The organism is Paenibacillus campi, from assembly GCF_034659835.1.
Lineage (GTDB): Bacteria > Bacillota > Bacilli > Paenibacillales > Paenibacillaceae > Saccharibacillus > Saccharibacillus campi.
Map to the genome: position 1 here is coordinate 1,038,087 of NZ_JAXSQZ010000001.1, position 57,671 is coordinate 1,095,757.

Here is a 57,671-nt window from a genome sequence, read left to right on the forward strand (position 1 = left end):
ATCACTTCGTCATCGGTTGCATCCGATTTACCGAACCGGATATTGTTGCGGACGCTGCGCGAGAACAAAATTTGTTCCTGCGGCACGTAGCCAAGCCAGCTATGCAGTTGATCTTTGGCAATATGCTGGATCGGCACGCTGTTAATGCTCAGTGTGCCGCTACCTGCCGGGTATTCATGCAGCAATTGTTTGAGCAATGTTGATTTGCCGCTACCGGTACGACCGACTACACCAAGCGTTTCGCCTGCTTTAATGCGGAACGAAACATGTTGCAAATTATCGACGGTTGAAGTCGGATAACGGAATGTGACATCTTGAAATTCGATTCGATCCGGACGTTTCACCGGGAACGGTTCGTCGATATCTTCCACGTCCGGCTTTACCGCCAGCGTTTCGTTTACACGATCAAGCGAGGCGTTACCACGTTGCATAATATTGATCAATTCCCCAATCGCAAACATCGGCCAGATCATCATGCCTAAATAAATGTTAAATGAAACGAGATCGCCAAGCGTTAGCTGATTGTGGAAAACGAGATAAATGCCGTAGCCAAGCCCGATAATATAACTCAATCCGACAAACAGACGAATCGTTGGTTCAAATAAGGCATCGACTAGCGCGACCGCTAAATTTTTGCGGTACACATCGTTTGTAATATGTTCGAATCGTTTCTCATCCTGACGTTCTTGTACATAAGCACGGATGACACGCACGCCGGCGATCGATTCGAGCACTTGGTCATTCATATCGCCAAATGCATCTTGTGCTAGCGTATAACGCGCGTGGATGAACTTGCCGTAAATGACCATCGATAGCGCGATAAACGGCAGCGGCAAAATGGCAGCCAGCGTCAGTTTCCAGCTGATCAGAAAGCCCATCGCCAGCAGTACGGTGAGCAGATAGATGGTCGAGTCGGTCAATGTTAGCATCCCAAAGCCGACCGTTTGTGCGACCGAACGCAAATCGTTCGTTGCACGTGCCATCAAGTCACCAGTACGACTACGCTCGAAAAATGGCGGTGTCATACGCAATAAATGCGCCATAAAACGCGTGCGCAGCAAACGCTCAACCAGATTGGAGCCGCCAAACAGACTGTGCATCCACACATACGTAATTCCGTAGACGAGCACCATCGATAATACGATTGCGCCGGAGTAATAAAAGAGCGATTGATACGAGATAGCACCTGTAGAAATCTGGTCAATCGCATCGCCAATCAATTTTGGCGGCAATAGCTCAAATACACCAACAACCGCCAGCATAATAATGCCGAGCAAATATCTTTTTCGTTCCCGGCGAAAAAACCAGCCGAGATTTTTTAAAACAGCGAACATATAATCACTACCTTTCCAGTGCAATTCATCCATGCACCATGTTACCTCTGATTGCTTCAACTTGCTGTTCCAAACTTGTCATTTCGGCATCCTTCCACATGCCCATAGCAACAAAAAAAGACACGTCGTGTGCAAAAGCAGACGACGTGTCCTGTTACGTTGGACGTCATATGAGCGCACGGTTGTGAGCAACCGCACGAATAATGTTCAGTGGAATCTACGTAGGTGTATAGAGTCAAGCGCTCCAATCACCGTGAAGAAGGATATCCATCTGCCGGGTTGCTCCATTGTTAAATTGTCCGATCAAATCAAAAGTATCAGCGAGGTTATGTACAATCATTAGTGGACGCATGGAATTCACCCTTTCTTATTGGAATAGTGGCAGATGGCAATAATTTGTAAATTATCACTTGCCTGTGTCTGATTGTAGCCTGTGCATTTTAAGTTGTCAATCAAAAACTTGTCTATTTTGTAACAAATTTTAGAGGGAATGAACATTATTTTGCCGTATCAAGTTAAAAAAGTTTACATAATAGATGACGAAGCAGCCAATTATGTCCAATGAAAATGCAGCTAACGACGCAATATCCATTCCATGCTTCAAACTAGCTGACATGTGATGTTGCACAAATCAAGCGGATCAAAAGCTATGACGAATACGTGGCAAGCATGATATAATAAGCGCGTGACTGGGGTAAAGGATACAAAGCCCATTTTGTTTGTAAACAGGATGATCGATAATCAACCGAAATTTATTCGAAGAAAGGCGGGATCAATTATGTCCATTGCAGTATCCGATGAAGCAGCACGTTGGTACAAAAAGGAGCTTGATCTAAAGGAGGGCGATGCGATTCGCTTTTACGCCCGCTACAGCAGCAATAGTGATATCCATCCGGGCTTTTCGCTCGGTATTTCGGTAGAACCGCCGATCAGTCCAGCACTTCAACAGCAGACGGAAGGTATTCAGTTCTATATGGAATCTCAGGATATGTGGTATTTAAACGGTTATCGACTGAATGTGGAGTATATGGATCACGAGGATGATATCCGTTATGCCTATATTCCGGAATCGTAAATCGTTCCGCAATTATACGTTAAACAGGTAAACGAGCTTAAGCGGTGTGCACGGTAATGTGCGCACCGCTTTTGTGTTGGGAAGGAGAGCATGTTAAATTTGAATGTTAACTTGTGGATTGTTAGCAGAATTTAGATTATATTAAGCCTATCGTCATCTTCCATTCATGTACGGAACGTATAATTTACATCAAACGTGTTGTCCAAGTCAGAGGAAACGGCAAATGTATATTTCCATACAAGGAAAGGATTGTGAGGCAAATGACGACAGTTAAGGCGATGTTTGTATTTGTATGGGTGCTGGTGAGTGTGATGTTTGCGACAGCGGCTGTGTATTTTACCCAGCGGCGTGTGTTGAAAGGACGGTATGCGGTGCTTTGGTTATCGGCTAGCTTTTTTATGCTGGCAGCTTCGATGCTGAGCATGTATGGGATGAGCGGAGATATATGACAGCCTGAGCGCGGTTTATTTGAGCTAGCTGGAAGGGTAGGTGGATTGATTTCCAATCTGTACAAAGGGTTGTGCTTGTTTGGGCATTCGTGTTTATCGTTTGCTGACAAGCTTGTGCTTGTGCAGATCGGTATCGTTAGCGCTTGCTAAAGCGGCTGATCCGCTAACCGATCCATTGGCATATGATCTTCACTTAAATAAATAAAGCTTCCAAAAGGCGTTGTCCGCGTACAGACATCCTTTTGGAAGCTTCGTTGGCAGAGTTGGTTTATTACTAGACCGTAACATAAAGATACAGCATAATGTGGCGATACAGCATACAGTATGACCGTTTGCTCGCTATGTGTTGTGTCGTATTCACGTACATATAAAATACGAATTTACGTCCAACAGCATTAGTTGCGCACTATACATTCCGATCCGTTACGGTACGAACTACGCCTTATCCAGCGAGCAAGCAATGGTGCACTTATACGTGTGAAGTGCCTTCCAACGCATAGGTAAAGTCCTCGATATCAAACACTTGCACAGGCACTTTCGCCTCAATCATCCGCTGAATCAGCTCAAATTGATCAGTCAGCATCGGTGCTTCTTTTTTGAGTGAAGATAAAATCAGCTCCGTTTCAATCGGATCAAATGATTCGCCATAATAAGCGTTATCCAGTGCATTAACGACCGCTAGCTGTACATTGTCGCTGAATACGATGCCGGCGCTTTGCGACCAGGGCATTTGTAAACAGCGCTGAATTTTCTTTTTGTTCAGCGGTTGTTCCAGATAGCGAATCAGCTCCTGAATCCGATCGCGTACTTCACGATCTTCCACCGCACTGTTCATAAGCGGTTCTTCGCTCTCGGCAAATTCGTACAACTCCATAATCGTCGTGTACGGAACAATATAAGTGACCGGTTTGTCCGGATTAAGTAACTGGCCATAAATGGCAACCATCACCGCTTCAATCACAAAAGCCTGGGACATGGGAAATCCTCCTGAACATGCATACGTATATACATAGTTGAATGTCGTCCTCTGAAAGAGGGCGGTACTGGCAGTATACCATATGATGCCCTACACAATATATGTGATCTTGCAAAAAAGTATATGCTTGTCCGCTTATGACTTACCGACCAACAGCGACAACAAGCCGGCTGCAATCAATGGTCCAACCGGAACACCTTTGAAAAAGGCAACACCGATTAGCGTTCCGATGAGCAGCCCGGCTACCAATGTAGGCTGGTTCGTCATCAAAATCGTACCGCGTCCGCCCAAATAAGCGACAAACAGACCGATCCCGACAGCGACGAGCGATTTCCAGCTCAAAAAGGAAGACATGATCGTCTCAATGGAAATTTTGCCGCTGGCAAGCGGCGTCATTACACCGATCGTCAATACAATAATCCCAATCGTCAAACCGTACTTTTCCAGCCACGGAAAAGCTTGCTGCCAGCCGAGTACACGAATAAGCAGCAAAATGATCATGGCGATCGTCACCGTTGTATTTTTGCCGACAATGCCAAGCCCTGCCATGACAAGCAGGATAAGCGAAGGCATATCGATAGCACCCATATGTGGTTACTCCTTTTGCTTTATCATCGTAAAATAGGGTAGAGTGCAAGCAGAATGATATGATGATCATTCGCTGCTGTCGATTATCCTTCTGCCCATGTTTTGGGCGCTAAGTGCTCGCCAGGCGACAAATTAGCGACAATATGACGGGCGATGAGCGCGCCGTGACGCCGACCGGTTTCGATAAACACTTCATTGGCATTACGGCCGGAGGCAATTACACCAGCTACATACAAACCGGGAATATTCGTCTCCATCGTATCCGGGTCAAAACGCGGTTTATCCATATCATCGCTCATCGTCACACCCATCGATGTGATCAGCTTGCGATCAGGACGGAAGCCGGTCATTGCCAGCACAAAATCATTGTCTAGCTTATCGACCGTGCCATCTGTGGTGCGCGTAATATGCACTTCGGATTCGGTAATATTCGTTACCGCTGCGTTTAGATGAAGCGTGATTTTGCCTTTCATAACGAGACCTTCAAAGATCGGACGCACCCATGATTTAATATTGGCAGACAGATCATTGCCACGGTAAACCATATCGACTTTAGCGCCAACACGGACGATTTCCAGCGCCGCATCAACCGCAGAGTTGCTGCCGCCAATAATCGCTACACGCATACCGGTGTACGGATGCGCTTCCCGGAAATAGTGGGTCACTTTGTCCAAGTCTTCGCCCGGAATGCCCAAATAGTTCGGATGATCAAAATATCCGGTCGAAATAATGATCCGACGCGCCTGATACGTATGCTGCTCGCCCTGCCGATTGACCGTTTGCAGCGAAAAGCTGCCGTCCGCATGTTGTTCAATCCCGGTCGCTTCGGTGTACGGTTGTACATTTAAATGATAATGCTCGGCAGCACGGCGGTAATACGCCAATGCTTCATGGCGAAACGGTTTTTCGTTTGGGGTTGGAAATGGCAAATCACCAATTTCAAGCAGCTCAGCAGTGCTGAAAAATTGCATATTGGTCGGGTATAAATAAATCGAATGCACCACATTATATTTTTCGATCAAAAGGGTATGGAGGCCCAGACGCTCACATTCAATCGCGGCAGACAAGCCACACGGTCCGGCACCGACAATAATAACATCTTGCATACAGGGTAAATCTCCTTTCCATATCCGCATATATAGTCTATAAACTCACCGTTCTTCATCATACCATATTTGACGTAAAACCGCAGGGATCGGGTTACTTACGTACATTCCATTCACAATGTAAGCATATCGAACCAGGAGCAGAGAAGCGAGTAAAAACGTAAATGTATCCGAGCATATACCTAAGTAAGGGAATAAATCGTAGCTACATCGAATCAATTTGGTCTAAAAACGTATGAATTTGTAAAAACACGGTATACTGTTTGTTAAATGCGGTATAATACTAGTAAGTACAAATAAAAATGAGTCGCTTTATTTGCATAGGTTTGTAACCGTTTTCTGCACATGTCTATAAGACGATGTGCCAGGGAGGAGAGACAATTATGTCGATTCTAGAACGATTCAAAAACAAAGGCAAAAAAACGTTTAACCGTTTGCCGTCTGTGCATGTAACACTGGATGAATTACGCAGTGCAGTGCTACGTTTTGAACGCGATATGGGTAATGGCATCAATCGTACCGTGCTTATGCAGGAAGATGGGAGCATCGATCTTGGGCGTTTAACCCGCTATTTGGGCGGATTGTCTGATCAGAAGTTTTATTTATCGCGCGAGACATTTGAACTGTTTGAGGAAAGTGAACGTCATATTCCGTATCATCTTGACCGTGTGCAATGGGCGGTTGATGACTATGTTAATGAAACCGGAAAATTGCCAGTGCTGGCGGATTCGCCTTATTTGGAAGTAGATTGCCGCAAGCTGTATCAGCAGCGCTATCTGTATGAAATTCCTGATTTTGCAGTCTATGTGACCGAGCAGGAAATGATGGTCACGCACCGTGAGCCTGCTATTTTACCCAAAGAGAAAGAAGAACAAGATCGCAATTATGTGTTGTTGTAAAGTAAAAGGAACAGTGAAGCAAGCTATGACGAATAAGCCAAGTACAATTCATATTGCAGCGCTTAACACGAGTAGGAACAGATGATAGACAAGCGCTAAGCAGCACCAAAGAGATAGGCACTAGCACACGCATGCACAATGATGCCTGATTGCTCATAATAGGGCTGCTGTTACGATAAAATAACAGGACTGCATTCGGTGAGTGTGATCGATGTAGTCTTTTTTTGTGCCGTAACCCCAATGTTCAGATTACTGGTCGAATTAGCATATTCACTTTTGGCAATCGATCGTCATCGTACATCATGTGCTAATTTAAGTTGGGATCATATACATAGCGCATACATTTGCGAATTCGGTTTGCCATGTTGCTGTGCCTTTTGTAGAATAAACGGAATGCTGCAAGCGATTGATGCAGTCAGGTGAACAGCATATAGACAGGGGAGACGTATAACATGATGGAGCAAGTATCAGGTGAGCAGTCCAACCATCCATTACGACAGAAGCATGACGGTCAGCAACCCGCAGTAGGAGCGCTGGACGCGCCGATTAAAGCGGTCATTTTTGATCTGGACAATACGTTGATGGATCGGGATTATGCGTTTCGCGCTTTTTCAGAGCGGCTTGTACGCGATTATTTCGGACATGTAGATCAGCAGCTAGCACGGGATATTATCGGATATTTGCGGATTACAGATGCGGATGGATATCGGGAAAAACGCGGCTTTTTTGCTGAATTAACAGAGCGTCTACCGTGGTCGGAACAGCTGGATGTGGATCGATTGTTTGCTTATTACAATGAACATTATATGAAAGAAGCGCGCCTGATGAAACATGCACGTGAGGCGATCGCCGCCTGTAGGCAGCAAGGTTTTAAGCTGGGGTTGCTAACAAACGGCACCTATCAAATTCAATATGGCAAAGTGCTGCATCTTGGCTTAGAGCATGATTTTGATGTGATTTTGACATCGGGTGAAGCTGGAATCCAAAAGCCGGAGCGACGCATTTATACGATGATATTGGAGCGATTGGGCACTAGCGCAACGGAGACGGTATTTGTAGGCGATCATCCGGAAAACGATATTTGGGGCGCAGCTCAGGTGGGCATGCGTGGTATTTTCCTGCGGCGTAGTTTTGCATGGAATGATGCGCTCGGTATGAAGCCGTGGCACACGATTGCTGATTTAGATGAACTGCAAGTGATCTGGGAAAAGCAATAAAATGATATGTATCAAAAAGAGTCTCCATTTAAAGAAAAAAGTGGAGACTCTCCTTTTTATTGAGAGTATAATGTACCCAAGACTAATGGATTAATTTGAGGCGATGTTAGTCAAATAACTATAAATTATTTGGGGGTTTTATAGTTTCTAATACCCAATTTATAAGATAAATCTATTGCTTATGGAGCAGATGTATAATCGTATGGCTACAACAATACGCAAAAACTGGGATTGAAAAATATACAGTATCCAAACGATCAGGCATAGCAAGATACAATCATAAAGATATACTAATAAGATTTATATCGGATGAAACACAGCTATTTGCAACAATAATCACAAATAAACGCAATGTGACTACTTGATCGAATGTTCCTCCTCGATGATCCTGTCACCCCAACAAAGATATACTGCATTGTTAAATAGCACAGATAAAAACCCCGATCGTATAAGCTTTTGCTTGCAGCAGTACAGGAAGGAAAAAGAAGCCTTCCTACGCTTCTTTTTCCTTATCCTATAAATGGTACTGAGCTGCTTTAGTTCATTCCTTGATCTCATCTATCGACAGATTGATTTTATAATGACTGTTGTTGTGTGTATCCATTCTCGTTTGGAGTTAGTGTTAGACAAACACCTACCTATAACGGCTTTAGCGCACCTGAAACATACCAAAATAACGTTTCGCTATGATCGTCAGCTATAGAAAGGAAAAATATGTAAAGCCATAAAACATGTTGCTGTGTTTGTACGGTTTGATCAGATTTGCAAATCATGATCCTATGATTGAGTACCAATTACTGCTGAATAGACGATGCGTTAGTTCAGCATGTAACCATCTGTTCACAAGCCATCGCAATTATACACGCATAAATGTCGGAATTTTTAAATCCCAGCTGCTTAAATGTATAATCAAATGAACTGTGCTTTGTCGTTTGCGGCGAGCTGTCAATATCAAGCAAATAAATATCACCTTGATTATCAATTCTGAAATTAATTTTACCATAATGACGCAAGCCGATTAATTGTGCAATCGTGCGTGCGGTTACGCTTATGCAATCGATTTGTTCTTTTTTCAAAATAGAATGGATATCATAAAAATCGTAATGATACAGTCCTTCCGACATCAGTAGATTAGTTTTTACCGCAGTCACACGGTGGATAAACACGCCGACGATCGCAAGATCGATTGGTTTTTGATCGATAAATAACGGAACTTCGCAGTCATAGCCGGAAATGTATTCTTGCACAAGCCATTGTGTTGAACGCGGATACTGTTCTTTCAATTTAGTTTGATGTAGCCCATCTTTAAACGTTTTGGCATCATATTTAAAAATGGGCTTTTCACCCCAGTTTGTAAGGGCAAACTCATACAACGGTTTGACGATAATTTTTTGCCCGTGCATAGGAGAATCGTTGTTAAACCAAGTATCGTCGGAAGAATATACCCAGCTTTTAGGTGTTTTAATGCCGTGCGCGATCGCATATTTGCTATACATATATCTTGCCTTACAAAATGAGCTAACCCATGCGTTGGAACCGATGTATGGAATCGATAACAGATCGCAAAAAGAAGGAATGAGCGACTTTTTACCAACAAAATTACCATTATGTGCCAAATTATACACAATCTGACGATGTTGATAATAAGCTTCTTCTAATGTTTGATGAATAAATTCCAGCTCGTTAAAATACGTGTGGGTATGAAAACCAGCTTGCTCAATGCCTTTTAAAATTTCCACATACTCTTTGACAGATAAAAATTCATGATAATCGCTATCATGCAGCGTTTTTTGCTGGATCGCTTTTGTTTTGTTAGCTGTGTTCGTTAACAGGGAAATTTGGTATTGATCTTTGATGGACGTTACTTTTTTTAATAAATTTTCAATATGATGTGAATTGTTGTACACTATAAAACCCCCAAATAATTTATAGTTATTTGGACGTTTCAAACTTGTTTCTAGGATTGTATTTATTAAGCACGGTGCGCTTGCGTTTAATGGACACTTCGGTGTAAATCTCGGTTGTGCTGACGCTGGAATGTCCAAGGATTTCCTGCACCGCGCGCAGATCAGCGCCGTTTTCAAGCAATTGGGTAGCGAAAGAATGGCGCAAATAATGCGGCGTTGCACTGGTGTTGATTTGGGCTAATTGTTTGTACTTGGCGAAAATATCTTCGATCCCATAAATGGATAGTCGCTGCCCGTATTTATTTAAAAATAATGCATCACATTTCGGCGCAAACTGGGAGCGGATTTTGAGCCATTGTTGAATTTTAGCGATCAATTCGGCGCTGGACAAGTACAGCATCCTTTCTTTGCGGCCTTTGCCAAAAATGACGATTGAACGATTGCGCAGATCGATATCTTTCAGCCGAATTTGCACGAGTTCGCCAATTCGTATGCCTGTGGAAAAGAGCAAATCGATAATCGCATCATTACGTACGCTTAAACGCATCTGAAATGGGCTTTTGCCGGCGGAGCGTTCTTTTTCGGGTGCGGTAAGCAGCCGTTTGATTTCATGCTGTGGCAATGTTTTGGGGATGCGTTTTGCCGTTTTGAATCGTTTGCCTAGATGGATTAGCGGAGAGGCGGTAATCCAGTTTTTTTGCGCCATGAAGCCGAAAAAACTTTTAAATGTAATATATTTGCGTTTGATCGTTGAATCTTTTAGCGTATTACTCTGAATGAGTTCGGAAAAATACGCATGAATAATATCTTCGGTAATGCAGTCATAGTCGTGCTGCTGTAACCATATGCCGAGACGATTCAAGTCGGAATGATAAGCTTTGATCGATTTCATCGACAAATTTTTTTCGATATACATATAATTCGTATATTTTTGGATATAGACTGTGTAATCTTCAGTTGTCAGGTTCAAAAGTGAGCCTCCTTATTTCGGGTATGGGTATAACATATCCATTCATCCGGTGTGCTGGCAACCATAAAATGGATGGATTTTACTATATATGGACACGGATTGCTGGAGCGCCATCCAGACATGCAGCAACTCAAGCCTACACAATTTTATGGGTTGATACCTTAAATGTAAATCCCGCGTAAATGAGCACATCGTGATTTGTCGTGTTATTTATAATCTATAGCCCGCTTCTGCCAGTTAATCGAACTGTCGGAAGTGGGCTAATTGTATAGGCAAAATCCGCTACTAGACGCAATGATAGCGTTATTTTACAGCTATGATCGGACGGCTGTGTATTGCGTAAGCTGTGAGTAGAGACAGAAATTTCCTTTACACAAAAATAAATTGCGGTGCATGTACAGCTAATAAACGCTCTTTATACTCGGAGATGCGAGTCATTAGGACGTCTAGACAACTTTGCAGGACAGAGATGGAGCGAATCCGGGTAGGAAGGATGTAGTTATGAGCTGGTATTTACGCTCGCTAGGTGCGAGAAAAGTAGTGGAATTTATTGTGCTCGTTATATTTGTCATTTTTTTTCTAGGCCCATTGTTGAATTTGTTATTGCTTGCCTTATCGGGCAAATGGCAATATCCGGCGGCATTACCGCAAAGCTGGTCGCTGGAATGGTGGCAATTTGTATTGTCACAAGATGATGTGCTGGCATCGATTTCGCTTTCATTTGTCATTGCTACCGTTGTGACGATTTGCTCGATTATCGTGTGCATTCCAGCGGCGTACGCATTTGCACGGATCGCTTTTCCGCTCAGTCGCTGGTTTTTATTTTCATTTTTGCTGACCCATGCGTTTCCGAAAATGGGGTTGTACGTATCGATTGCGGTGCTGTTTTACAAATTCGGGTTGATGAATACATTTGTCGGAATCGTGCTCATTCATATGGTCAACACATTGATGTATATGACATGGATTCCGTCGTCGGCATTTCGCAGTGTCCATCGTGCACAGGAGGAATCGGCGCGTGATGCCGGTGCGACACCGTTACGGGTGTTTTGGAAAATAACGTTGCCGATGGCATTTCCAGGCATTATGGTCGCTTCGATCTTTACTTTTTTGGCATCGTTAGATGAGGCGCAAGGCACACTGCTGGTCGGTATTCCCGACTATAAAACGATGCCGATCATTATGTATTCGATTATTGCTGATTATCCAAGCACGACAGGCGCCGTATTCTCGGTCATTTTAACGCTGCCGACGATCATTTTGCTGCTGGCGGCACGTCGATTTGTAAGTGCAGATGTGCTGGCAGGCGGTTTTCAAGTGAAATAAAACGGAAACAGGAGGACATCCCGTGACACAACCTCAACTCTCGCTTCGACAATTAAGCAAGCGATTCAAAACCGGCGACGGTGTTAGCAATATTACGCTTGATGTGCAGCCTGGCGAAATGGTCACATTACTCGGCCCATCCGGCTGTGGCAAAACGACCGTGCTGCGCTCAATCGGTGGTTTTTTGGAGCCGGACAGCGGCGATATTCTCATTCGCGGTCAAAGCGTATTGAAGTTGCCGCCCGAAAAAAGACCAACTGCGATGGTGTTCCAAAGTTATAATTTGTGGCCGCATATGACCGTATATGACAATCTCGCCTTTGGACTACACATTCGTAAGCACAAAAAGGCATCTATTCAGCGTGCGGTGACCGAAGCGCTGGAACTGGTGCAGCTTGCGCCAGCAGCACGCAAATATCCAGCCGAACTATCCGGTGGACAGCAGCAGCGGGTAGCGCTTGCACGCGCATTGTTGCTGGAACCTGATGTGTTACTGCTGGATGAACCATTTTCCGCACTGGATGCCAAGCTGCGAATGGAGATGCGGGAGGAGCTGCGCGAAATTCAGATGCGTACCGGGATGACGATGGTATTTGTCACCCATGATCAAGAGGAAGCATTATCGATCTCCGATCGCATTGTCGTTATGCATGCCGGGCAGATTGAACAATTGTCTACACCGCAGGACATTTACGATCGTCCGCAGTCGCTATTTGTCGCCAGCTTTATCGGGCGCATTAATCTGCTTCCTGCGATTAGTGATGGCACGCATATTCATCTGCAAACATTACAGCTCGAAGTATCGCCTGGACAAACATTGTTGCCAGGTGCATGTACGATTGCCGTGCGACCGGAGGATGTGTATGTGACGGATACAGGAAGCGGTCTAGTCGGTAAGATTCGTCAGGTGATGGTGCTTGGACATTATGCCGAGATATCGATTGTTTGCATGGAACAGACGATCAAAATGTTCGTTCCACGCGAGCATGCCGTCCATTTGCACAGTGGAGATGCGATTGAAATCGGGTTGCGTAAATTCACTACATTTGCACATAGCACAGCAGGCATTACGGTTGGTCAACAGGCAGCGGCATCTGCAGTCGCTCCCGTATGAGTATGCCGATCATATAACGGTTGCAACAGAACAGGTATCGCCAAAGAAGGTTGAGGTGATTGGAAGGATCGTCTACAGATATAGACACGATAACGGTTGCATGTTACAGAAATAGCGCAAAACGGATAGTCATTTGCTCATATTCGAGGAGGAAACAATGTGTTCACAACAGCCAAATGGAGTTCACTTTTATTGATCGTACTTAGTATTGCACTGCTAGCAGGATGCAGTGGCAAATCAGGTTCGGAAGCAGCAAGTGCAAACGGTACAGGCACTACGGAAATCTCGCTCTACACAAGCGGCTCACTGAATGTAAAAGAGCTGTGGGAGACACTTATTCCTGAATTCGAAAAAGCGAATCCGACGATCAAAGTAAAGCTCGTTTATTTGCCATCCGGCACGGGCGGTCAATCTGCGGTCGATCGCCTGCTTGCTGCCAAACAAAGTGGACAGCAAAATGTCGATGTGGACTTGTATGAAGGTGGTCTGGACGATATTACACGCGGCAACAGCCAGGGCATTTGGGCAAAACTGGATAGCTCTGCCATACCGAATCTGTCCAATGTGGACAGCAATGCGCTGAAACAAGCGAACGATCTGGCGGTTCCATACCGCGCGTCTTCCGTCGTGCTAGCGTATGACAGTTCACGTGTGAGCTCGCCGCCCAAAACAGCGGATGAGCTGTACGCTTGGATTCGCCAGCATCCAGGCAGATTTGCTTACAATGATCCGGCGACAGGCGGTTCAGGCAATTCGTTTGTCGACACAGCGATCTACAATTTCCTACCTGCCGATGCGATGACCAGCAGTGATCCAGCGATGGCGCAAAAATGGGATAAAGGTTTTAACCTGCTCAAAGAACTAGGTCCTTATATGTATCAAAAAGGCGTCTATCCGAAAAAAAACCAAGGTACACTTGATCTGCTCGCAAGCGGTGAAGTGGATATGATTCCGGCATGGTCGGATATGGCATTGGAACAATTGAACAAACAATTGCTGCCATCGACGGTGAAGTTGACGCAAATTAATCCTCCATTTACAGGCGGTTCGTCCTATCTGATGATACCAGCGATGTCCGCTAAAAAAGAAGCTGCCGAGAAGCTGTTAAACTATGTGCTCACACCGGAAGCACAGACCATTATCGTCAATAAAATGTATGGTTATCCAGGGATTAAATGGAGTTTGATGCCAAAAGATTTGCAAAGCAAATTTGCGAGTGTGTCTGGCGGGTATCGTCAATTTAATAGCGGCGATTTGCAAAAAGAAATCAACCAACGCTGGCAGAGCGAAGTGGCAGGACAATAACCGATGAGTCCATCTGTAAAGAGAGGGATGCTAGGGCTTGCCCTGGTCATCCCCTCCTTTCTCATTTTGTTCGTTGTCGTCATTTTGCCTATTTTGTATGCGGTACAGGAAAGTCTAGTCGATCAAAATAGCGGTGAGTTTGGGTTAGGTAACTATATTCGGATGTTTACCGAACCGGCGATGCGTAACAATATCGTGTATACGCTCAATGTGACGATTGTATCGACCGTCATCGCACTGCTAATTAGTTATGCACTTGCTGTATATTTGCGCTTTAGTAAAGGCTGGGTGGCGCGTTGGATCAATCGATTGTATTTTATCCCGATGTTTGTGCCTGGTGTGATTGCGACCTATGGACTGATCACACTGTACAGCAATCATGGCTGGATGGCACGCTTGCTGCTGTTAGTCGGGATCGATACGTTTCCGAAGATCATTTACAGCTATAGTGGGCTCGTTATTGCTAATTTGTGGTTTAATATTCCGTTTGCGACGATGCTGCTCAGTTCGGCGCTTGCCGCTGTACCGAATTCGGTCGTAGATAGTGCACGTGATGCGGGAGCAAGCAGTTTGCAATTGTTTTTTCGTTTTATTTTGCCATTGTCATATAAGACGATGTGGGTGGCATTGACGTTTATTTTTATGGGCATTATCGGCAGTTTTACCGCTCCGTTTCTCATCGGTGCCAATTCGCCGCAAGTGCTTGGTGTAGCGATGCAGCAAGTGTTTTCCAATTATCAGGAAACCCATACGGCAAGTGCGATGGCGGTGTTTATGTTTTTGCTATGTTCAGTGATGGGGTATTTTTATATTCGCACGATGGGACAGGATATGGACAAACAGGCTTAGGTGATGACGGATTAGGATATCGTTCATATCATACAGGGGAGTGGGCGGAATATGGATCAGCAATATCCATCGGTGTCGAGGCAGGCGGATACATTGGAAGATGGATGGCAGCGTTATGAACTGGAAGTGCATGCGGTGACCGGTGAGCCGGACAGTATGAATCATGGTCGTATCGTCACCGATGCTGTGGTGGATAGTGAGCAGTCACTTCGCTTGCAACTTCACTTGGAGCAGCCCGGTTATGCTGTAATCGCGCTTGAAGCGGCAGGGGACAGCCATTGGCAGGAGCAGGGACGCGAGTCGGTTGTGTTGCGACTAGAGCTGAACGGACAATATCAGCAGGACGTAATTTTGTTTTACGGTGATCGTGCGCTCGATTATGTACGCTTGCTCGGCTGCTTGCCTGCTGGAACTCATACAATAACGATAATGCTCCAGCGCGAAATGACACCACAGCGGGCGACACGCGCTGTCGTACGGCGTGCAGGGTTGTATCATATCGGTTATGAGCAGCCGCTTGCGCTAGTGTATCGGCATACGCCGGTCATTTATGGGCGTCAGCTTACTCATCCGTATGAAAGTACATTTACCGATACACCACTGCTGCTGCTATATTCACTTGAGCAGCGGCAAGAGCGCACAGTGATCGAATATCATCTCGTATTCAGTCATGAGGACGAAGGAACACCGTCTGGTCTGTTAATGAGTAAATGGGGGCGTACGACCGATATCGAATGGATGCATCGTTTGGAACTCGATGGAGACGGAACGGTATTGCGTCATACGTATCAAGGCCCGCAGCATGTGGAAACAGCATTTGCCGGTCATACCGCTTGCGGTGGACATCCGGTATTACAGGCGGCTACTGCTAACGGTAATTTTACCGATGTACCAGTGTCTGATTATCGGTATATGCTGCCGCCGCTACTTTACTGGGATCGCAATGGTGAACCGCGCGAACGGGTGATGGTGCTGTATCCATTTATTCACCAGGTGAGCAATTGGGAGATGAATCGGCAGTATGAACTGGAACAGCCTGTTAATCGTCATTCATGGAAACTGGCGGATCAGCGGCATTATTTGTTTATTCATGGGCTAAAGCAGTGGCTGGATTCGGTAAATGATGAGTCGCAAACTGAGCTGCCGATCGATGAAGTGACCGGCGAAAATATATCGCTGCTGCGCCAGACGTGCATCGATTACCAGCTTCGTTTAAAAGGGGAGCAACAATGGCTGTCGTCGAGTTATTTTGATCTGCGGATCGGTACGTTTCGCGCCGCTTACGAAGGCCCATATCCAGGCTTTGCGACTACGATCAAAACGGACAAACAGCTAGTGCTCGATGACATTGCCGCGATTCGTGCCGTGCTGCTGCCCGGCGGACTGGACGAAGTGCAAATCGGCAATATGTATGCGTATACGCTTGATGAACAATATCAACCAGTGGCAGGCATTACAGTGGAGCTATCAGTCGTGTTAACGACAGCAGAGCCAACAGCATTACTTTGGAGTAATGATCGGTTGGATACGTAAATGAAGGGAGTAGGCAAGCGATGAACATCATCTATGAAGCCGCCGGTACGGTATATGCTGCTAGCGCGCAAAGCCATATTGCACATCGATTTATGCTGCATACGCCTGTGCCAAGTTTACAGCTGGAATTTAGCTATGAACCGAAGTTGCTAGATGATGAAACGATGGCACAGCAACTTATTACCCGGGCAATGAATCGGTATGGCTATACACAGCAACATGAAGGAGACTGGCGTAAATACGCTCCACTGCAAAATCTACTAACACTTTCGCTCGATGATCCAGAGCGTCACCGTGGACAAGCACACCGAATGGACCCGGTGCAGCGACATGTATTGACCGCATCAGAAGCATCGCCAGGCTTTTGGCCGGGTGATCATCCGGCTGGGTTATGGACGGTTACGCTTAGCTTGCATGCGGTTGTAACCGAGCAATGTCATTATAAGCTGCGAATTATGGGAGGAGATGTAAAATGACATTACGCTGGATACCTGCAGAACTGCATACCCATACATTTCACAGCGATGGTTCACAATCACTCCAAGAGCTGGCACAGTCAGCTAAACAAGCAGGCATTGAGGTGATTGCATTAACCGACCATAATACCCAATCCGGATTGGTTGATCGTGATGTGGTGGAACATGACATCGGGCTACGCATTATTGCCGGGATGGAGTGGACAACATTTTACGGGCATATGGTGACGCTAGGGCTACAGCAATATGTCGATTGGAGACAGGTCGGTCAAGGCGATATTGAACAAGGGATTCGCCATGTGCACGAAGCAGGCGGCATTGCCGGGATCGCTCATCCTTTTCGGATTGGGAGTCCGATTTGTACGGGATGTTATTGGGAATATCCGATTCATAATTGGAGTCAAGTAGACTATATCGAAGTATGGTCGACGCTGATGCCCTTTATGAAGCAGGATAGTCAGCGTGCGTTTGCGTTATGGACAGCGCTGCTTAATGAAGGTCATCGTCTGGCGGCAACGAGCGGGCGTGACTGGCATCGCACATTACCGGACGATGCGCCAGCTGCGATTACGTATATTGGATTGGGCAGTGTGACAGAGGAGCATAGTCAATACGGATCAGCGCCGGGCAAGAGTAAGGTAGGGTCAGAACAGCTGCACGCTCACGAGCGGTTAAACGAAACCGAGCAGCAACATACGACGAATGAGCAGCATGCTAATGACAGCGATCTCGATTCGGTTAGTGTGGCGGATGATCCGCATCGCACTGACAATGCCGCTGCAATCGACAATCCGCACAGCATAACATACAGTGCCTCCCTTCATCGTGTGCAAGATCGTCAATATATCGCAGCGATTCGTAGCGGCAGACTGACGGTGACGATGGGACCTGTACTCGATCTGTACGCTGTTGTGCACAATCAAGCTGTAGATCAGCAGGAGGATGGAGCGGGCTTGGAGAACATACATACTAGCTCCTCATTATCCCAGCTAGATGGAAGCGAACGTACGATTTACCGTATTGGCGATACGATCGTTGGCGCTAACGCACAGCTGCAACTTCATATTCGGCTCGATCGCCGTCTTCGTCATACGCAGTATAAGCTAGCTGCACAGAAACTGCGCCTTGTCATAATGAGCGATCAAGGTGTGCTGGCGGAGACGAAGCTCGATTCAGAGCAACAATGGCAAGAGTGGACAGTGCGCATTGCAGCGCCTGCACGTTGGCTACGTGCGGAGCTATATGGTTGTTTTGGCGATGTATATGGCATGATTGCATTTACGAATGCGATCTATATCCAAGCTGGAAGTGCCGATTAGTGCTAAGTTAAGTCCAGTACCTTGACCAAGTTAAATGTTAATTTTGATTATGTACTGAAATCCTGATCCATGCGATTTTAAAACAGATTGAACACTCAAATTAATCTCGGTCAAGGTACTAGTGAAGCGGGCGATAGCGTTACCTTTGTTTGTCAAAACAGATCACTACAAACACGATCAAGATTAGTATCATATGATCAATATCGAAGGAAAGGATGACGTCGATTCCATGTCGGTCAAACAGCAATATATAAAATCACAGATTGAACGCTGGATTCAGCAGGAGGAAATGGATGCAGGCGACCGCCTTCCGTCCGAAGCTCAACTGGCAGGGCAGTTTAACGTATGTCGCACGACTGTACGCGGAGCGATCCGGCTTCTTAAAGATGAAGGCAAGCTGTTCGTTAAACACGGCAGCGGTACATACATTACCCGTTCGTTGCAAACGATCCCAAGCTCACTTGATCGTCTGTACAGCATCGGTGATATGATCGTATCGGCAGGTCTAGTAGAAGAACAACGGCTGGAATATATTCGTCAACTAGACGCACCTGCTGAAGTCGCATTTCATTTGGAACTGAAAGAGCATGATCCGGTCATTGCGCTGGAACGCAGTCGAATGGCGAATCAGGAACCGGTCGCACATTCGGTCAACTATATTCCGGCAGCATTTGCAGGTGATACGTTAAATGAACAGCATTTCAAAGGCTCATTGTTTCAACATTTGGAGCGTGAAGCAGGCATTCGTATTATTAGTGCCGATTCACAAATTATCGTGCCTTCACAAGGTGATCTGCACTGCCGCAAGCTTGCTGTGCATCCCGACGCAACCGTACTGCTGATGAAGCAGACGCATTATGACGAAATGAATCGTCGGGTGCTATATTCGCTTGATTATGTGCGCAGCGATATTTTCACATTTTGGATTCGGCGTATGCGCTGACGAACAGCCTAACGATGACATGCTTCAGTGTCTGCGGATACTGAAGCTTATTTGTGCTGCGGTTGCTGAGCGGTTATGTGCTAAAATGTGTAAGCAAATGCATCTGGATACGCTATGGCAGCGCTATTGGATGCTGAATAATAAGCGTATGCCAGCACAACAATGAATACACTCGACCATAGCAGCCAAAACCGATTGGTCTGTTATTCAACACCAAAGGAGGCGATCATCATGCAAACTGAACATAGCGGTATCGAGCTGCGACCGTTACACGTAGAGCATGCAGAAGCATTACTGCAATTACGGCTGGACAATCGGGAATATATGCAGGTGTATGAACCGGTGCGCCCGCAATATTATTGGACGCTAGACACACAGCGTGAGCTGCTGGAGCAAGGAGAACAAAGCTTGCGAGCGGGCAGCGGGTATGTGTTTGGCATGTTTCGCTTTGATAACGGGCAATTGGTCGGTCGGATAGAGTTAAGCGGCGTTGCCAGAGGCCCTTTTCAAAATGCAGGGGTTGGCTATTTTGTCGATCGACAGCATCATGGTCATGGCTATGCGACGACAGCTTTGCGCTGGGTGACCGAGTATGCGTTTCGAAAAGCAGGGCTGCATCGTATTCAGGCAGGTGTGCTGCCGTGGAATGAGCCGTCCAAACGTGTATTGGAAAAAGTTGGCTTTCGTAATGAGGGGCTGGCAAAGCGATATTTGTGCATTAACGGGAGCTGGGAGGATCATCTGTTATATGCGATTACGGCAGAGGAATGGGATGGGAGCGAGTCGGTAGCGTCTGCAAAGCATCGTTAGCGATCACATGAGTGTGGCATGATCAACGATATGCCACACTCGCCTGGATCGTTAAGATGAAGATTTAAAATGGACACGTCCGTCGTAATGCTGTACTCCCTATTACAAACGATCAGAAAAAATCATCCTCTGGCGGTGCTGTTCTATAACGAGCAATGAGCGCTTGAGCGCGTGTTAGCATCGCTAGCGCTTCGGCATACGTAATCGGCTCGGCGGCACGAAAGTCGTCGTTTTGACGAAGCTCGGTAATGCCGCTCTGGATCATTTGTTGCCAAATATGATATGTAGCATGCTCGAATTGCGCCACATTGTCTGAATGTTCCACATTTTGCAAAAGTTCATCCCGGTTGGAGTCATCGATAGAGGTGGAGTGTTGTAAAGAGTCTGAGTTTGGCAAATGTTCAGCGTTGTCCGAATTGTTGAAATGCAGTCCAGGCGCAGCTGATTCCGCTGCATTTGACTTCGGAGAACGATGCGCTGTATGTACATCTTGCCGATGGATTGACTGTTTGGGCTCGGCTTCGGCAGCATGCAATGCAAACAGTTGAGCATGTATGCCGGTCAACGCATGCCAGAGCAAAATCGTAAAATCGCTACGCTGCATCCAGGCAGCCGGATTAAGCGCTGACGATAATGGCAATCCGTTCAAATGAGCAATTAGCATATCGCTACTATACGGCGCATCATTAGCGATCGTTGTAAAATAATCGCTTGCTTGCGGTGCTTTAATGAAGCGCAGTTTACTTAACGTAAGCTGTAATTCACGCACAAGCAGCGGAATAGCTTGCGCATAAGTTAATGATTCAGTTTGATCGTTTGTATCGTTATGATGATTCATTGATCTCTACTCCTTTAACATAAATAATCGCATAAAAGATAGTCTGTTTCTGACCGGCGAACCGGAAATGGGCTTCCATTGTTATCCAGTGTAATGTAGATTCCATTTTATGTATATAGAAGGGGAGAAGATGAATTTTTTGATTTTTCCGACGTAACGGTTTAAGGTTATATAGTAAAGTGTACGGCTATTCCAGCGATTGAAGTTTACATAATAGCCGCTGACATAGGTGAAAATGAGATCATACCATATTGGAGGAAAATTACTATGACTAAACGATCTGAACGTATGCTCGTATTTGTCGGCTCGTATGCCGAGTCCACCAATCCGGGAGTATATGTGTATGAATTTGATGAAACAACGGCTGAGCTAACAGCGACCGACTCGTTTGCCGGCTTGCAAAATCCGACGTTTCTAAATGTGGATGCAGCCGCCCGTCGTCTGTATGCGCTTGGTGAAACAGTATCGGAAACAGGTCCAAAAGGCAAAGGCGGTGAAGCGGCAGCATTTGTTATCGATGCGGAACATGGCAAGTTGGAACTGCTTAACCGTGTGCGCACAATTGATGGGCCACCTTGCCATATCGGACGTTCTGCCGATAGCCGTTATTTAACGATGGTAAGCTATCATGGCGGTATGGTCGGCTTGATCGGTATCAAAGAAGACGGTAGTGTAGGCGAACTGCTCGATGTACACCAGCATGAAGGTCATAGTGTTGATCCGCAAAATCAGGATCGTCCGCATCCACACTCTACCTTTTTTGACCCAGCTGGCAAATATGCGCTCGTACAAGACCTCGGTTTGGATCGTGTACGCACATACGAACTCGTGCAATCATCCAATGAACTGAAATTTGTTACCGATGCGGTTAGCGCTCCGGGTGCAGGTCCGCGCCATCTTGTGTTCCATCCAAACGGCAACTTTGCTTTTATTATTAATGAACTAAACGCCACCGTAACAGTGTATCAATATGAAGCGTCAACAGGTACATTAACCGAAGTGCAGACGATTACGACACTGCCTGCAAACTACGATGGTGCGAATGGCTGTGCCGAAATCGCGATTTCTGAAGATGGACGTTATGTGTACGGCTCGAACCGTGGACATGATAGCATCGTACAATATGCCGTCAATGCGGAAACAGGCGAGCTAACACTCGTCCAGCATGTCTCAACAGAAGGTGGACACCCACGTCACTTCTCGCTATTGCCAGGCGGTCGTTATGCATTAGTAGCGAATCGTGATGGCAACAATATCGTCGTCTTCAGCATCGATGCAGACAGCGGTAAACTTACGTATACCGGCAAAAGTACAGCAGTATCTAAACCGGTTTGCGTATGGGGCGCTCGTTTCTAAACGGTTCCAAATAGGAACCGTATACACATTAGCGCATGCTTTAGTGTAGATATATGCTCATCTTATGTGAGATGAATCGTTATACGCTAAATGATGATGGAATGATAGCATGTAAAAATATCGGCAGCGATTAGCTGTCGGTATTTTTTATAATGCCTTTCACATTAGAAGCAACTACATCGGATGCGGGACGAACAGAACGAATTGTTTCAATTCACGCCACAGAGGTAAAAATACATAACCCCATTCGTATAAAATAGCTGTACATCCGTACAGCAAAAGGAGATGTATACGATGACAGAACCGCGTGACAACAACAAGATCGACAACCAGGCTGGCAAACGCGATCATGCCGAACAGTATCCTACCGATAAGGAAAGTTTGTTTGACCGCTTTGAATCCGAGCAGACGGTGGATGCGATACCGGTAGAAGATTTGAAGCTGGAACAACGTGAGGAGAAAGATGGCGAGCATATTAAGCGTTCTTCATCCAGCCAAAATGCTTATCCGGAAGGCGAGTCGAAGGATGACTCGGATATTGTTCGTTGACCTTATATTTATGATTAGTAAGTTACAAAGGAACAGTTCCGCTTAGGCGGCAGAGGCTGTTCCTTTTCCAACTTGGCAGAGCCGGAAAGGTGATTGAAGACGATGGCATTTGGAATTAAGCGAGCAGAGCTACAACAATGGAAACGTAAAGTGGACGCGGGCGAAATCGCATTTTTGACCCATTACTGGATCGATGATCGATTTCCTGGCATTCGAACGGTAACAAAAGTAGGCTGTGCCGATATCGATAAATTGCGGCGCTGGTGCAAAGCGTATGGCTTGAATCCGCGTTATATGCATCTGCGCGAGCAGTATCCGCATTTTGATCTGCTCGGTGCGGAGCAAGTGCGTATTTTGCAGGCGGAAGGTGTGCAGGAGCAGATCGACCGTTTTCGCCTCGATTCGTCAGCATCTTCATCTTGATCGGCTCGATCATTTTGCGGTCGAGCTTGTTTTTGGTTTGGTCATGTCGACCGATTTCGTTATTTTGATACGGTTGTACTTGATTAGCGGAAAGATATATTTCAGATCGTAAAATGAAGTTGGATTGCACCTACATAGTGTTAGCCTATCTACACATTATTGTCGAAATTAAAAAATAACAAAAAAATTTTAAAACCAGTTGAAATCGGTTACAAGCCGAGCTATAATAGCGATGTAGAAACGTTTCGACAAAAACGTATCATTTTCTGCAAATTGATATTCGTTTAGAGGAATCGTTTTAGATGATCGACAAAGGTAAAATGGGGCTATGATTTAAAAATCACAAGCAAAAAGTGATTTTAAATCATAAAAAACTGTATTTTCCAATAAAATACAAAAATATCGTTTTGAATGAAATCGAAACGTTTCGATTATTGATTTTGGTGAAATGATTGCTGAACGTTCAGTCGAAACGGCGCTTCACTCCATGATCAGGAACATGATAAAGTAACGGAAGCAACATAACCTGATTAAAAACAGAGGTGGGCAGATGGGGGCAACGATTAAGGATGTGGCTGCCCTTGCCGGGGTGGCGGTCTCAACCGCCTCCTATGCGCTTAATGGCATTGGCAGGGTAAGCACCAAAACGAGGGATAAAGTACTCGACGCAGCACGACAGCTTAATTATCAAAAAAACGGAATCGCATCTGATCTAAAGCGTTCGCGCACGAATACGATCGCATTGCTGCTAAGCGATCTGTCGGGACCGTATTATTCCAGTCTGATCAAAGGCGTCCAGGAAGTGAGCCTCAACAATGGCTATGATCTGATCGCGTGCAGCTCGATCGGTGGTGATTCCTCCACCGCAGTCAAATTTATTAAGGAAAAGCGTGTAGATGGCGCGATCATTCTCGCTCATAACATTCCGGATCGCACGATTATGGATTCGGCACGTGAAGGCTTTCCGATCGTAATGCTTGATCGACGATTGGAGCATGAAAGCGTCTGTTATGTAGAAGCCGATCATGAAAAAGGCGGCTTGCTGGCGACCAACTATTTGATCGAAAATGGTCACCGCCGGATTGCTTTTGTGTCTGGTCCGGCAAGCAGCAAGCATAATAAAGATCGTTACAGCGGCTTTACACAGGCGATGCAGGAGCATGGGCTGACGATTGAACCACGCTGGAATTTGATCGGTAATTTTACCGAAGAAGGTGGTTATCGCGCAGTCAAGCTTATGATTGCACAAGGTGATTTGCCGGAAGCGGTATTTTTTGCTAACGATGAGATGGCGCTGGGCGGCATTACCGCCTTGCAGGAAGCAGGCATACGGGTGCCGGAAGACATTTCGGTGATCGGATTTGACGATATCGTGCAAGCGCGTTTTTTGAATCCGGGGCTGACGACGGTGCGACAGCCTGATTACGAAGTTGGCGCACTCGCTGTACATTTGATTTTTCAAATTTTAAAAGGAGAGTCGGTGGCGCAGCACTATACATTGGATACGGAACTTGTCATTCGCGGCACAGTTCGTTCCAATTCTAAATGAGGTGTAGTGAATGAAAATAGGTTGGAAACTGGCATTATCGGGTGTGCTTATCTTTTCACTGCTGCTGGCGGGTTGTGCCGGCGGCAGCACAAACAATACGACTTCTGATGGCAAACGGATTTTAAAAGTATGGGGAATGGGGGCGGAAGGCACGGCACTTAGCCAGCTCCTACCGGATTTTGAAGCGAAACATCCCGATATCAAAGTCGAAGTGCAAGCGATTCCGTGGGATAACGCCCATGACAAGCTGCTCACAGCGGTCGCTTCGCGCAGTGGCCCGGACGTTGTACAGCTTGGGATGAGCTGGATACCGGAATTTGCCGATGCGGGTGCCCTACAGGATTTGGCGCCTTATGTGGACAAATATCCAAATTTGAAAGCGGATAACTATTTTAAAGGTGCCCGTACCAAAATGACTTATGCAGGCAAAATGGTCGGTGTGCCGTGGTATATCGATACGCGGGTGCTCTTTTATCGCAAAGACTTGCTAAAACAGGTCGGCTACAACGAGCCACCGAAAAGCTGGGACGAGCTGAAAGATGCAGCGACCAAGCTAGCTGCACGTGGCAATGGCAATTATGGCATTTTGCTTGACAGCAAAGACCCGTTATTTACGATGCCATTTGCTTGGGAAAATGGCAGTGAAGTGATTAACAGCAACAAACAGGCACAGTTGAACCAGCCTCCTTATGTGGAGACGATTCAATATTTAAGTAGCTTTTTCAAAGCGGGCATCGCTCCGACCCAAAGTGATATGCAGCTTATTCCTTCGTTTGGTGAAGGCATTCTGCCGATGTTCATTAGCGGGCCGTGGTCGGTGAACCAAGTTAAGACAGAACTGCCGGAGCTTAAACCAGAGCAATGGGGAACCGCAGTCATCCCGCCTAAAACGGCTGGCGGTGAAAGCATTTCCGTGCTTGGCGGCTCCAATCTATCCGTGTTCAGCACCTCGCAAAATACCGAGGCAGCGGTGCAGTTCATTAGTTATTTGAACGATCCGCAAGTACAAGTCAAATGGTATGAGCTGACACAGGATTTGCCATCCACGACCAAAGCGTGGGAGGACAAAGCATTTGACAACAGCCCGAATATCGGCACATTCCGCACACAGATGGAGACAGCACGTTCCACGCCATCGGTCAAAGAATGGGAAACGATCGGCAAACAGATCAGCGACGCATTCGATCAGATTGTCGTCGGCGGAGCGGATATTCAGGAACAGCTCAACCAGTTGAACGAGCAGGCGAATTCGACATTACAGAGCGGCAATTAAGCTTGGATTGCCGTGGTAAATGAGATCGCTTGCCCATGCGGACGGCATCATAAGCGGGGGTCATACTGCTATTGTGCTGTCGGTATGAACAAAAGCACAGTGTATACGATGTTTTACAGTGTCAAGCGTCAAAGGGGAAATTAGGCATCTTCATCCAAATCCTAATAAAGAGGTGGCCCTAGTATGGCTAAATTATGGAAAACTGCAATCGCATGTATGCTTGTATTTTCGCTGATACTTGCTGGATGTGGTAGTAAAGGTGAAACAACGACAGCAGATGGAAAACGGATTTTAAAAGTATGGGGAATGGGCGGTGAAGGCGGTTCGTTGCCTAATATGGTGGAAGCGTTTGAAAAAGCGAATCCTGATATCGATGTACAAGTACAGCAAATTCCGTGGGACAGCGCGCATGATAAGCTGTTGACCGCTGTCGCTTCCAAAAGCGGCCCGGATGTGATCCAGATGGGCATGACTTGGATTCCAGAATTCGCCAATGCCGGCGCATTGCTTGATCTGTCTTCTTACACCGATAAATATCCGAATTTGAAGCCAGACAACTTTTTTGAAGGTGCACGCGAAACGATGAAATACGATGACAAACTGATCGCAATTCCGTGGTATATGGAAACCCGTGTACTGTACTACCGTACCGATCTGCTCAAACAAGTCGGCTACGATCATGCACCCAAAACATGGGCTGAACTGCAAGATGCTGCCAAAAAGCTGGCTGCACGCGGTAATGGCAACTATGGCATTTTGCTAGACAATCAAGATGCGGCATTCACATTGCCATTTGCTTGGGAAAACGGTAGCGATGTGATCAAAGACAACAAAGCCCAATTCAACCAGCCACCTTATGTGGAAGCCGTTCAGTATTTGACCAGCTTCTATAAAGATGGGTCGGCGCCAACGCAGAGCGATATGCAATTGCTGCCGGCATTCGGTCAAGGCATTATCCCGATGTTTTTTAGCGGGCCGTGGTCGATCAACCAAATTCATGAAACCGTACCGCAAATTGATGGCAAATGGGCAACTGCCACTATTCCTGTCAAAGAAGCAGGCGGCAAAAGCGCATCCGTACTGGGCGGCTCCAACTGGAGCGTATTCAGCAGCGCTGTCAACAAAGATGATGCGGTTAAATTTATCTCATTTATGAGCGATCCCGCTAACCAGATCGAATACTATAAACTGTCCAAAGACCTTCCGTCCACACTGAAAGCTTGGGATGATCAAGCATTGAACGGTGAACAAATTCAAACGTTCCGCGAGCAAATGCAAACGTCCCGTCCGTCTCCATTTGTACCGCAATGGGAAGCGATCGGTCAATTGATCAAAGCAGCCCTGCAACAAATTACCGTCGGCGGTGCGGATGTACAGACACAGATGGAAGACTTAAATAAACAGGCTGATGCATTGCTGGCAAAATAATTCATGCAGCGAGCTAACCGCCGGGCATCTTCCGGTGCCTGGCTGGTCAGCTTGTTCATACGTAGATGTGCAGCGTCTATTGCTTGCGCTTAGTCGAATTTGTGCGCATGCAAGCAGCAGAGCGCTTCACCGGAAGATCATACTTCCGTCAAGGAGGGAACAGACTATGCAAAAAGCCTGGCAGTCGTTGGTCAAACACAGATATCCGTATCTGTTTATCGCGCCAACGCTGATTATACTGTTCGTATTTTCATTTATACCGATTCTCGTAGCTGTGTTTATTAGCTTTACGAATATGAATCTGGCAGGGCTGGCAGACTGGTCCAATATTAAATTTAACGGTGTCGATAATTTTGTGCAGCTATTCGCTGATGCGGTATTCCGCAAATCGATGTTTAATACGCTCATTTATGTCGTAGTCGGTGTTCCGCTCGTAGTGGTCGTATCGATGGCGATTGCGATTTTGATCAATCAGGGTACGAGCTGGATTTTCAAAACGTTTCGCGTTATTTATTATATGCCGTCAATTACGAATATCGTCGCGATTGCGGTCATTTGGGGCTATCTGTACAACTCCCAGTACGGTTTGATTAACCATATGCTGGAAGCTGTTGGTATTTCGCCGGTACGCTGGTTGCAAGACCCAACGATCGCCAAGTTTTCATTGATCATTATGGCGGTCTGGAAAGCGATCGGTCTGAATATGATTATTTTCCTGGCGGCATTGCAAGGCATTCCGCGTACGTATTATGAAGCAGCACAAATTGACGGCGCCAGTCGTTGGCAACAACTGATGCGCATTACGGTGCCACTGCTCGGATTTGCTACGTTCTTCGTCTCGATTACGACATTGATCGGCTGGATTCAATTTTTCGAGGAACCGCTCGTTATGACGAAAGGCGATCCGCTTAATGGTACGACTTCAATGGCGCTGTTCATTTACCAGACCGGTTTCCAACGCAGTGATTTCGGCTATGCAGCAGCAGGCTCGATCGTTTTGTTCGCCATCATTATTGTCGTAACGATCATTCAATTTAAAGCACGCAAAAAAGACAGTGATGTCGAATATTGATATCCGAACAGCTCTGACAAGCTGAAGCCGGAGCAGACTGTGAAAGGAGGTTCCGTGATGGATGTTCGCGTGAAACCTGTTTACCGAGGCATCGTCATTGTCGTGCTATTGATCGGTGCGATCGCGATGTGTATACCGTTTGTTTGGATGATTCTGTCCTCCTTTAAGCCGGAAAGTGAGGTCACTTCCTTAACTCCTTCATTTTGGCCACAACAGCCGACGCTGCATAATTTTGAGCGTTTGTTTACGGAAATGAACTTTGGAGGATATTTGTTGAACACGCTCATTATCGTGTTTTTCTCATTTATCGGTTTGTTGTTGAATGCGGCAGCAGGGTATGCGTTTGCCAAATTTAACTTTCCAGGTCGTAATGTGCTTTACTATCTCGTGCTCGGTACGATGATGATTCCGTCCCAAGTGACGATGATTCCGGTCTATCTCATTTTGAATGAGATGGGTTTGACGAATACGATGGCAGGGATTGTACTGCCAGGTATGGTTAATGCGTTCGGGATTTTCTTGTTCCGTCAATTTATGACGACGATTCCGAACGATCTGATCGAAGCATCCAGATTGGATGGAGCGGGCGAAGTTCGCACATTTTTCCAATTGATCATTCCGATCGCCAAGCCGATTTTTGCCGTACAAGGTATTTTGACCTTTATCGGTGGCTGGAACAGTTTCTTATGGCCGTTGATCGTAGCGAATGATGAAAGTTTGTACACGCTCTCGGTCGGCTTGCAGCTGTTAAAAGGGCAGTATGGTGGCGATTTCGCTATTCAGATGGCAGGTGCATCATTTATGGTTATTCCGATTCTGATTATCTTTATTTTCGCCCAGCGTCATATTATTGAAGGGTATACGATTTCAGGGATGAAGTAATACGTAGTTGGATGGGGAGGGCACTTATGATAGTGATCTGTTCCGTCTGTTGACACATTTTAATTAATGATAAAAAACTATAGCTTGTACGCCAACTGAGTAGCTGCAATTAGGATTTCACTGCGGGAAGGAAATAAGGGATAGGATGACTTCTAGTGTTGGTGAACTTCAAACACAAGGTGCAATAAAAAAGGTTTTTGCGCAGCAAAATACTATACCTCTTTTGAGTCTAGTAATCTACAATTTATTGCTCATCCGTAGATTCCTGGGCGAGATGGAAGTCCATCCCTTTGTTTCTCCGCGCAGTGGATAGTGCGCTTGCGCCAAAAGTTGCGTACATACCACATCCAGAGACAAAGATACAATATGGAGGGATTCTGCATGTCTACTGTACAAAACAAACAGAACACACAGCAAGATCGTCTTTTCCAAAATGAATATGGGTATTTTACCGCAGATGGACGCGAATACGTCATTACGAATCCGCGTACCCCGCGTCCGTGGAGCAATATGATTAGCAATGGCGATTATTCGTTTATGGTTTCACAGGCAGGGGGCGGTGCTTCATGGCGCGGCAATGCCGGGCAAAACCGAATTACACGGCTGTTTCAGGACGTGATCAAAGATTCATGGGGCAAATTTGTCTACTTGCGCGATCGTAGCTCTGGTCAATACTGGTCGGCAGCTTGGAAGCCGGTAATGGCGGAGTTTGAACATTATGAAGTGCGCCACGGTATCGGCTATAGCGTGTTTAGCCAGCAAGTGAACGGCATTCGCAGCGAGATGACCGTATTCGTCGCTCCGGATGCACCTTTGGAACTCATTAAACTTAAAGTGACGAATAACAGCGGACAGACGCGCGAATTGGATGCAACGACTTATTTTGAATGGGCACCTGGTTTTGCGCCGGATGAGCATCGGGAGTTTCATAAAATTTTTATGAACTCTGAATATCAAGCGGATTTAAACGCGATTTTGCTCGACAAATACTTATGGAGCTTTCCAGATGAAAAAGGTCGCAGCAACAATGTAAGTTGGCCGTATACCGCATTCCATGCAGCAAGTGAGCAGCCATCTTCGTATGATGCGGACAAAGAATCATTTGTTGGCATGTATGGCGAGGAATCCCGTCCACAGTCGATGCAGCAGCAGGAGCTGGCAGGGCATACCGGTCGTTTTGGCGATGCTGCCGGATCGCTGCGGGTAGCGTTCAAATTGGAGCCAGGCGCTTCGCACACGGTCGTCTTTACGATCGGTGCGGCTGAGCATGAGCAGGAAGATGCGGCAGCATTGATCCGCGAATATACAAGTGTAGAAGCGGCGGATCGTACACTGGCACGTGTACATGAATTTTGGAGCGAGCTGATCGATACCGAACAGATTGAGACACCAGACCCGGCGATGAACATTATGACCAATGTATGGCTTAAATATCAATCGATTTCCTGTCGTCTCTGGGGCAAAACGGCTTATTATCAAGTGAGTGCAGGTTACGGTTACCGCGACCAACTGCAAGATTCGCAAATTTTCCTGACGAGCAAACCGGAGCTAATGCGCAAACAAATTTTAATGCACGCATCCCAGCAATTTCAGGAAGGCGATGTGCTGCACTGGTGGTTTACGATTCGTGGCGGCGGCCCACGTACACGCTGTTCAGACGATTTGCTCTGGCTGCCGTTCATTATGGACTCCTATCTGAAAGAAACGCAGGATGATGCCATTTTGGACGAAATCACGCCGTTTCTGGATGGCGGTGAAGCGACCGTATATGAGCACTGCAAGCGTGCGATTGAGAAGTCATTTCAACGCTTTAGCCCGCGCGGTGTGCCGTTGATGGGTGAACATGACTGGAACGATGGACTGAGTGCGATCGGATATGACTGGAAAGGCGAAAGCTTCTGGGTCGGTGAATTTCTGTATATGATTCTCGGCAGTTTTGCGCCGGTGGCAGAGCGCCGCGGCGATCACGCGTTTGCCAACAAAATGCTGGACGTACAGATCAGCCTCAAAAAAGCGCTTAACGAACATGGCTGGGATGGCGAATGGTATTTGCAAGCGACGACCGATGATGGTCTTAAAGTCGGCTCAAACGAAAATGAAGAAGGGCAAATTTTCCTCAATCCGCAAATTTGGGCGGTCATTTCCGGCGTAGCTGACGAGGAGCGCGGTCAACAGGCGATGGCAAGCGTAAGCAAGCATCTGCTGCGTGATTACGGCTCACTGCTGCTGTATCCAGCGTATACAAAAGTCCGCCGCGATATCGGCTATATTACCCGTTATGCACCAGGGTTACGTGAAAATGGCGGTGTATACACGCATGCTGCTACATGGGCAGTCTGGGCGTACACATTGGCAGGACAGCCAGACAAAGCGTACGAAGCGTACAGCAAAATTTGCCCGCCCAACCGTGCCGGCGATCCGAACGGTTATGTGGCAGAACCATACGTCACGCCAGGCAATTCGGATGGTCCCCTTTCGCCAAACTACGGTCGTGGTGGCTGGACATGGTATACCGGTTCTTCACAATGGCTGCAACGGATGGCAACAAACTGGATTCTCGGCGTACGCGCTGAACATGAAGGTTTGCTAATCGATCCAAGCATCCCTGCCGCATGGCAAGAATTCCGTTACCGTCGTCCGTTCCGGGGCGCGACGTATGTGATCGATGTGGACAATAGCGCTGGCGTATCACGCGGCGTGAAGTCGATTACCGTCGATGGTAAAGCGATTGAAGGCAATCTACTGCCTGATTTCCAAGACGGCAAAGAGCATGATGTGAAGGTTATAATGGGTTAAACGCTTCATTGTAGGAATGCTACTATACACTCGGTACGATTGCTAATATATACTCGCTGTACTCATAATAAAACAAGCAACCTTGCTTATATAAACGGTACCCTTTGTAAAAAGCGCTTTGAAAAAAGACATTTTGCAAGGGAAAGTTTATTATAGCAAGGTTGCTTTTTATGTTGGAAAACTTGGCAGAATGATTACCGCTAATAACCAATTGATTAAAATCATAACATGTCAGGTTAATACTGTGTACTAGCTTTATACATAATGACATCTACGAACAGCAGGCGGCTAGAATCGATTATAATTGGAGGCTATACATGATGAAAAAGAAACTGACTATCGCTGTAGCTATCGCCAGTCTAAGCATTGCCGGAGCAACCGGTGTCTATGCAGGTGCCAATATTCAGCAAATCAAAGCCGTGCTCAACTATGGACTCGGCATCGAAGTGAACGGGCAAGCTTACACACCGACAGATGCGAATGGCAAAACGCTGGCGCCGATTACTTACAATGGCACTACTTATTTACCGGTTCGCGCGATCGGTGAAGCATTACATACGCCGGTGTCTTACGATGCTGCCACAAGCAAAGTGAAAATTGGCGCAACTGGAACGAGTGCTGGTTCCTCATCGACAGGCAGCGGTGCTGCTGCGGGCACAAGCAGCACATCCAATGTGCAACGTCCACAACATCTGCCTGCCGATTTCCCGATCCCATCAGATGCTAAATTGTTCGATGTGATCGAGCGCGCAGATCAAGGCGTCAAATCAGTTACATTCAGCTATACAACCAAACAAGGTTTGGAACAGCTTGGCAACACATACAAACAATATTTTATTGCCAAAGGTGTAACCAAACAATTTGAAGACATCAAACCCAGCGGTTTTACCGTGATCGATTCCGGCTCTAGCTTTTCAGTCACAGCAACCGGTCAACCAGGTTCAGGCGAGAAGCAAGGATGGAATGAAGTGACGATTATTTGGCAGGGGAAATGATACGGTGATCAGACAAGTACAGATGGTGTATGTATGATCTATTTGCTGGCGACAAGCTCATAAATGAGTCATTCGTTTGTCTAGCAAAACTACTTTTGTGCAGCCAGTATAGCTCCTTTATATGCGCATCATACTGGCGCATATAAAGGAGCTATTGATTTGTATTGCATGAATCTATAGTTTGGCTACACATGTACGTTTGAGTGGTAGATATTCGTACATAAACGATTCCAATACGAACTCTATTGGTGCTGCAAACAAGTTGCTATACGTCGTGCCGACAGCTAGCTACTTACGATAGTAGAAAACAGACTTTCCTTTTGTTAGCACATAGGTGACTAACAGCGATATAATGCTACTAATTATAATATACGGAATTATATATACATATACGCCAACCGCATATTGAAACGAAATCGTTAATACGAGAAACGCGATAATGATATAAGCAACGAGATCGAATACAAAGCGATGCTTATATTTATGTTGTATCATACCCGCTATCACACCAATCCCTACAAATAAAAGCGGAAAATAAAGCAATAATAACGCAAATTCCATATTCATTCCTCCTCATACAGAACATTAACGTGATTGGAGAATAAAAAAATCAGATACACTCAGATCACGATCCCCAGCTAGTGGATAGGTAGCCAATAGTAAGAAATTTTTATCAATGTCATACATATACATATTTTTTTGATCTGTAGAGTAGAAATAATGATTTTGGACAGTGCTGCGAAATAATACATTTTTCAATGTATATTTTTTTTGCTGAAGTTGCTCGTTGATTACATTGACAATAAAACCTGTGTTTTGTGGAATATTATATTGTGTGAGTATTAGTTTATTTTTATAACTAAAAGCTTGGAAAGGAGCGAGAAAAGAAAGTGGTATCTGTTCTAGTTTTTTATTTTCCAAGTTTAAATAACTTAAGCTATTAGCAGGTTGTTGAAAATCACGTTTGGCATTATTGACAATAAAATATTTATTATTGTAATAATGAGTATCAACAGCAAATCCTGTTTCTAAGTTGGCTAGCTCAGCTTCTATATTTAAATACAAATCTAACTTCTCAATGCTTTGTTTCTTCTCTTTTACATGATCCGAGAATATATAAAGATTATTATCAAAAAAATCTATTTTTCTAAGCACACCTGAGACTTTTTTTTGTGCTACTATTTTATTATGAGCGATATCGATTTTAGTTACGATACCATAATCCATATTGCTATTATGAATGATATACAAAAAATCGGTGTCTTTTACAAGATCGACAGGGTAGTCCAATGTATCAATATATGAAATCTTACTCTTTTCCGTATCGAATTTTAAAATCTGATTTCCAATATGAGAAGGGATACCAGTTATTGGAATATAAATGCTATTTCCATATTGTTTACCTTCACCTAATCCACCAGAATGAATAGAAATACTGTGCTCATATTTCCAATTGGAGCTATACATATCGATTGAGCTTCTGTTTTGAGAATAAGATGTTTTAAACACAATAAAATCAGTATTCATTTTTTGTATGGGCTGAGAGCTGGGGGAACAGGAAGTCAAAAAAAAGCACAACAATAGAAATCCGAAGCTGATTTTAAGCATAATACCTCTCTAAACTATACGTATTTGGATAAAAAGCGAACCAAGGAGAGAAAATAGCAATTCTCTCCTTGGTTGAAATTTTTTATTGCGAATACACTAAATAAGCATTGGGACTTTGTGTAAGGTCTACAGGCCACACTGCGCCTCCATCATTCAAATTAATATTATATTTATTGTTGAACACATACCAAACAAGTTGAGAACAGTAAAATGAGTTTGTCTGGTTTATATTAAAGAAATTATAATTATAAGGCTTGTTTAAAAAGCTGTATGCTGCATATGCTGCATTTGTATCTTGTTGAGCTGTAGTGCCCGATACGCTTCTAAGTTGAAAATGAGAATAACGTGTATTCCAATCATTGCTCCATAAACGAACACCATTTTCGTTACCACGATTTCCGAACGATTCTATCGTATAATATCCGCTATATACAATAGCTGCATGCCCACCTGCCCAAGCACTTGAAGCGCTGCTTGCAGTATCTGTAGTCACTAAGAATTGTCCTGGTCTTGTTGAGAAAGCTTTGTTTGTTGTCGCCTGAGGTGCAATAGAAGTAGATTGAGCTTTGGGATCATAATAAGGAGTCGGGGTTGTTTGATGATCTAACGTATTTTTGAGTATTTCTGTTTTTGCTCTAGCATTATTCAAATCATTCTCCTGTATTTGTGTCAATGAGCCAGCTATATCTTGTTCAGTAGCAGCATAAGATGTAGGTATGTAAGATAATAACGAGCTTACAAAAACGGATGTTAGAAGAAGTTTTTTGGGAAAAATAATTGTACATCAGCCTCTTTTCTTAATATGATTTCAAAATATGGATTACAAATCCATATTATTCCTTTAATTTCAATTTGTAAATAAGAATTGTTATGTATAAACTATAAAATTATTTGATTACATCACAAAGGAGCACACCGATCCATGACCTGGCACATTAAACATTTTAACGAATTGACGACTACCGAACTTTACCGCATTTTGCAAGAACGCACTAACATTTTCGTCGTTGAGCAAAATTGCCCGTATCCAGAAGTGGACGGCAAAGACCTCCATTGCTACCATCTATATCGGTTGGACGGTGAGCAGATTACCGCCTATGCGCGCCTCGTGCCGCCCGGCATCGCCTATACACAAGCTTCGATCGGCAGAGTCATCGTACCGCCTGCATACCGTGGCAAAGGCTATGCAGGCGAGCTGTTTGCACGTGCGATCGACTTTATTCAGCACGAATTGGGCGAAATCGAGATCAAAATTCAAGCGCAGGCGTATTTATGTCCATTTTACGGCTCATACGGCTTTGAAGCGATCTCGGACTCGTATTTGGACGATGGCATTGCGCATGTCGATATGTTGTTGACGAAGCGGCTGCAGCCGCTCGGTGTGTCCTAAGCGCACGACTGCTAACAAACACGTTCGATTATTATTATAAAAAGGTGTCCGCCGATCATGCTGCCGGACACCTTTTTGCCATATTAAAAATAACGTTTTCGATACCGTCACCTCTGTAAATGTAAACATACAGATCAGACGGGTGAGATTTGGACAAAATAGCCAAAAATTAAAATTGGAAATTCACAACTGGCTGGTGTAGAATGGAAAATGTAAAGCGGATCACAGACAAAGTAAGGGGGCATGACCAGCTCGGTATTACTTCAACATGTGCTCAATGTTACGGACAAGTGAATGGCGAAAGTTGAATATGACGTCGCTTTTTGAGTGCAACGTTCAAATTTCGCGATAATCGGGCTAAAAAACTTAAATTATTGTGTATGCAAGCCAAAGAAAACGTTTTCTTAAAGCAACATCGTGTTTCCTCTTTTATAGTCTCATTTTAGGCTATTTTGTGATTAAACAGATAGAGGTATAATTGAAAGTGTTGCAATTCCGTCACAAAAATATTCACAAAAAATTCAAGACGGAGGGAATCCTCGATGACTATCGACGAATCGAACAGACTATCGTTATGGCAATCCTATTACGGGCCTAATTTGGGGTACGTGCAGGAGCAGTATGAAAAGTACAAACAAGACCCGAACTCGGTGGACGAGGGTTACCGTGAACTGTTTGCACGTTATGGGGAACCTGTAGCTCCGGCTGCTTCTGTTTCCGGCACAACAAGTGAGAGCGGGACTGGAACTCCGGGCAAAGTAGACACCAATCTGTTGAAGAAAGCGGTTGCAGCAGAACGACTGGTATGGAATATCCGTACATACGGACATCTTGCAGCAGATATCGACCCGCTTGGTTTGAGCGCGCCATCTGATGTGCGTTTGCTTGACCCTGAACAGTATGGACTCAGTCAACGCGATTTGTCGCAGCTTCCGGCATCTTTGATCTGGGAAAATGCGCCGGATGAAGCGCGTGATGGCTGGGAAGCGATCCAGATTTTACGCAAAAAGTATACCGGATCGCTCGCTTACGAATTTGCGCATGTTCATGACGAGCAGGAGCGCAACTGGCTAAACCGCCAGGTTGAAACGAATTCGGCTTCACAGACGCTGACAGACGAGGAACGTCTTGATCTGTTGCACCGTCTGGTGGAAGTAGAGCAATTTGAAGAATTTTTGCACAAAACATTTGTCGGACAAAAACGTTTCTCCATTGAAGGAAATGACGCGCTCGTTCCGATGTTGGACACGATCGTGCGTATTGCTGCGCGCGGCGGAGCTCGCCACGTGCTGATGGGCATGGCGCACCGCGGTCGTCTAAACGTGCTTGCACATGTGCTGAACAAGCCATACGCCAAAATTTTCTCCGAATTCCATCATGCGCCAAACAAAGATATGATGCCGTCTGAAGGCTCGATGGGCATTAATTTCGGCTGGACGGGTGACGTAAAATACCATCTTGGTGCACGTTATTCACTGACCGATGAAGGGCAAAGCTATGAAACGCGCCTGACGTTGGCGAACAACCCGAGTCACCTGGAGTACGTCAATCCGGTAGTCGAGGGCTTTACACGCGCCGCGCAAGACGACCGTAGCGACAAAGGATATCCACGTCAGGACAAAGACAAAGCAGCCGCGATCATTATGCACGGTGATGCTGCTTTTGCCGGCGAAGGTATCGTAGCGGAAACATTGAACTTCAATCAGCTGCCGGGCTTCCAAAACGGCGGTACGATTCATATTATCGTGAACAACCGTCTCGGCTTTACGACGGACAGCAAAGATTCCCGTTCTACCCATTATGCGAGTGACTTGGCAAAAGGCTACGAAATTCCAGTCATCCACGTGAATGCGGACGATCCGGAAGCATGTGTGCGTGCAGCCGAAATGGCGATGCAATACCGTAATCTGTTCAAAAAAGACTTTTTGATCGATCTGATCGGCTACCGTCGTTACGGTCATAACGAAGCGGATGATCCGGAAACGACCCAGCCGCTTATGTACGGCAAAGTGAAAAATCATCTGCGTGTTGCTTCCCTATACGGCAACCGTCTGGCAGAGCGCAATATTGCTCCAGCTGATCAATATGAGCAATACAAAAATGAAGTACAAGATCAAATGAAAACAACGTATGACGAGGTAAAGCGGGATGAAACGCAATCGGCGTTTGGCCCAGTAAATCCTGCTGGTGAAGGAGCCGCACGCGCGTCCAATGAAACGGCAGTATCGGCAAGCCTGCTGAACAAAATCAATGAAGGGCTGCTGGCATGGCCGGAAAACTTCAATGTGTATCCGAAGCTACAACGTATTTTGGAGCGTCGTCGCAATGCACTCGAGCCGGAAGGTCGCGTCGATTGGGGTCATGCTGAGACACTTGCGTTTGCCAGCATTTTGGCAGAAGGCAAGCCGATCCGTATTACCGGTCAAGATGCTGAACGTGCAACGTTCGCCCATCGTAACCTCGTGCTGCATGATGCCAAAACAGGCGAGGCATTTTGCCCGCTGCACCGTTTGCCGGAAGCTAAAGCATCGTTTGCGATCCATAACAGCCCTCTTTCCGAAGCGGCAGTTATCGGTTTTGAATATGGTTACAATGTGTATGCACCGGAAACGCTTGTAATTTGGGAAGCACAGTACGGCGACTTCGTTAATGCTGGACAAGTGCTGATCGACCAGTTTATCTCTGCTGGTCGCAGCAAATGGACACAGAAATCAAGTCTCGTGATGTTGCTGCCGCACGGCTATGAAGGAATGGGGCCGGAGCACTCCAGTGCACGTCCGGAGCGTTTCCTGCAACTGGCTGGTGAAGACAACTTCACGATTGCCAACTTGACTTCTGCTTCTCAATATTTCCACCTGCTGCGTCGTCAGGCGCTGAGCACGGAAACAGAAGAAGCGCGTCCACTTGTCGTCATGGCGCCGAAAAGTTTGATTCGTAACCCGCGTGTTACTGTACCGGCTTCCGAACTGAGTGAAGGTAGCTTCCGTCCGATTTTGGAGCAATCCGGTTTGGGCGGCAATAAAGATGCGGTAGAGCGTGTCATCCTTTGCACCGGTAAAGTGGCAATCGATCTGGAAGAAGCTATTGAGAAAGAAAAAGATACGGATTTCTCCTGGCTGCACATTATCCGTGTAGAACAGCTTTATCCGTTCCCAAAAGAAGAAATCAGCAAGGTGCTGTCCGGCTTCAAAAACTTGCAGCAGATAATTTGGCTGCAGGAAGAACCGCAAAATATGGGCTACTGGACATACACTGAGCCAAGACTGCGTGCGATTTCCAGCGGCATCGAAGTGAGTTATATCGGCCGTCCGGAACGTTCCAGCCCGGCAAGTGGTTATCAGCACGTTCACGCTATCGAACAACAGCGTATCCTGACATCAGCACTCAAACCAAATTCGTTGAAAAACATATCCCTGGGGAGGTAAGCAGCTGTGAGCGAAATCAAAGTACCGGAAATGGGCGAATCTATTACTGAAGGAACCGTATCAAAATGGGTAGTTAAAGAAGGAGATACCGTTAGCCAAGGCGATGTCCTGCTAGAGCTGGAAACCGACAAAGTTAACTTGGAAATTAGCGCTGAAGAAGATGGCGTAATCGAATCGATCACCCGTCAAGAAGGCGAAACCGTACAAGTTGGCGAATCCGTTGGTGTGATTGGCGCAGGTAATGGTGCGCCTAAAGCACCTCCGGCTCCACCTATCAAAGAGGAAGCACCAGCAGCTCCTGCGAATGAGCAAGCACGCGAACCGAAAACCGATCTGGCGACAGCAGTTGCGGTCAGCAAACCGGAAACCGGTGACACGATCGCTACACCAGCAGCACGCAAACTCGCTCGTGAGCGTGGGATCGATCTGACTGCGGTACAAGGCAATGATCCAATCGGTCGTGTGAAGCATGACGATGTGCGCAAGCATGACGACAAGCCAACCCCTCCGCTTGCACCACCAAGCAAACCGGCTCCACCAAAACCACCAGTCGCTGACAGCAACCCTGCCAAACCAGCAGATCGTGTACCGATGTCCCGTCGTCGTCGTACGATTGCGAATCGTCTTGTGGAAGCACAGCATAATGCAGCGATGTTGACTACGTTTAACGAAGTCGATATGACTGCGATTCTGGATGTACGTAAACGCCGTAAAGACAAATTCAAAGAGAAGCATGATGTAGGCCTCGGCTTTATGTCCTTCTTTACAAAAGCAGTTGTCGGCGCGCTGAAAGCATATCCGATGGTGAACGCTGAAATCGATGGTGATGATGTAATCATCAAAAAATACTATGATATCGGTATCGCTGTATCTGCGAAGGAAGGTCTCGTTGTACCGGTTGTGCGTGATGCGGATCGCCTCGGTTTTGCCGGTATTGAGAAAGAGATTTCCAGCCTGGCAGCGAAAGCGCGCAATAACAGCTTGTCCCTGTCTGAGTTGCAAGGCGGTACATTTACTATTACCAATGGTGGTGTATTTGGCTCCCTGCTGTCCACACCAATCTTGAACGCACCACAAGTTGGTATTCTCGGTATGCACAAAATCCAGGTTCGCCCGGTAGCGATCGACGATGTGCGTATGGAAAACCGTCCGATGATGTATATCGCACTGTCCTACGACCACCGTATTATCGATGGCAGCGAAGCGGTAAGCTTCCTGGTGAAAGTAAAAGAATTGCTGGAAGACCCAGAAACACTGTTGATCGAAGGTTAATCGTCTGTATCAATGCGATAAAATTGATCTATACAGCAGCATAACCAAAAGAGCTTCTCCGGATTAGGAGAGGCTCTTTTTGATGGATATTCAGTTAGGATGTGTACGCAAATCTGGCGTGCTGTGGCTAACATTACTGCGGTAAGGAATAAAGGGACAGACTCCCGTCGCACACAGGAAGCTACGGAGTAGGCGCAAATGTAGATTCACGTGCTCCAATCTGTATAGTATTTTGCTGCGCAAAAACCTCTTTTCATCGCACCTCGTGTTTGGAAACCGCAAACAGTAAAGTCCGTCCTTACCCCTTATTCCTTCCCTCTGTTCCCTACTGCTCGCAATCTATGAGTTTGCGTACAAACCCTAATAGGCTGACCGTTTAAGAAAATATAGAGCAATATAACAAACAAAGTACGTTTTTTGTATTAAAGGCGAGCTTTTGCTTCACACACTATCTCTCTTATTATATTTCATGTTTATCTGTCATAAATAAGAGTGAGTTCTCCTAATCCAAACGAATTGAATTCGTTTAAAAGTGCTCACCAGTAATTCGCAAATAAACTCGATTTGCCAAAAACAACGATAATTACCCCTTTTTCACAGGCGGCTGCTGGTTCGCTCGCCGCTGCTTTGCCAATTGATTCGCTTCCTGATTGAGCACTTTTAGCAGACTGACCGCCATCATAACGATGACAAACGAAAATGGTAGCGCAGCGATGATCATCGTATTTTGCAAAGCTTGCAGGCCGCCAGAGTATAACAGTACAAGTGCGATTGCAGTTAATAGCAGCCCCCAGATCATTTTTAGCAAATTACTCGGATTTTGCGAACCGTTTGTCGTCATCATCCCGAGTACAAACGTACCCGAATCGGCGGAAGTAATAAAGAAAATACCGATCAATCCGATCGCCAGCAATGAAATCGCAGAAGCAAACGGGAATGTAGACAATACGCCAAATAGCGATTGCTCGGTCGTAAGCGCAGAGATTAATTTGGTGCCACTGCGTTCCAATGCGATTGCCGAACCGCCAAATACCGAGAACCAGATAAAGCTAATGATCGAAGGCGCAAGCAGTACATAAGCGACAAATTCACGAATCGTACGTCCTTTGGACACACGGGCTATAAAAATGCCGACAAATGGCGACCAAGCGATCCACCATGCCCAGTAGAAGATCGTCCATTTATTGATCCATTCCCGATTTTCCGAATTGAGTGGCGCAAGGCGAAAGCTCATATTAATAAAATTTTGCAAATATTTGCCGATCGTATCGGTAAACAGATTGAGTGTAAATAATGTAGGGCCAAAAATAAATACGAGCAATAACAGCACACCTGCCAACACCATATTCACATTGCTAAGAATACGAATCCCTTTGTCAAGCCCGCTAAGCGCCGAAGCGAGAAACATAACGGTGACGATAATAATGATTACAAATTGACTAATAAAGCTGGACGGCATCCCATACAGAAACGATAATCCGCCATTAATTTGCACTGCTCCAAAGCCGAGCGATGTGGATACACCGATTACGGTAGCGAGTACAGCGACAATATCGATCGCTTTACCGAATTTGCCGCTGGCGTATTTGCCCAAAATCGGTTTGAGCGTCGCGCTAATTAAGCCCGCATTGCCGCGTCTAAACATAAAATAAGCGAGCGACAATCCGACCAGTCCATACACAGCCCACGCGTGAATACCCCAGTGGAAAAACGTATACTGCATCGCATCACGAACCGCCGCATTCGTGCCCGTTTCACCAGTAGGCGATTGCAAGGCAAAATGGCTGATCGGCTCAGCGGTTCCGTAAAATACAAGACCGATCCCAACACCGGCACTAAACAGCATCGCTACCCATGTCGGGCGCGAAAATTCCGGTTGATCATCCGGTTTGCCCAGCTTGATTTTGCCGGCTGGACTAATCATCAAATACAGACAGATCGCGACAAACGCGGTCACAATGATCAAATAATACCATCCAAATGAATTGGTAATAAACGCTTCTGTGCGAGCAGTCGCATCCTCAAATGCTTGCGGTGCAACTACACCGACTATAACCAGCAGCAATAATGCGGCGGCTGATACATAAAATACACTTGTTGTTTGTTTCATAAATGTTTAAACAGCTCCTTATTTTGATTGGCATGCAGCGCTTATTCTGAAGTAAAACGATGAACAAATGGCTGCGAGTATATCTAATAATGGGAATACATACACAGATAGGAGTAGGTTTCATACTTAGTAGCTTGTCTTAAATGCATTCAGGGTATGCCTTTGTCATCATCGCTTGATCATGCACGTATTCAGGTACGTTCGAACCTAATTTTTAATGGAGACAGCCTACTAGTAGTCTGTCTCAAATGGAAATTGTGTTTGAACGTACCTTAACCGATTCATCATCAAGCAATGGTTAGATCGATAAACCGTAAATGTATTTGATACAAGCTACTAGTTTTAAAAAAATTCCTCTAGCATACAGATCATGTACATATTGCCGGATTACTATCTTTTAGGTGCGGCTTCCAGTATAACGAAATCGAAATATCATTGCAAAAAGATTTAAATATAAGTACTCGTTTAAAATATATCTACAATGCAACTCATCCTATGGCGCAGCGTTTTGTAAACTTTTACCTGTTGTTTCCAGAAGCAATTAAAAGCGATACTATTAAATAAGCAAGTATCGGGTATAATAAACAGAGCATGAACGGTTTTACATGCAAACTTAGTATTGAATACGACTACGAACGAGCGAGGAGGCTACATAGATGCTAATTGAAGACAAAAGTTACAATATTAAAGGATTGGAATATACGATCCGTTGCGCCAAACCGGAAGATGCTCATAGCCTGGCAGAAGTACGCCTGCAAATTGATGGAGAAACGGAAAATCTGGATCGGCGCCGTGGTGAAGCCTATTTGGAGCCAGCAGGTTTTGAAGCTTTAATTAAGGCGGATACGGACAAAGATACGAATCTGTTTCTAGTGGCAGAGGCGAATGATCGTATTGTCGGCTATTCGCGTTGTGAAGGCAGCCCGCTCAGTCGGATGGCGCATAAAGTTGAATTTAGCGTCGGTATTATTAAAGATTATTGGGGGCATGGGATTGGTCGCCAGTTGCTAGATCATTCTGTCGCCTGGGCAGACGAAACCGGCATTCAGAAAATGACCCTACAAGTCATCGAAACGAATATTAAAGCGATTGATATGTATAAAAAAGTAGGTTTTGAAATTGAAGGCGTGCTGAAGCGTGATCGTTTGCTGGCTGATGGTAATTATTATAATACGATCGTAATGGGGCGCTTTCGACTGTAATGTTCGGTTGAGACTGCCTACTCGTAGCTTGACCGAGATGAATTGGAGTGTTGAGTCTGTTTTAAAATCGCATCGATCAGGATTTCTGTACACAATCAAAATTGAAATTTAACTTGGTCTGCTTACCAGGCGCAATTGGGAGTACTTGCGCAGCCCCCATTGCGGTACAAAATAGGGACGGGCTTTCGTTTCGCACAGGAATTTACGGGTGGCGAGATATAGCGAATCATTATAGTTGTTGATTGTCTGCCTATAGCTTTTTCTGGCGGCTGCAAAAAGCCGACTTTTACGAGCGGATTTTTCCACATGTGGCCATCCAACCAAATATTGCGTACACCTACCACGTTTGCAGCAGTGGAGATTCTTCAATATTTAGCCATCTAACCCGATGGGCATCAAGTCATGATCGATTCGATAACCGTTCGCGTTCATCAACATGGAGTAGGTGCACAAGAGGACAGTATCAACAACAGATTAGGCGTTCGCGCAGGGGATTAACGGCGAAAATCCAAGCTATGGTCAACGTAATCGGTTATTCGCTAGGTTTTGAACGGATACGTGGAAAAACGATGTTTCTATTTGAATTACTTTGTATTTTCGATACGCTTTTGCGGTATCTTTTACGGTATAACGAAGCCGTCTGCATGCATGACGCATGACAGCCGGCTTTTTTGCTTACGGTATCGCATTAATTGTAATTCGCTTCGGCTGACAACGATTATAGTGCTGTTGACGATTAAATGGTAAATAAGTGGGGTATATGAAAATGGAAACAGGTGTAAATCGATACACATTGATCGATGAGCCTAAGATCGTGCAGGATCATAAACTTGACTACATATTGCAGTAGTTCCATCCGTATCGCTGTAATTAAGTTTGTATAGTTTATTCTAATCAAGTAAGAACGCTTGGCATAATGATAGGAGTGAAAGCAATGAGTACAGTTCAAAATGATGAGGCAAGTCGACGAGCTTTTTTACGTAAAGTGATTCTGATTTCGACGTTGGGTGGTTTGTTGTTCGGCTATGATACAGGAGTGATTAACGGTGCGCTGCCATTTATGTCAGCAGCAGATCAATTAAATCTAAACTCGCTAACCGAAGGTATGGTCACCAGTTCATTGCTGCTTGGTGCAGCATTTGGTGCGGTAGCAGGTGGGCGTTTATCGGATGCGATCGGCAGACGGCAAAGTATTCGCTATCTGTCCATTTTATTCTTTTGTGCGACCATCGGTTCGGCGCTCGCGCCAAATGTGCCTTTTATGGTAACATGTCGCTTTATTCTCGGTTTGGCAGTCGGTGGTGCTTCCGTTACCGTACCTTCGTATCTCGCGGAAATTGCGCCAGCACAGCAACGTGGTGGTATCGTAACACGCAATGAGCTGATGATCGTGAGCGGTCAGTTGCTAGCGTTTGTATGTAATGCGATTTTGGGCACAACGCTTGGTCATAACGGTCATATTTGGCGTTATATGCTCATAATGGCAGCGATCCCAGCCGTGTTCTTATTTATCGGTATGTTCCGTGTACCGGAAAGTCCGCGTTGGCTCGTAGCTAATCAGGAAAACAAACGTGCTTTGCGTGTGCTACGTCGTATGCGCAGCAATAAGCAGGCTACGCGCGAATTGGAGGAAATTAAAGAAAACACGGAAACAGAGGAAGAAACAGAACAGGCAAGTTTTCGTGATATGGCAACACCGTGGATTCGTCGTATCGTGTTGATTGGGATCGGGATTAGTGTCGTACAACAGATCACCGGTGTAAACTCGATTATGTATTATGGTACGGAAATTTTGCGGCAATCCGGGTTTGGGACGAATGCAGCGCTGATCGGTAATATTGCCAATGGCGTTATTTCGGTGGCAGCGACCTTTTTGGGCATGTGGCTAGTCGGTCGTGTCGGTCGCCGTCCGATGCTGCTGACTGGGCTAGCAGGCACGACGAGTGCATTATTGCTCATTGCGATATTTTCCAATGTGCTGAACGGATCGGCAGCGTTGCCCTATGTGATTTTGGCGCTAACCGTAACTTTTTTGGCATTCCAGCAAGGGTCGGTTTCGCCGGTAACATGGCTGATGCTGTCTGAGATTTTCCCGCTACGGCTGCGCGGTTTTGGGATGGGCATTAGCGTATTTTGCAGCTGGATGGTGAACTTTTCGGTCGGATTACTATTTCCGATTATGACGGGAAGTATGGGGTTGTCAACGACGTTTTATGTATTTGTTGTGCTTGGTGTAGTTGCACTTGGTTTTGTGTTGAAATTTTTGCCAGAGACGAGAGGGATGACGTTGGAGCAAGTGGAACAGAAGTTCCGCGAATTTGGCAAAAAGTTGAAAGGTACAGAGGATGGGACGAAGGATAGTGCGGTGGAATGGAAGTAAATGATGGTAGTTGTGTCGGGATGTGAATATGTTAGGTTGGATGGATGATAGGCTATGCTAGTTTGCTGTGCGGTGTGAGTAAACGTTAGTATACAGATCAGTTACTGAGTTGAATTTGGATTCATAATGAAGTGTATAGGCTATATACTGTGTTGAATTCAGAAAGTAAGGGCACGAACTGCGATCATGTATGAAAATCTACAAAGGGAAAAAGTGTAGGTTTTAGTAGGTTACAGCGGTTCGTTGCCCTTATTTGTTTGTTTTTCGAAGTAAAGTGCGGCTCATAGACAGATTTGTTACAAGCTGTGCTTTGTTCAGATAGGTTCGATTCACGCTCCCACACGGAGAGCGACTCGATGAAGCGAATGAATTCCGGTTTGTTCGCGGGCGATTTCAATCCACGCTCCCGCACGGAGAGCGACGGAAAGGAGGTAATGAGTGTCTTCAAGGAGTTCAAATTTCAATCCACGCTCCCGCACGGAGAGCGACCCCCTATTCGAGCTAATCGATGAGGCATCGTCAGCTCATTTCAATCCACGCTCCCGCACGGAGAGCGACTCGATGAGATTCGTTTGATTCGAGATGAGTTGCTGATTTCAATCCACGCTCCCGCACGGAGAGCGACTGCGGGCACTTTCACCCCTTGTCTACCAACGCTTTTCACATCAAAAAGCGCGAACCTCATTTTTAGCGTAGCCGAAAAGAGAGCAAAATACAACAAAAAAGCTGAAATCCCTTGCCCAGCAAGGAGTGCGAACGTCCCAGGGATTTGATGTGAGCTTAGGGTTCGCGTTTTATACAAGCATAAAGCGGATATTTATCAACGACTACACATTGCATCACATATGACATCAAATAACAAGCGTAGCCTTCCAAATCACATCCTCAACCTCTGAACGCAAGTATTTTTCTGCTAAAACTTCATTCAAAATCAAAATTTCAATACATGAAAAATTCAAAATAGAAAAAAATACTCTCCCTTACTACCACATTGCTAAACAAGTTCATCATTCGTATCCTAGCGCTTAAACTGTTATAATGGAAAAGCAGTAAAATCATAGCATCAATTAATACGCAAAATCATCGAATCGTGCATCCACTTCAACCGATTAAGTTGATGTATCAGGTAACAACACATAGTCTAATCCGTTTCGTTGCATATGTATGCGCCTTTATATAAGGCATAATAGCACTAGAGACGATGAACAGACAGAGGTATGATATACATAGTTTACAAAGTTTACGCCTGTATTGTACATGGCAGTTTCGTCATCATCCAACGACCATACTTGCGCATACGGACATGGAAAAATACAAATGCCAAGTATACGGCTTATCCGTTCCTGCTTATGCTTGTGACCTTTATTAGCCAAAACAAACAAGCGACAGCTTGAATTTAAGGTGATCGCACTCACTTTGTTGTGAAGGAGAACAGGTCGCTGATGAACCGCGAACAGCGTAACCATTTGCATCATGAATTGCCAGCACCGACCCGTGAACAAAACCGTATCCCTATGCTTAGCCGAAATTCTAATATTACATCCGAAATCACTTATCCAGTAAGCCATACTGTCTATTCTAGCCATCGTGTCAGTATGATCCTAAGTCGTAGTCGTATATGCCAGTCGACCCTCATAAGCTATGAAATCGCTATCGTCGTAACGATTGTGAGCGGACTGGCTGCACGTCGATATGCAGAGCTATTACCGCCACTACTCGCTATTCATGCCGAAGATATGTTATGGGCAATGATGGTATATTGGAGCGTACGGCTGTTGGTGGATCGGCGGTATGATGGGGCAGTTGCGACGACATTGCTGTTTTGTTACGGGATAGAGTTCAGCCAGCTTTACCAGAGCGAGTGGATTCGCCAGATTCGGGATACGCTGATCGGTGGATTTGTGCTTGGACATGGATTTTTGGTCGTTGATCTGCTTCGTTATACGGTAGGCGTATTGCTCGCGGTAGGCATGCATAGATCGGCTTATTCGTTATATGTGGCATCGACGCTCAGAAGACGATCATCAACTGCATAAGGGTTATTATTATTTTATCGATGAGGAGGGTATTTGATGTCTACACAACCACCATTTGAACTACCAGATGATTCGGCTGCTCACGATCACGATGCCGAACCATTACTCGCACCCGACCCTTCTGAATCGTTGCGGCTTGAACTGGAAGGGGAAGAAGGTTCTTTTTTACTTAAGCTGCGTGTTGATCTGTATTGGGAGCCTGATCATGCAACAGCTTTATTAACACGGATGTATTCGTACATTCATTCTACCGTTGGTTCAAAGCTGCTTAATCGCAAAGTCGCTGGCGATATGTGGCTGGTAATCCATTTTATCCGTAATTGGTCATCTCATGAGGCGTTCCGGCATGCCAATCCGTATCCGGATGAATATTATAATGAAGTGTATGAGCTGTTGTTCATACTCGGGGATTGGTATTTTACCGGAGAATGCCCGTTTACGCATCCTGAATCGGTGATGGAGGAGATTCGTAGTTTACAGCAATTTAATATTGGATAAGTGGTGGAAAGTTGTTTGAACATTGATCGCAGGGATGCGATTGTATGAAGCATGCATTTGCGTTTATTTGATACAATTGCTGTCACGTTGCTACTAGGTAAAATAAAGTTGAGTTTGCTTAACACCATCATACACCTATGTGTGCATAATGATTGCACTCTTTTTCCATCATGCAAGCTACCGTACACATTAGCCTAGATAAGCTGCCGGATCAGCATCTATGTTTCAATACACAAACGATACGCCAAAATGTAACGCGCTGCTGTCAAGCACGCGTATGATTTTGGCGCATCGTTTTACCGTAGCAACAGAACCGGTATACGATCCAATTACCGGCAAAGCATAAATATCATTACCCGCGCTGTGCCTGTTGCTGGATATCGTGCCATAGTTGACTGTTCACATATTGTCCTTGTTCAGTCACATCTTCACCAAACCATGCCGGAGCTTGATACGCATAATATTCATCTTCGCTCTCAAACTCGATCTCGATCGTGATTAACCCTTGTTGTACTGTATTATGATAAATATCCAGATCATAGCTATGTCCGTCCATTTGTACTTTATGACGAGTCTTGCGGAGCGGAATGACGTGCAAACGCTCGGTCAGTTGCTCATACAGCTCGCGCCCGATCTGAAACTCGGTCTCATCGCGTGCAATACCGCGTCCGGCTTTGTGGGTCATCGTGAAGCTTTCTGCTCCATTGCTCAGCAAGCGGCGTACACGTAATGATTCATGATCGGTTGAAGCGAGATACGTTTGGTCAATTTCTTGTGTACGGGTGATGACCAGATCGTCCGGTAGATGGGAAAGAAGATATTTGCGTTCGATTTCTTTGGCCATAATGGATAAATCCTCCTGCATAATGGGATAGGATGAAGCGGTATATACGTCTATAGCGCTGTTTGATGGATACTTGCTTGCATTCATATGAACGGCGCTCAGCAGCCCAATCGGTTAAGCTCATTTGCAATACGAAACCAATTATCTTTATAATACTATACATATGGAAGCTTTGCAGAAAGTAACCGATTGAGCTGACCTAACCGACTACATATATTGACGAGGTGATAGGATGAGACTGGCAGAAGCGTTAATTTTGCGTGCGGATGTGCAGAAACGGTATAACCAAGTTAAAGCGAGATTAAATGCGAGTGCAAAAGTGCAGGAAGGCGAGCAACCGCCAGAACAACCGGAAGCGCTGTTGCACGAATTGGAGCAACTGCTTAAGGAGCAAGGCATGCTTGTGCGCCGTATTAACCGCACTAATGCGGAGACGGTTTTTGATGAACAGCGCACAATTGCGGATGCCTTGGCAGATCGTGACTTGTTAGCACAGCATCGCAATGCGCTCACCGAGCTCATTCAGGCAGCAAGTGTACGACAAGATCGTTTTACACGTACCGAGATTCGTTATATGTCTACGGTCGATATTGCTGCTTTGCAGCGTCAAGCAGATCAGTTGGCGCGCGATTATCGCGCACTGGATATTCGGCTTCAGGAAATGAACTGGAGCACTGATCTAGTGGAGGAATGACGTCAAACGATAACTAAAATCATTTTAGCAACTGTTTTAGCGACTGTATGTATATTTAATTCATGTCACAAAATTCAGTCAGTAACTACCGATCTCTCTGTCAGCAGGTAATGATCCTATGAAGCGAGCACAAACCGCCAACTGGTTAAGTTGGACTGTCGGTAAGGATAAGGGGCTATCCTGGGGTTCGATTCCCCATGTACAATTGTGCCTTGTAAAGTGACAAACGTACAAATTACACATACTACTTACTACCATGTGTTGGTCATATGATCATGAGGGCGGGTTTGGGGTTTGACAGAGCGTGTAGAGGTAGCAGCTATCGTTTTGGTTGACAGCTAGTTTCACCATTGTCATGTCGGCATTAGAGTTTTGACGGCAGGTAGTGTACAATACATAATAAGCACTATTGAGAACGATTATCAGGAGGTTGAAACATGTCCATATCCGAAACGATTCGTAACCGCCGTTCGATCGGCAAAGTTAAACCTGATCCGATTTCGCGTGAGCAGATTGAGCAGATTTTGGAAGCCGGGATTTGGGCGCCGAATCATCGCTTGACCGAGCCGTGGAAATTTTTTGTGTTGGAAGGTGAAGGGCGCTATAAACTGGGCGATGCGCTCGCCAATGTGGCGCGTGCCGAAGGTGCAGACGAAGATAAAGCGGCTTCCGCGCGCAGCAAAGTAGATCGAGCACCGGTCATTATTGCGGTCGCTGTCGAGCCAGCAGACAATGCTAAAGTGATCGAGTTGGAGGAATATGGTGCCGTATTCGCGGCAATTCAGAATATGTTGCTGGAAATTCATGAGCTTGGATTAGGCGCGGTATGGAGAAGCGGTGACCCTTGTTATCATCCAGAAATGAACAAAGCATTTGGACTAAGCGAAAAAGGAAAGATGCTCGGTTTTATTTATCTCGGCGTACCAGAGCGTACCGATCAGACTAGTAAACGCACTCCATTTGCACAAAAAACGGAATGGATTACCGAGTATACGGACACAACGAATTAAAGCTTGATGCAACATCAATTCGCTCCACACTTTTGACTACAGCCATACAGACAATGCACACAGGAGGTAAAATGATGAAACTCCATTTACCCGTCTGTCCATGCTGCCAACATGTTTTTACATGGCATGAAGCTCAGCTGCTGCGCAAAGAGAGCGCTCGCTATGCAGGCTATTGTCCTATCTGTCATGCAAGTTTGTATCCGACTGCACGTTCGCGTTCGCTCGTTGCTGGGCTGTCGATTGTTGTAGGGATGATCGTATTTTCCGTATGGTTGTGGAGTGGAGACGTCTCGGTAGCAGGTTTGTTAGTCGCTGTCGCGGTGCAGATGCTGCTCGATTATACACTAAGGCCGTTGTTGTATTCGTATCAGTCGTATGACGAGCCTTTATTTAAGCTATAATCGTAGTACGTTAAATCGGTCGATGTGAATCAATTTTATTCGAAGCAGTGTGTGCAAATGGTTATACAAACCGTTCGAGGCAGTCGTTTGCATCTGAACTATGCTGGACATACTGTGCCGCTCATTTGAAACAGGTTTCTTTTGACAGCTGAAATGATAAAGTTAACGGTTTGAAGAACCGTCTAATCAAGTAGTTAATACAGAGCAGTATACTGCACAGACAGCTAACGTCTGCGGCAGATGCTGCTCTTTTTGATATCAACATTAGTTTGTGAACGTTAGTTGTGGAGTACAGAGATATATGAAATTATCAAACGCACAATTAGATCATTGTTCAACACCTGCGCCTTTTCCGTTAAAACACGGTTAACCCAGCACGCAGTTTATGGTAAGATGGGACACGACCACAAATCAAGGAAAACGGAGATTATACATCATGACACATAAATCCGGCTCCAATTCAGGGAGCTTTCAACCGAATCGCAAACCGCGTACCGAAGCAGCATCGTCACATGCGGGACGCCCATCTGCATCTCGTTCGCGTTCCAATCCAGCGTCGACTACACGTTCCGCCAAAGGTAATAGCCCGTCGGCAGCGTATCCGAATCATTCATCCCAATCGCCTAAACGCACATCATCGCCTACAAATAACAAAAGTGACCAAGCCTCAACCTCAGCAGCTTCTGTCAAACGCTCGCATACGGATAAACAAACGAGTCCATCAGCCGATCGATCAGGTAAGCCAGCTAACAACAAATTTCGTTCCGAGTCTACGCAGCCGCCGCGGAATCACCCGGCAACAGGCAAAAAAGACAGCCCAACGAATAAGCGCACAGACAAACGCAAAGCAAATCCATCTCCATCCCATCCTGCTGCCCGTTCCGCAAACGTTACAGCCGGACGCGACCATGCCGAACAACTACAGATCGGTGATCCGATCATCGTTACGATCAAACGTCTAGGCATTAACGGGGAAGGTGTCGGCTACTACCGTCGCAAAGCGGTCTTTATCGATGGCGCATTACCAGGTGAAGTCATTAAAGCGAATGTAACCGAAGTACAGCACAAATTTATTAAAGCGACGATACGCGAACTTGAAAAAAAATCCCCACAGCGTATCGAACCGCCTTGCCCTGTATTTGACGTATGCGGTGGCTGCCAAATTCAGCATCTATCGTATGAAGGACAATTACAAGCGAAAACCGATATCGTACGCGAAGCATTCGGACGCTATACCGAGCTGGAAGCTGTGAAAATCAAGCCGATGCTTGGGATGGAGCAGCCGTGGGCATATCGCAACAAAGCGCAATTGCAACTGGATCGCGACAGCAGCGGTGCGGTGATTGCAGGGCTATATGAAATAAACAGCCATCATATCGTCGATATTAGCGGCTGCCCGATTCAGCACCCCGCAATAAACAACACGATCGAAATCGTCAAATCGGTGCTGCAACAACTAAATATCCCGCTCTATACCGACAAAGAAGCGCGCGATGGCGTCAAAACGGTCGTTGTACGCTATGGTTTCCAGTCTACTGAATTGCAAATTACGCTAATTACTACATCAAGTCAATTGCCGCGTCAAGAAGAACTGATCGAGCGTCTGCGCACCGCCTTGCCGGAATTGTCCGGTATTGCGATGAATATTAACACAAAGCGCACATCGCTTATTTTCGGTGAGCATACGACTACATTATGGGGCAAAGAAGCGATGGTTGAGTCGCTGGGCGATCTGGAATTTGCGCTATCTCCAAGAGCATTTTTTCAGCTAAATCCACAGCAGACGATTAAGTTATACGAATCCGTCCGCGCTGCGGCTGCGTTGACAGGTAAAGAAACCGTTATCGATGCCTATTGCGGCACCGGTACGATCGGCTTATGGCTCGCCCCGTACGCCAAAGAAGTGCACGGCATTGAAGCGATCGCTGAAGCCGCCGCAGACGCAACCCGCAATGCCGCACGTAACGGTCGCAGCAACGCTACATTCCATGTCGGCAAAGCTGAAGAACTGCTGCCACGCTGGGTCAAAAAAGGCATGAACCCAGACGTGATTATCGCTGATCCGCCACGTACTGGACTAGAGCAGGAGTTTTTGAAAACAGTGCTGAAAACGAAGCCGGAGCGCGTGGTGTATGTATCATGTAATCCGTCGACATTGGCGAAAGATTGCAAGGTGCTACTAGATGGTGGATATGAAATTCAGTGGGTGCAGCCAGTGGATATGTTCCCGCAGACGAGTCATGTAGAATGCGTATTATTGATGGTACGAAAAGAGCAGGCATAATCGTTAAAGTATGAACATACGCCTACTATATTCTAAAAAAAAAATTTTTTAACAAACCAAACATACCCCGATTTCAAAACTGGGGTATGTTTATTGTATTGTTATAAATTCACAACAAACGTTCTAATCGCTAGTTTCTACAATTTGAAGTAGGTCTTACTTTTGTTAGGGGAAATTTGTGACGAAAACCGCTATTGAATAATGATTCCTCCTCCTATATAATTAGCAATCATAATCAATAACTTACTTAATTAAATTTAAGCAGTATATAATCATTAAATCTTGCATATGTCTGAAAACTGAATATTGTGGTCACAGTTGAGAAACACGAATGGAGCGCAAACAGGGGCTAAGGCGGTACGCCATAAACGATGAACAGTAGGATGACATGAAGTATTATTTCTACCCTACAGAACGGGACGTCCGTCAAAGCTAACTGAACGAACCCTGTTTAACGCTTTTGTATGGAGTGCTCGAAGCGGTTCTGACTAGCTTGATTTGCCGCAAAACGTTATAGTTCATTGACAACGGTATACACGCTTCTGCAAGTGACGGGATAGCGGACTGCTTGTTGCGATCTTCTAAGCCTTCCAGATTGCATTTCACTTTGAGAACTTGAGTATGGATTCGACATCGGTCAAAGCCGGTTCGCACAGCAACAGTGCCAAAAAACGTAGACAGACATGCAGCCAAGCCGCACATCGCTATTAGCCGTAGCGGTAACACAACCAAACTTCACGCTGTCGTCGATGGATAACGAAATTATCTTTTTGTTCTTATAACAAGAAGTTGAGGCTATTTTTTCATTTCGGCGATCGAATTACAGTAGTCGCTAAATAGGACGAACAGCCCTATTTTTAGCGACAAAGCTTATGGCTCTAAAGCGATTCGGAATGGGATCACAGCTCGGCGAATTGAAAGCTGGCACAAAACGGAGCGCAGACGAATTCGAAATCGCGTCTCCATAGCTGTAGATTTCAACAAATAAGGTTATGATTTTTCACATAAGGGGATGTCTATGAAGCGGATAGGAACCAAAATAAATATGATCGTAATCGTTAGTTCTATTATTGTTATTGTGTTGATGTGTATTACCGTTGAGTTTCGCAGCAGCAAGATCATCGAATCGGAAGCCAACGATAAGATTGAACTGATTGCACAGAATCAGTCTGCCAAGCTGAGTGGAGAAATGGCGATTATGGAGAATGCGGTTCACAATTTAGCTGATAATGTAGTCTTGCAGGTAGATGCGGACAAAATACAGAATTCCTCTTATATGGAGCAGCTTATGCCGCGTATGCGAGACTTAACGATAAATTCACTCGAAAGCGTATCGGGAAATATCGATGCTTACGTTATGTTTGATCCTAATGTTACGAAGTCCGAGAAAGTGTTTCAGAGCGTTATGCTGCGGACTGAGCAGAATACGTTGCAAGATGCGGGACAGCTTATCGCAAGGAAGCAGTTCAATCCCAATGATACAACGATGGGATGGTTCTATAATCCAATCAAGGCTCGAGCCGGGGTATGGAGCGAACCCTATGAAGATCAGAATCTGAAGATTAGGCTCATTACATACTCTGCTCCTGTTTACAAGAACGATAAGATCATCGCTGTTGTAGGCATGGATATCAAATTTGAAGTGTTTGAGAAAATCGTGAATGCAGTCAAGCCGTATAACAATCAAGGCTATGCTTATTTGCTTGACAAAAATTATAAATTCCTGATCCACCCCTCTATCAAACCAGGGGAATCGTTCGCGTCTGTGATGGGGGAAGAAGGCCGCCGTTTCATGAAAACCTTTCAAAAAAAGGATTACGGTGCCGCCGAACTGAGCTATAACGGGTCCTTACAGTTCATGGGCTTCGCCAAGATGAGAAATGGCTTTATCTTTGCGGTGGCTGTTCCTAGCAATGAAGTGTTGAAAAATGTGACCGTACTGCTGTATACAATGATCTTAATCGGCTTGATCGCATTACTTCTGTCTATTCTGCTAGGCTTCATCTTGTCAAAGATGATTTCAAGGCCTATTGTAGCATTGAAGAATAGATTAGTTACGGCAGAACAGAACAATGACCTGACTTGTTTTTTTGATGTAAAAAGCAAGGACGAGGTGGGGGAGATGGCAGAGGCACTTAACAAATTTATGAACAGTATTCGTAATTCTTTCCAAGAAATCGTCCGTGAATCGCATAATGTGGAAAGTGCAGTGGTAGTTGTAAATCAATCGACTGCTGAACTGTATTCGAGCATTGAGCAGGTATCCGCTACTACGGAACAATTGTCGGCAGGTATGGAGGAAACATCATCTTCCGTAGAAGAAATTAATGCTTCTTCAGAAGGAATAGAAGCAGTTATCACGACAATGGCGCACAAAACGCGGCAAGGCGTGAAAGCTGCCGAGGAAATCAGTGCTAGAGCATCCGGCTTGAAGCATAATGCAGTCGCTTCGCAACAGGTTGCGGAAAGCGTATACACAGAAGTGAGGAACAGCTTGAATCAAGCTTTGCACCAATCGAAAGCAGTTGACCAGATTGTAGTGCTTTCGGACGCCATCTTGCAAATCTCGGCGCAAACAAACATCCTTGCACTGAACGCGTCTATAGAAGCTTCAAGAGCAGGAGAAGCGGGGCGGGGCTTTGGCGTGGTGGCAGATGAAATACGGAGGTTGGCTGAGAATTCTAAAACAACCGTAACGGAAATTCAAAGTGTAACTAAGGAAGTAGTAGCTGCTGTAGCTCATCTTTCCGGAGCTTCCCGAAAGCTCATGGAGCATATGGATACTAGTGTGAGAAAAGACTATATGGAAATGCTGGAGAATGGAGAGCAATACACTCGTGATGCGGCATATGTGGATGAGCTGATTGCCGATTTCAGCGCTACAGCGGAAGCGTTGACGGCTTCTGTTCAAGCAATTATGGAGGCGATGAACAATATGGCGCAAATGGTAGACGAGGGGGCAACAGGCACACAGAATATTTCAGACAGAACATTATCGATCGTGAACCAAATCCACGAGGTACACATGCAAATGGAAACTAGCCACAGTGCTGCCCAGACATTGAAACAAGCGGTAAATAAATTCAGAGTGTAAACTAAGGGAGGCTGCGTATGAGCACAAACTATTTTAAAGGTCATTGGAATGAGGATGGTTCTGTCG

Annotated in this window: 49 protein-coding genes and 1 CRISPR repeat array (2 of these 50 cut by a window edge); of the genes, 37 read left to right on the plus strand and 12 right to left on the minus strand. The window is 45.5% G+C overall.

The window, feature by feature from the left end; all coding sequences use genetic code 11:
- Positions 1-1,334, minus strand: partial view of an ABC transporter ATP-binding protein gene (locus U1I11_RS04180; protein WP_322904505.1) — the 5' portion only. Its footprint begins 421 nt before the window's first position; 1,334 of the gene's 1,755 nt are visible here — the first part of the coding sequence; the start codon lies at positions 1,332-1,334; its stop codon lies off the left edge, out of view.
- Positions 1,335-2,112: 778 nt separating this feature from the next.
- On the opposite strand from U1I11_RS04180, the gene U1I11_RS04185 reads away from it, so the two are divergent.
- Both U1I11_RS04185 and U1I11_RS04190 read left to right on the plus strand, forming a co-directional pair.
- A complete protein-coding gene (locus U1I11_RS04185) occupies positions 2,113-2,409 on the plus strand; it encodes a HesB/YadR/YfhF family protein (RefSeq protein ID WP_322904061.1) in 297 nt (98 codons plus the stop codon).
- A 260-nt stretch (positions 2,410-2,669) separates the two neighbouring features.
- Positions 2,670-2,858: a hypothetical protein gene (locus U1I11_RS04190; protein ID WP_322904062.1), complete on the plus strand. Its 189-nt coding sequence runs from the start codon at positions 2,670-2,672 to the stop codon at positions 2,856-2,858.
- Positions 2,859-3,327: 469 nt separating this feature from the next.
- Here the strand turns inward: U1I11_RS04190 and U1I11_RS04195 are convergent, their stop codons facing one another.
- From U1I11_RS04195 to U1I11_RS04205, 3 genes are all read right to left on the minus strand, one after another.
- On the minus strand, positions 3,328-3,834 hold the full coding sequence (locus U1I11_RS04195) for an ADP-heptose synthase (RefSeq protein WP_322904063.1): 507 nt from the start codon (positions 3,832-3,834) through the stop codon (positions 3,328-3,330).
- Between the two features lie 135 nt (positions 3,835-3,969).
- Positions 3,970-4,413 carry a DUF441 domain-containing protein gene (locus tag U1I11_RS04200; protein WP_322904507.1) on the minus strand — a complete coding sequence of 148 codons (444 nt, stop codon included), beginning with the start codon at positions 4,411-4,413 and terminating at the stop codon, positions 3,970-3,972.
- 92 nt (positions 4,414-4,505) lie between these two features.
- Entirely contained in the window at positions 4,506-5,528 is a 1,023-nt protein-coding gene (locus tag U1I11_RS04205) for a YpdA family putative bacillithiol disulfide reductase (RefSeq protein WP_322904064.1), read from the minus strand.
- A 383-nt stretch (positions 5,529-5,911) separates the two neighbouring features.
- Between U1I11_RS04205 and U1I11_RS04210 the strand changes: the two genes are divergently transcribed.
- Entirely contained in the window at positions 5,912-6,427 is a 516-nt protein-coding gene (locus U1I11_RS04210) for a DUF3939 domain-containing protein (RefSeq protein ID WP_322904065.1), read from the plus strand.
- Positions 6,428-6,879: 452 nt separating this feature from the next.
- Positions 6,880-7,644, plus strand: coding sequence for an HAD family hydrolase (locus tag U1I11_RS04215; RefSeq protein WP_322904066.1), 765 nt, complete (start codon positions 6,880-6,882; stop codon positions 7,642-7,644).
- 821 nt (positions 7,645-8,465) lie between these two features.
- Here the strand turns inward: U1I11_RS04215 and U1I11_RS04220 are convergent.
- Positions 8,466-9,551, minus strand: coding sequence for a D-alanine--D-alanine ligase family protein (locus U1I11_RS04220; RefSeq protein WP_322904068.1), 1,086 nt, complete (start codon positions 9,549-9,551; stop codon positions 8,466-8,468).
- A gap of 25 nt (positions 9,552-9,576) precedes the next feature.
- Complete coding sequence (locus tag U1I11_RS04225) at positions 9,577-10,521, minus strand: tyrosine-type recombinase/integrase (protein WP_322904069.1); 945 nt, start codon at positions 10,519-10,521, stop codon at positions 9,577-9,579.
- A 501-nt stretch (positions 10,522-11,022) separates the two neighbouring features.
- On the opposite strand from U1I11_RS04225, the gene U1I11_RS04230 reads away from it, so the two are divergent.
- The 9 genes from U1I11_RS04230 (at position 11,023) to U1I11_RS04270 (ending at position 20,196) form a co-directional block, all read left to right on the plus strand.
- The gene (locus tag U1I11_RS04230; protein ID WP_322904071.1) at positions 11,023-11,847 is read left to right on the plus strand and encodes an ABC transporter permease; all 825 of its coding nucleotides are present in this window, start codon (positions 11,023-11,025) and stop codon (positions 11,845-11,847) included.
- 22 nt (positions 11,848-11,869) lie between these two features.
- On the plus strand, positions 11,870-12,961 hold the full coding sequence (locus U1I11_RS04235) for an ABC transporter ATP-binding protein (protein WP_322904072.1): 1,092 nt from the start codon (positions 11,870-11,872) through the stop codon (positions 12,959-12,961).
- 159 nt (positions 12,962-13,120) lie between these two features.
- On the plus strand, positions 13,121-14,266 hold the full coding sequence (locus U1I11_RS04240; protein ID WP_322904074.1) for an extracellular solute-binding protein: 1,146 nt from the start codon (positions 13,121-13,123) through the stop codon (positions 14,264-14,266).
- A gap of 3 nt (positions 14,267-14,269) precedes the next feature.
- Positions 14,270-15,115, plus strand: coding sequence for an ABC transporter permease (locus tag U1I11_RS04245; protein ID WP_322904076.1), 846 nt, complete (start codon positions 14,270-14,272; stop codon positions 15,113-15,115).
- Between the two features lie 51 nt (positions 15,116-15,166).
- A complete protein-coding gene (locus U1I11_RS04250) occupies positions 15,167-16,648 on the plus strand; it encodes a hypothetical protein (RefSeq protein ID WP_322904078.1) in 1,482 nt (493 codons plus the stop codon).
- 20 nt (positions 16,649-16,668) lie between these two features.
- On the plus strand, positions 16,669-17,124 hold the full coding sequence (locus U1I11_RS04255) for a hypothetical protein (RefSeq protein WP_322904080.1): 456 nt from the start codon (positions 16,669-16,671) through the stop codon (positions 17,122-17,124).
- Positions 17,121-18,443, plus strand: a complete 1,323-nt coding sequence (locus tag U1I11_RS04260) for a CehA/McbA family metallohydrolase (RefSeq protein WP_322904081.1) — start codon at positions 17,121-17,123, stop codon at positions 18,441-18,443. Before U1I11_RS04255 ends, U1I11_RS04260 begins: the two co-directional genes overlap by 4 nt.
- A gap of 193 nt (positions 18,444-18,636) precedes the next feature.
- Positions 18,637-19,386, plus strand: coding sequence for a GntR family transcriptional regulator (locus U1I11_RS04265; RefSeq protein WP_322904082.1), 750 nt, complete (start codon positions 18,637-18,639; stop codon positions 19,384-19,386).
- Positions 19,387-19,617: 231 nt separating this feature from the next.
- Positions 19,618-20,196, plus strand: coding sequence for a GNAT family N-acetyltransferase (locus tag U1I11_RS04270; RefSeq protein ID WP_322904083.1), 579 nt, complete (start codon positions 19,618-19,620; stop codon positions 20,194-20,196).
- Positions 20,197-20,308: 112 nt separating this feature from the next.
- Here U1I11_RS04270 and U1I11_RS04275 read toward each other — a convergent pair whose 3' ends face one another.
- Positions 20,309-21,034, minus strand: coding sequence for a hypothetical protein (locus U1I11_RS04275; protein WP_322904086.1), 726 nt, complete (start codon positions 21,032-21,034; stop codon positions 20,309-20,311).
- A gap of 267 nt (positions 21,035-21,301) precedes the next feature.
- Here U1I11_RS04275 and U1I11_RS04280 point away from each other — a divergent pair, with 267 nt between their 5' ends.
- The 10 genes from U1I11_RS04280 (at position 21,302) to U1I11_RS04325 (ending at position 33,357) form a co-directional block, all read left to right on the plus strand.
- The gene (locus U1I11_RS04280; protein WP_322904088.1) at positions 21,302-22,390 is read left to right on the plus strand and encodes a lactonase family protein; all 1,089 of its coding nucleotides are present in this window, start codon (positions 21,302-21,304) and stop codon (positions 22,388-22,390) included.
- A gap of 294 nt (positions 22,391-22,684) precedes the next feature.
- Positions 22,685-22,939, plus strand: a complete 255-nt coding sequence (locus tag U1I11_RS04285; protein WP_322904090.1) for a hypothetical protein — start codon at positions 22,685-22,687, stop codon at positions 22,937-22,939.
- Positions 22,940-23,041: 102 nt separating this feature from the next.
- Entirely contained in the window at positions 23,042-23,362 is a 321-nt protein-coding gene (locus U1I11_RS04290; RefSeq protein WP_322904091.1) for a hypothetical protein, read from the plus strand.
- Between the two features lie 550 nt (positions 23,363-23,912).
- Positions 23,913-24,911: a LacI family DNA-binding transcriptional regulator gene (locus U1I11_RS04295; protein ID WP_322904092.1), complete on the plus strand. Its 999-nt coding sequence runs from the start codon at positions 23,913-23,915 to the stop codon at positions 24,909-24,911.
- Between the two features lie 10 nt (positions 24,912-24,921).
- Positions 24,922-26,184: a sugar ABC transporter substrate-binding protein gene (locus U1I11_RS04300; protein WP_322904093.1), complete on the plus strand. Its 1,263-nt coding sequence runs from the start codon at positions 24,922-24,924 to the stop codon at positions 26,182-26,184.
- A gap of 183 nt (positions 26,185-26,367) precedes the next feature.
- Positions 26,368-27,612, plus strand: coding sequence for a sugar ABC transporter substrate-binding protein (locus U1I11_RS04305; RefSeq protein ID WP_322904095.1), 1,245 nt, complete (start codon positions 26,368-26,370; stop codon positions 27,610-27,612).
- 166 nt (positions 27,613-27,778) lie between these two features.
- The gene (locus tag U1I11_RS04310) at positions 27,779-28,684 is read left to right on the plus strand and encodes a carbohydrate ABC transporter permease (protein ID WP_322904096.1); all 906 of its coding nucleotides are present in this window, start codon (positions 27,779-27,781) and stop codon (positions 28,682-28,684) included.
- A 57-nt stretch (positions 28,685-28,741) separates the two neighbouring features.
- Positions 28,742-29,566, plus strand: a complete 825-nt coding sequence (locus U1I11_RS04315) for a carbohydrate ABC transporter permease (RefSeq protein ID WP_322904098.1) — start codon at positions 28,742-28,744, stop codon at positions 29,564-29,566.
- A gap of 381 nt (positions 29,567-29,947) precedes the next feature.
- Positions 29,948-32,362, plus strand: a complete 2,415-nt coding sequence (locus tag U1I11_RS04320; RefSeq protein ID WP_322904100.1) for a glycoside hydrolase family 94 protein — start codon at positions 29,948-29,950, stop codon at positions 32,360-32,362.
- A gap of 317 nt (positions 32,363-32,679) precedes the next feature.
- Positions 32,680-33,357, plus strand: a complete 678-nt coding sequence (locus U1I11_RS04325) for a stalk domain-containing protein (RefSeq protein WP_322904101.1) — start codon at positions 32,680-32,682, stop codon at positions 33,355-33,357.
- 288 nt (positions 33,358-33,645) lie between these two features.
- Here U1I11_RS04325 and U1I11_RS04330 read toward each other — a convergent pair whose 3' ends face one another.
- The 3 genes from U1I11_RS04330 to U1I11_RS04340 all read right to left on the minus strand — a co-directional run bounded on the left by U1I11_RS04330 (position 33,646) and on the right by U1I11_RS04340 (position 35,614).
- Positions 33,646-33,918 (minus strand): hypothetical protein, encoded by a 273-nt coding sequence (locus tag U1I11_RS04330; RefSeq protein ID WP_322904102.1) that lies wholly within the window; start codon positions 33,916-33,918, stop codon positions 33,646-33,648.
- Positions 33,919-33,942: 24 nt separating this feature from the next.
- Entirely contained in the window at positions 33,943-34,824 is an 882-nt protein-coding gene (locus U1I11_RS04335) for a hypothetical protein (RefSeq protein ID WP_322904104.1), read from the minus strand.
- Between the two features lie 223 nt (positions 34,825-35,047).
- Positions 35,048-35,614, minus strand: a complete 567-nt coding sequence (locus U1I11_RS04340; RefSeq protein ID WP_322904107.1) for a YiiX/YebB-like N1pC/P60 family cysteine hydrolase — start codon at positions 35,612-35,614, stop codon at positions 35,048-35,050.
- Between the two features lie 273 nt (positions 35,615-35,887).
- Between U1I11_RS04340 and U1I11_RS04345 the strand changes: the two genes are divergently transcribed.
- The 3 genes from U1I11_RS04345 (at position 35,888) to odhB (ending at position 41,052) form a co-directional block, all read left to right on the plus strand.
- The gene (locus U1I11_RS04345) at positions 35,888-36,355 is read left to right on the plus strand and encodes a GNAT family N-acetyltransferase (protein WP_322904108.1); all 468 of its coding nucleotides are present in this window, start codon (positions 35,888-35,890) and stop codon (positions 36,353-36,355) included.
- Positions 36,356-36,897: 542 nt separating this feature from the next.
- Positions 36,898-39,780, plus strand: coding sequence for a 2-oxoglutarate dehydrogenase E1 component (locus tag U1I11_RS04350; RefSeq protein ID WP_322904109.1), 2,883 nt, complete (start codon positions 36,898-36,900; stop codon positions 39,778-39,780).
- A 6-nt stretch (positions 39,781-39,786) separates the two neighbouring features.
- Complete coding sequence (gene odhB / locus U1I11_RS04355; protein ID WP_322904110.1) at positions 39,787-41,052, plus strand: 2-oxoglutarate dehydrogenase complex dihydrolipoyllysine-residue succinyltransferase; 1,266 nt, start codon at positions 39,787-39,789, stop codon at positions 41,050-41,052.
- A 583-nt stretch (positions 41,053-41,635) separates the two neighbouring features.
- On the opposite strand, the gene U1I11_RS04360 is transcribed toward odhB, so the two are convergent.
- The gene (locus U1I11_RS04360; protein ID WP_322904111.1) at positions 41,636-43,162 is read right to left on the minus strand and encodes a glycine betaine uptake BCCT transporter; all 1,527 of its coding nucleotides are present in this window, start codon (positions 43,160-43,162) and stop codon (positions 41,636-41,638) included.
- A gap of 656 nt (positions 43,163-43,818) precedes the next feature.
- Here U1I11_RS04360 and U1I11_RS04365 point away from each other — a divergent pair.
- The 5 genes from U1I11_RS04365 to U1I11_RS04385 all read left to right on the plus strand — a co-directional run bounded on the left by U1I11_RS04365 (position 43,819) and on the right by U1I11_RS04385 (position 49,624).
- On the plus strand, positions 43,819-44,364 hold the full coding sequence (locus U1I11_RS04365; protein WP_322904112.1) for a GNAT family N-acetyltransferase: 546 nt from the start codon (positions 43,819-43,821) through the stop codon (positions 44,362-44,364).
- Between the two features lie 934 nt (positions 44,365-45,298).
- The gene (locus U1I11_RS04370; protein WP_322904113.1) at positions 45,299-46,744 is read left to right on the plus strand and encodes a sugar porter family MFS transporter; all 1,446 of its coding nucleotides are present in this window, start codon (positions 45,299-45,301) and stop codon (positions 46,742-46,744) included.
- A gap of 321 nt (positions 46,745-47,065) precedes the next feature.
- Positions 47,066-47,369: a CRISPR direct-repeat array (repeat unit 32 nt; unit sequence ATTTCAATCCACGCTCCCGCACGGAGAGCGAC).
- Positions 47,370-48,186: 817 nt separating this feature from the next.
- Positions 48,187-48,780: a ribosomal maturation YjgA family protein gene (locus tag U1I11_RS04375; RefSeq protein WP_322904114.1), complete on the plus strand. Its 594-nt coding sequence runs from the start codon at positions 48,187-48,189 to the stop codon at positions 48,778-48,780.
- A gap of 36 nt (positions 48,781-48,816) precedes the next feature.
- Positions 48,817-49,278 carry a hypothetical protein gene (locus U1I11_RS04380; protein WP_322904115.1) on the plus strand — a complete coding sequence of 154 codons (462 nt, stop codon included), beginning with the start codon at positions 48,817-48,819 and terminating at the stop codon, positions 49,276-49,278.
- Positions 49,279-49,498: 220 nt separating this feature from the next.
- Positions 49,499-49,624, plus strand: coding sequence for a hypothetical protein (locus U1I11_RS04385; RefSeq protein ID WP_322904116.1), 126 nt, complete (start codon positions 49,499-49,501; stop codon positions 49,622-49,624).
- Positions 49,625-49,630: 6 nt separating this feature from the next.
- On the opposite strand, the gene U1I11_RS04390 is transcribed toward U1I11_RS04385, so the two are convergent.
- Complete coding sequence (locus U1I11_RS04390) at positions 49,631-50,122, minus strand: CYTH domain-containing protein (RefSeq protein WP_322904118.1); 492 nt, start codon at positions 50,120-50,122, stop codon at positions 49,631-49,633.
- A 232-nt stretch (positions 50,123-50,354) separates the two neighbouring features.
- On the opposite strand from U1I11_RS04390, the gene U1I11_RS04395 reads away from it, so the two are divergent.
- From U1I11_RS04395 to U1I11_RS04420, 6 genes are all read left to right on the plus strand, one after another.
- Positions 50,355-50,816: a DIP1984 family protein gene (locus tag U1I11_RS04395; RefSeq protein WP_322904120.1), complete on the plus strand. Its 462-nt coding sequence runs from the start codon at positions 50,355-50,357 to the stop codon at positions 50,814-50,816.
- A 437-nt stretch (positions 50,817-51,253) separates the two neighbouring features.
- Positions 51,254-51,826: a nitroreductase family protein gene (locus U1I11_RS04400; protein WP_322904122.1), complete on the plus strand. Its 573-nt coding sequence runs from the start codon at positions 51,254-51,256 to the stop codon at positions 51,824-51,826.
- A gap of 71 nt (positions 51,827-51,897) precedes the next feature.
- Positions 51,898-52,227, plus strand: coding sequence for a hypothetical protein (locus U1I11_RS04405; protein ID WP_322904124.1), 330 nt, complete (start codon positions 51,898-51,900; stop codon positions 52,225-52,227).
- Positions 52,228-53,152: 925 nt separating this feature from the next.
- Positions 53,153-54,511: a 23S rRNA (uracil(1939)-C(5))-methyltransferase RlmD gene (rlmD, locus tag U1I11_RS04410; RefSeq protein ID WP_322904509.1), complete on the plus strand. Its 1,359-nt coding sequence runs from the start codon at positions 53,153-53,155 to the stop codon at positions 54,509-54,511.
- 1,018 nt (positions 54,512-55,529) lie between these two features.
- Positions 55,530-57,605: a methyl-accepting chemotaxis protein gene (locus U1I11_RS04415; protein WP_322904125.1), complete on the plus strand. Its 2,076-nt coding sequence runs from the start codon at positions 55,530-55,532 to the stop codon at positions 57,603-57,605.
- Between the two features lie 17 nt (positions 57,606-57,622).
- A protein-coding gene (locus tag U1I11_RS04420; protein WP_322904127.1) for a hypothetical protein crosses the window boundary here: on the plus strand, positions 57,623-57,671 show its 5' end (the start). Its footprint extends 1,724 nt past the window's final position; the window shows 49 of its 1,773 coding nt (coding positions 1-49); it begins with the start codon at positions 57,623-57,625; its stop codon lies beyond the right edge, outside the window.

Bases quoted from the DNA above. Each gene is read 5' to 3' on its own strand.
- U1I11_RS04185 (WP_322904061.1), top strand. From the start codon at position 2,113: ATGTCCATTGCAGTATCCGATGAAGCAGCACGTTGGTACAAAAAGGAG.
- U1I11_RS04190 (WP_322904062.1), top strand. From the start codon at position 2,670: ATGACGACAGTTAAGGCGATGTTTGTATTTGTATGGGTGCTGGTGAGT.
- U1I11_RS04195 (WP_322904063.1), bottom strand. From the start codon at position 3,834: ATGTCCCAGGCTTTTGTGATTGAAGCGGTGATGGTTGCCATTTATGGC.
- U1I11_RS04205 (WP_322904064.1), bottom strand. From the start codon at position 5,528: ATGCAAGATGTTATTATTGTCGGTGCCGGACCGTGTGGCTTGTCTGCC.
- U1I11_RS04210 (WP_322904065.1), top strand. From the start codon at position 5,912: ATGTCGATTCTAGAACGATTCAAAAACAAAGGCAAAAAAACGTTTAAC.
- U1I11_RS04215 (WP_322904066.1), top strand. From the start codon at position 6,880: ATGATGGAGCAAGTATCAGGTGAGCAGTCCAACCATCCATTACGACAG.
- U1I11_RS04230 (WP_322904071.1), top strand. From the start codon at position 11,023: ATGAGCTGGTATTTACGCTCGCTAGGTGCGAGAAAAGTAGTGGAATTT.
- U1I11_RS04245 (WP_322904076.1), top strand. From the start codon at position 14,270: ATGAGTCCATCTGTAAAGAGAGGGATGCTAGGGCTTGCCCTGGTCATC.
- U1I11_RS04250 (WP_322904078.1), top strand. From the start codon at position 15,167: ATGGATCAGCAATATCCATCGGTGTCGAGGCAGGCGGATACATTGGAA.
- U1I11_RS04255 (WP_322904080.1), top strand. From the start codon at position 16,669: ATGAACATCATCTATGAAGCCGCCGGTACGGTATATGCTGCTAGCGCG.
- U1I11_RS04260 (WP_322904081.1), top strand. From the start codon at position 17,121: ATGACATTACGCTGGATACCTGCAGAACTGCATACCCATACATTTCAC.
- U1I11_RS04265 (WP_322904082.1), top strand. From the start codon at position 18,637: ATGATCAATATCGAAGGAAAGGATGACGTCGATTCCATGTCGGTCAAA.
- U1I11_RS04270 (WP_322904083.1), top strand. From the start codon at position 19,618: ATGCAAACTGAACATAGCGGTATCGAGCTGCGACCGTTACACGTAGAG.
- U1I11_RS04275 (WP_322904086.1), bottom strand. From the start codon at position 21,034: ATGAATCATCATAACGATACAAACGATCAAACTGAATCATTAACTTAT.
- U1I11_RS04280 (WP_322904088.1), top strand. From the start codon at position 21,302: ATGACTAAACGATCTGAACGTATGCTCGTATTTGTCGGCTCGTATGCC.
- U1I11_RS04285 (WP_322904090.1), top strand. From the start codon at position 22,685: ATGACAGAACCGCGTGACAACAACAAGATCGACAACCAGGCTGGCAAA.
- U1I11_RS04290 (WP_322904091.1), top strand. From the start codon at position 23,042: ATGGCATTTGGAATTAAGCGAGCAGAGCTACAACAATGGAAACGTAAA.
- U1I11_RS04295 (WP_322904092.1), top strand. From the start codon at position 23,913: ATGGGGGCAACGATTAAGGATGTGGCTGCCCTTGCCGGGGTGGCGGTC.
- U1I11_RS04300 (WP_322904093.1), top strand. From the start codon at position 24,922: ATGAAAATAGGTTGGAAACTGGCATTATCGGGTGTGCTTATCTTTTCA.
- U1I11_RS04305 (WP_322904095.1), top strand. From the start codon at position 26,368: ATGGCTAAATTATGGAAAACTGCAATCGCATGTATGCTTGTATTTTCG.
- U1I11_RS04310 (WP_322904096.1), top strand. From the start codon at position 27,779: ATGCAAAAAGCCTGGCAGTCGTTGGTCAAACACAGATATCCGTATCTG.
- U1I11_RS04315 (WP_322904098.1), top strand. From the start codon at position 28,742: ATGGATGTTCGCGTGAAACCTGTTTACCGAGGCATCGTCATTGTCGTG.
- U1I11_RS04320 (WP_322904100.1), top strand. From the start codon at position 29,948: ATGTCTACTGTACAAAACAAACAGAACACACAGCAAGATCGTCTTTTC.
- U1I11_RS04325 (WP_322904101.1), top strand. From the start codon at position 32,680: ATGATGAAAAAGAAACTGACTATCGCTGTAGCTATCGCCAGTCTAAGC.
- U1I11_RS04330 (WP_322904102.1), bottom strand. From the start codon at position 33,918: ATGGAATTTGCGTTATTATTGCTTTATTTTCCGCTTTTATTTGTAGGG.
- U1I11_RS04335 (WP_322904104.1), bottom strand. From the start codon at position 34,824: ATGTATAGCTCCAATTGGAAATATGAGCACAGTATTTCTATTCATTCT.
- U1I11_RS04345 (WP_322904108.1), top strand. From the start codon at position 35,888: ATGACCTGGCACATTAAACATTTTAACGAATTGACGACTACCGAACTT.
- U1I11_RS04350 (WP_322904109.1), top strand. From the start codon at position 36,898: ATGACTATCGACGAATCGAACAGACTATCGTTATGGCAATCCTATTAC.
- U1I11_RS04360 (WP_322904111.1), bottom strand. From the start codon at position 43,162: ATGAAACAAACAACAAGTGTATTTTATGTATCAGCCGCCGCATTATTG.
- U1I11_RS04365 (WP_322904112.1), top strand. From the start codon at position 43,819: ATGCTAATTGAAGACAAAAGTTACAATATTAAAGGATTGGAATATACG.
- U1I11_RS04370 (WP_322904113.1), top strand. From the start codon at position 45,299: ATGAGTACAGTTCAAAATGATGAGGCAAGTCGACGAGCTTTTTTACGT.
- U1I11_RS04375 (WP_322904114.1), top strand. From the start codon at position 48,187: ATGAACCGCGAACAGCGTAACCATTTGCATCATGAATTGCCAGCACCG.
- U1I11_RS04380 (WP_322904115.1), top strand. From the start codon at position 48,817: ATGTCTACACAACCACCATTTGAACTACCAGATGATTCGGCTGCTCAC.
- U1I11_RS04385 (WP_322904116.1), top strand. From the start codon at position 49,499: ATGTTTCAATACACAAACGATACGCCAAAATGTAACGCGCTGCTGTCA.
- U1I11_RS04390 (WP_322904118.1), bottom strand. From the start codon at position 50,122: ATGGCCAAAGAAATCGAACGCAAATATCTTCTTTCCCATCTACCGGAC.
- U1I11_RS04395 (WP_322904120.1), top strand. From the start codon at position 50,355: ATGAGACTGGCAGAAGCGTTAATTTTGCGTGCGGATGTGCAGAAACGG.
- U1I11_RS04400 (WP_322904122.1), top strand. From the start codon at position 51,254: ATGTCCATATCCGAAACGATTCGTAACCGCCGTTCGATCGGCAAAGTT.
- U1I11_RS04405 (WP_322904124.1), top strand. From the start codon at position 51,898: ATGATGAAACTCCATTTACCCGTCTGTCCATGCTGCCAACATGTTTTT.
- U1I11_RS04415 (WP_322904125.1), top strand. From the start codon at position 55,530: ATGAAGCGGATAGGAACCAAAATAAATATGATCGTAATCGTTAGTTCT.